This is a genomic window from Caballeronia sp. LZ033 (assembly GCF_031451265.1).
In the GTDB taxonomy this organism is placed as follows: domain Bacteria; phylum Pseudomonadota; class Gammaproteobacteria; order Burkholderiales; family Burkholderiaceae; genus Caballeronia.
On sequence record NZ_JARUXQ010000009.1, the window covers coordinates 1 to 48034 of the forward strand.

47 protein-coding genes and 1 pseudogene are annotated in these 48034 nt (G+C 61.4%); 25 read left to right on the forward strand and 23 right to left on the reverse strand.

Annotation, left to right across the window (positions count from 1 at the left end; genetic code table 11):
• The 10 genes from QCE62_RS34415 to QCE62_RS34460 form a co-directional block, all read right to left on the reverse strand.
• Positions 1–909, reverse strand: a 909-nt coding sequence (locus QCE62_RS34415; protein WP_309927821.1) for a filamentous hemagglutinin N-terminal domain-containing protein, incomplete at its 3' end; no start/stop codon positions are given.
• Positions 910–1756: 847 nt separating this feature from the next.
• Positions 1757–2749 carry a sugar-binding protein gene (locus QCE62_RS34420; protein ID WP_309927822.1) on the reverse strand — a complete coding sequence of 331 codons (993 nt, stop codon included), beginning with the start codon at positions 2747–2749 and terminating at the stop codon, positions 1757–1759.
• 21 nt (positions 2750–2770) lie between these two features.
• Positions 2771–3796 (reverse strand): ABC transporter permease, encoded by a 1026-nt coding sequence (locus QCE62_RS34425; RefSeq protein ID WP_309927825.1) that lies wholly within the window; start codon positions 3794–3796, stop codon positions 2771–2773.
• Positions 3797–3819: 23 nt separating this feature from the next.
• Positions 3820–4560, reverse strand: a complete 741-nt coding sequence (locus QCE62_RS34430) for an ATP-binding cassette domain-containing protein (protein ID WP_309927826.1) — start codon at positions 4558–4560, stop codon at positions 3820–3822.
• A gap of 209 nt (positions 4561–4769) precedes the next feature.
• Entirely contained in the window at positions 4770–5519 is a 750-nt protein-coding gene (locus QCE62_RS34435) for an IclR family transcriptional regulator (protein ID WP_309927828.1), read from the reverse strand.
• Positions 5520–5530: 11 nt separating this feature from the next.
• On the reverse strand, positions 5531–6283 hold the full coding sequence (locus QCE62_RS34440) for an amino acid ABC transporter ATP-binding protein (RefSeq protein ID WP_309927831.1): 753 nt from the start codon (positions 6281–6283) through the stop codon (positions 5531–5533).
• Complete coding sequence (locus QCE62_RS34445) at positions 6280–6924, reverse strand: amino acid ABC transporter permease (protein ID WP_309927834.1); 645 nt, start codon at positions 6922–6924, stop codon at positions 6280–6282. The genes QCE62_RS34440 and QCE62_RS34445 overlap by 4 nt, the downstream gene beginning before the upstream one ends.
• Before the next feature lie 11 nt (positions 6925–6935).
• Complete coding sequence (locus tag QCE62_RS34450) at positions 6936–7661, reverse strand: amino acid ABC transporter permease (RefSeq protein WP_309927835.1); 726 nt, start codon at positions 7659–7661, stop codon at positions 6936–6938.
• Between the two features lie 13 nt (positions 7662–7674).
• Positions 7675–8535, reverse strand: coding sequence for a transporter substrate-binding domain-containing protein (locus QCE62_RS34455; protein ID WP_309927836.1), 861 nt, complete (start codon positions 8533–8535; stop codon positions 7675–7677).
• Positions 8536–8774: 239 nt separating this feature from the next.
• Complete coding sequence (locus QCE62_RS34460) at positions 8775–9659, reverse strand: LysR family transcriptional regulator (RefSeq protein ID WP_309927838.1); 885 nt, start codon at positions 9657–9659, stop codon at positions 8775–8777.
• 105 nt (positions 9660–9764) lie between these two features.
• Between QCE62_RS34460 and QCE62_RS34465 the strand changes: the two genes are divergently transcribed.
• The 3 genes from QCE62_RS34465 (at position 9765) to QCE62_RS34475 (ending at position 11278) form a co-directional block, all read left to right on the forward strand.
• Complete coding sequence (locus tag QCE62_RS34465; RefSeq protein ID WP_309927901.1) at positions 9765–10163, forward strand: 4-oxalocrotonate tautomerase family protein; 399 nt, start codon at positions 9765–9767, stop codon at positions 10161–10163.
• 21 nt (positions 10164–10184) lie between these two features.
• A complete protein-coding gene (locus QCE62_RS34470; RefSeq protein WP_309927840.1) occupies positions 10185–10373 on the forward strand; it encodes a hypothetical protein in 189 nt (62 codons plus the stop codon).
• Between the two features lie 122 nt (positions 10374–10495).
• Complete coding sequence (locus QCE62_RS34475) at positions 10496–11278, forward strand: alpha/beta hydrolase (protein WP_309927842.1); 783 nt, start codon at positions 10496–10498, stop codon at positions 11276–11278.
• A gap of 19 nt (positions 11279–11297) precedes the next feature.
• Here the strand turns inward: QCE62_RS34475 and QCE62_RS34480 are convergent, their stop codons facing one another.
• Positions 11298–12185 (reverse strand): LysR family transcriptional regulator, encoded by an 888-nt coding sequence (locus QCE62_RS34480; protein ID WP_309927845.1) that lies wholly within the window; start codon positions 12183–12185, stop codon positions 11298–11300.
• Between QCE62_RS34480 and QCE62_RS34485 the strand changes: the two genes are divergently transcribed.
• From QCE62_RS34485 to QCE62_RS34495, 3 genes are all read left to right on the forward strand, one after another.
• Positions 12169–12837 carry a helix-turn-helix domain-containing protein gene (locus QCE62_RS34485; protein WP_309927847.1) on the forward strand — a complete coding sequence of 223 codons (669 nt, stop codon included), beginning with the start codon at positions 12169–12171 and terminating at the stop codon, positions 12835–12837. The two genes, QCE62_RS34480 and QCE62_RS34485, sit on opposite strands and share 17 nt — an antisense overlap.
• A 103-nt stretch (positions 12838–12940) precedes the next feature.
• On the forward strand, positions 12941–14314 hold the full coding sequence (locus QCE62_RS34490; RefSeq protein ID WP_309927849.1) for a DEAD/DEAH box helicase: 1374 nt from the start codon (positions 12941–12943) through the stop codon (positions 14312–14314).
• Between the two features lie 19 nt (positions 14315–14333).
• Positions 14334–14585 (forward strand): hypothetical protein, encoded by a 252-nt coding sequence (locus QCE62_RS34495; RefSeq protein WP_309927851.1) that lies wholly within the window; start codon positions 14334–14336, stop codon positions 14583–14585.
• Positions 14586–14668: 83 nt separating this feature from the next.
• On the opposite strand, the gene QCE62_RS34500 is transcribed toward QCE62_RS34495, so the two are convergent.
• Complete coding sequence (locus tag QCE62_RS34500; protein ID WP_309927852.1) at positions 14669–15694, reverse strand: AraC family transcriptional regulator; 1026 nt, start codon at positions 15692–15694, stop codon at positions 14669–14671.
• Positions 15695–15843: 149 nt separating this feature from the next.
• Here QCE62_RS34500 and QCE62_RS34505 point away from each other — a divergent pair, with 149 nt between their 5' ends.
• The 4 genes from QCE62_RS34505 to QCE62_RS34520 are packed head-to-tail and all read left to right on the forward strand — an operon-like array spanning position 15844 to position 19745.
• Positions 15844–16782 carry a 3-keto-5-aminohexanoate cleavage protein gene (locus QCE62_RS34505; protein ID WP_309927853.1) on the forward strand — a complete coding sequence of 313 codons (939 nt, stop codon included), beginning with the start codon at positions 15844–15846 and terminating at the stop codon, positions 16780–16782.
• A gap of 47 nt (positions 16783–16829) precedes the next feature.
• Complete coding sequence (locus QCE62_RS34510) at positions 16830–18173, forward strand: MFS transporter (RefSeq protein WP_309927854.1); 1344 nt, start codon at positions 16830–16832, stop codon at positions 18171–18173.
• 24 nt (positions 18174–18197) lie between these two features.
• A complete protein-coding gene (locus QCE62_RS34515) occupies positions 18198–18938 on the forward strand; it encodes a beta-ketoacyl-ACP reductase (protein ID WP_309927856.1) in 741 nt (246 codons plus the stop codon).
• A gap of 15 nt (positions 18939–18953) precedes the next feature.
• Positions 18954–19745, forward strand: a complete 792-nt coding sequence (locus QCE62_RS34520; RefSeq protein ID WP_309927858.1) for an SDR family oxidoreductase — start codon at positions 18954–18956, stop codon at positions 19743–19745.
• Positions 19746–19759: 14 nt separating this feature from the next.
• Here QCE62_RS34520 and QCE62_RS34525 read toward each other — a convergent pair whose 3' ends face one another.
• Positions 19760–21262 (reverse strand): CoA-acylating methylmalonate-semialdehyde dehydrogenase, encoded by a 1503-nt coding sequence (locus QCE62_RS34525; RefSeq protein ID WP_309927860.1) that lies wholly within the window; start codon positions 21260–21262, stop codon positions 19760–19762.
• Between the two features lie 28 nt (positions 21263–21290).
• The gene (locus tag QCE62_RS34530) at positions 21291–22436 is read right to left on the reverse strand and encodes a porin (RefSeq protein WP_309927862.1); all 1146 of its coding nucleotides are present in this window, start codon (positions 22434–22436) and stop codon (positions 21291–21293) included.
• A gap of 266 nt (positions 22437–22702) precedes the next feature.
• On the opposite strand from QCE62_RS34530, the gene QCE62_RS34535 reads away from it, so the two are divergent.
• Positions 22703–23629 (forward strand): LysR family transcriptional regulator, encoded by a 927-nt coding sequence (locus QCE62_RS34535; protein WP_309927864.1) that lies wholly within the window; start codon positions 22703–22705, stop codon positions 23627–23629.
• A gap of 81 nt (positions 23630–23710) precedes the next feature.
• Here QCE62_RS34535 and QCE62_RS34540 read toward each other — a convergent pair whose 3' ends face one another.
• The 3 genes from QCE62_RS34540 to QCE62_RS34550 all read right to left on the reverse strand — a co-directional run bounded on the left by QCE62_RS34540 (position 23711) and on the right by QCE62_RS34550 (position 26376).
• On the reverse strand, positions 23711–24046 hold the full coding sequence (locus QCE62_RS34540) for a hypothetical protein (RefSeq protein WP_309927866.1): 336 nt from the start codon (positions 24044–24046) through the stop codon (positions 23711–23713).
• 91 nt (positions 24047–24137) lie between these two features.
• The gene (locus tag QCE62_RS34545; protein WP_309927868.1) at positions 24138–24956 is read right to left on the reverse strand and encodes an amino acid ABC transporter permease; all 819 of its coding nucleotides are present in this window, start codon (positions 24954–24956) and stop codon (positions 24138–24140) included.
• A 358-nt stretch (positions 24957–25314) separates the two neighbouring features.
• On the reverse strand, positions 25315–26376 hold the full coding sequence (locus QCE62_RS34550) for a HoxN/HupN/NixA family nickel/cobalt transporter (RefSeq protein WP_309927902.1): 1062 nt from the start codon (positions 26374–26376) through the stop codon (positions 25315–25317).
• Positions 26377–26548: 172 nt separating this feature from the next.
• Here QCE62_RS34550 and nikR point away from each other — a divergent pair, with 172 nt between their 5' ends.
• From nikR to QCE62_RS34570, 4 genes are all read left to right on the forward strand, one after another.
• Positions 26549–27007, forward strand: coding sequence for a nickel-responsive transcriptional regulator NikR (nikR, locus tag QCE62_RS34555; RefSeq protein WP_309927869.1), 459 nt, complete (start codon positions 26549–26551; stop codon positions 27005–27007).
• Positions 27008–27128: 121 nt separating this feature from the next.
• Complete coding sequence (locus QCE62_RS34560) at positions 27129–27629, forward strand: hypothetical protein (protein ID WP_309927871.1); 501 nt, start codon at positions 27129–27131, stop codon at positions 27627–27629.
• Positions 27630–27693: 64 nt separating this feature from the next.
• Positions 27694–29913 carry a TonB-dependent receptor gene (locus QCE62_RS34565; RefSeq protein ID WP_309927873.1) on the forward strand — a complete coding sequence of 740 codons (2220 nt, stop codon included), beginning with the start codon at positions 27694–27696 and terminating at the stop codon, positions 29911–29913.
• 81 nt (positions 29914–29994) lie between these two features.
• The gene (locus tag QCE62_RS34570; RefSeq protein WP_309927875.1) at positions 29995–31458 is read left to right on the forward strand and encodes a PepSY domain-containing protein; all 1464 of its coding nucleotides are present in this window, start codon (positions 29995–29997) and stop codon (positions 31456–31458) included.
• Here the strand turns inward: QCE62_RS34570 and QCE62_RS34575 are convergent.
• The gene (locus tag QCE62_RS34575; RefSeq protein ID WP_309927876.1) at positions 31430–31696 is read right to left on the reverse strand and encodes a GNAT family N-acetyltransferase; all 267 of its coding nucleotides are present in this window, start codon (positions 31694–31696) and stop codon (positions 31430–31432) included. The two genes, QCE62_RS34570 and QCE62_RS34575, sit on opposite strands and share 29 nt — an antisense overlap.
• Before the next feature lie 3 nt (positions 31697–31699).
• On the opposite strand from QCE62_RS34575, the pseudogene QCE62_RS34580 reads away from it, so the two are divergent.
• A pseudogene (locus QCE62_RS34580) lies at positions 31700–32083 on the forward strand (succinylglutamate desuccinylase/aspartoacylase family protein); the annotation flags it as partial.
• Here the strand turns inward: QCE62_RS34580 and QCE62_RS34585 are convergent.
• Together QCE62_RS34585 and QCE62_RS34590 are read right to left on the reverse strand one after the other, a co-directional pair.
• Entirely contained in the window at positions 32071–33240 is a 1170-nt protein-coding gene (locus QCE62_RS34585) for a M20 aminoacylase family protein (RefSeq protein WP_309927879.1), read from the reverse strand. The pseudogene QCE62_RS34580 and the gene QCE62_RS34585 overlap by 13 nt on opposite strands.
• Before the next feature lie 10 nt (positions 33241–33250).
• Entirely contained in the window at positions 33251–34468 is a 1218-nt protein-coding gene (locus tag QCE62_RS34590) for a diaminopropionate ammonia-lyase (RefSeq protein WP_309927881.1), read from the reverse strand.
• 137 nt (positions 34469–34605) lie between these two features.
• On the opposite strand from QCE62_RS34590, the gene QCE62_RS34595 reads away from it, so the two are divergent.
• Entirely contained in the window at positions 34606–35082 is a 477-nt protein-coding gene (locus QCE62_RS34595; protein ID WP_309927884.1) for an Lrp/AsnC family transcriptional regulator, read from the forward strand.
• A gap of 4 nt (positions 35083–35086) precedes the next feature.
• On the opposite strand, the gene QCE62_RS34600 is transcribed toward QCE62_RS34595, so the two are convergent.
• The 3 genes from QCE62_RS34600 to QCE62_RS34610 form a co-directional block, all read right to left on the reverse strand.
• Positions 35087–36223 (reverse strand): branched-chain amino acid ABC transporter substrate-binding protein, encoded by a 1137-nt coding sequence (locus tag QCE62_RS34600; RefSeq protein ID WP_309927887.1) that lies wholly within the window; start codon positions 36221–36223, stop codon positions 35087–35089.
• A gap of 177 nt (positions 36224–36400) precedes the next feature.
• Positions 36401–38338, reverse strand: a complete 1938-nt coding sequence (locus QCE62_RS34605; RefSeq protein WP_309927888.1) for a TonB-dependent receptor — start codon at positions 38336–38338, stop codon at positions 36401–36403.
• A 347-nt stretch (positions 38339–38685) separates the two neighbouring features.
• Entirely contained in the window at positions 38686–39159 is a 474-nt protein-coding gene (locus QCE62_RS34610; protein WP_309927890.1) for a DUF2946 domain-containing protein, read from the reverse strand.
• A 155-nt stretch (positions 39160–39314) separates the two neighbouring features.
• Here QCE62_RS34610 and QCE62_RS34615 point away from each other — a divergent pair, with 155 nt between their 5' ends.
• The 8 genes from QCE62_RS34615 (at position 39315) to QCE62_RS34645 (ending at position 47891) form a co-directional block, all read left to right on the forward strand.
• Positions 39315–39674 (forward strand): DUF2946 domain-containing protein, encoded by a 360-nt coding sequence (locus QCE62_RS34615; RefSeq protein WP_309927892.1) that lies wholly within the window; start codon positions 39315–39317, stop codon positions 39672–39674.
• A gap of 413 nt (positions 39675–40087) precedes the next feature.
• The gene (locus QCE62_RS34620) at positions 40088–40543 is read left to right on the forward strand and encodes a copper uptake system-associated protein (RefSeq protein ID WP_309927893.1); all 456 of its coding nucleotides are present in this window, start codon (positions 40088–40090) and stop codon (positions 40541–40543) included.
• 155 nt (positions 40544–40698) lie between these two features.
• Entirely contained in the window at positions 40699–42834 is a 2136-nt protein-coding gene (locus QCE62_RS34625) for a TonB-dependent siderophore receptor (protein WP_309927895.1), read from the forward strand.
• Positions 42831–43691: a DJ-1/PfpI family protein gene (locus QCE62_RS34630; RefSeq protein WP_309927896.1), complete on the forward strand. Its 861-nt coding sequence runs from the start codon at positions 42831–42833 to the stop codon at positions 43689–43691. Before QCE62_RS34625 ends, QCE62_RS34630 begins: the two co-directional genes overlap by 4 nt.
• 426 nt (positions 43692–44117) lie before the next feature.
• Positions 44118–44564: a copper chaperone PCu(A)C gene (locus tag QCE62_RS34635; RefSeq protein ID WP_309927897.1), complete on the forward strand. Its 447-nt coding sequence runs from the start codon at positions 44118–44120 to the stop codon at positions 44562–44564.
• Between the two features lie 39 nt (positions 44565–44603).
• A complete protein-coding gene (locus QCE62_RS34640; protein WP_309927899.1) occupies positions 44604–45338 on the forward strand; it encodes a MotA/TolQ/ExbB proton channel family protein in 735 nt (244 codons plus the stop codon).
• A gap of 165 nt (positions 45339–45503) precedes the next feature.
• Positions 45504–45695, forward strand: coding sequence for a hypothetical protein (locus QCE62_RS35350; protein WP_409017963.1), 192 nt, complete (start codon positions 45504–45506; stop codon positions 45693–45695).
• Positions 45696–46424: 729 nt separating this feature from the next.
• Positions 46425–47891 carry an ISNCY family transposase gene (locus QCE62_RS34645; protein WP_409017962.1) on the forward strand — a complete coding sequence of 489 codons (1467 nt, stop codon included), beginning with the start codon at positions 46425–46427 and terminating at the stop codon, positions 47889–47891.
• Positions 47892–48034 lie beyond the last annotated feature (143 nt).

Here is a 48034-nt window from a genome sequence, read left to right on the forward strand (position 1 = left end):
GCCATACTCGTTCGACGCCAGAAAGATGCGATTCGCATACATGCCGCCGAGTGCGCTCACGTCGAGCGCGACGGCGGGTGCCGTGCCGTTGCCCGCGACCGGCGTCGCGGCGAGCGAATCGTGCTCGATGCCGTTTGCGCCCGTGACCGCGTTGAGCCGGTTCGCGTAAATGGCCGCATTTACCTGGATTGCGCGCGCGAGCAGGTCGACCTGATCGATGTTGGCGGCGTTCAAGCCCGCACCTTGCACAACGATGCTGCCGCCGTTGACGGTGAAACCCGTCAGCGACCCGTTCGGCCCAAAGTTCGGCGTGCCCGTGGTCAGAATGGCGCGGCTCGTGTTGATGAAGCCGCCCCCGTCGACTATCAATCCGTTTGGATTGGCAACAACGACCTCGGCGCGCGGCCCGGCGACTTCAACGTACCCTCGAATCGCGGAGGGTGAAGGGCTCATCACCTGATTAACGATCACACGCGCGGAGCCGCCCGGCGCGAGGTTGGCGTTGCCGTTGATCAGTCCGGCCTGCTGCGTCTGCGTGATGGCGGGCGAGTTATTGAGAATCGCGCCTTGTCGCTGAACGTCGAATTGGGAGTAATGATTGAGCGACACCCCCGCACCCGAAGGCTTCGCGATATTCACCTGTGCGACGCCATTCTGCGCCTGTAGAACCTGCGCACCAGAGCCCGGGACCGCGACGATCTGTGCACACGTGGGTGCAACTGAAGCAAGCGCTCCGAAGCACAGCAGGGTGGCGGCAACGAGCGGACGCAACAGGAGGTGCCGCGCCGCGTTGCGCGTGCCTGCGACCCGCATGTCCGGCCCGCTGCCGTGAGCGCATGCAAAATCGGCGACAGCGACGTGCATCTTCCGCAGACGGCTGTACACCAGCTTGAAAAGACCGTGATTCATGTTCTTGCAGGAAGGGAGTCGGCGGAACCGGCTCGCGAGGCATGGCAACGTAAGCAAGCAGCACGTGTATTGTCAGCGCTCCGAATTGCCCGGCGTAGGCCGATAAATCTGAAAAAAAAGCCTCGCACGAGGCGAGGCGCAAAAATCAGAGGCGTGCCTGTTGCCAGTCCGTGGCGCGACGGAACGATCACGCGGGACCTGGGATCGGTGCCTCTCAGGGAGGCGAGGACAGGTCAGCCAAGCGCGGCGACCTCGATTGCAATGAGCCCGCGCAGCTTGCTTGCGTGGTGAATCGTGATCGAGCACGTCGCCGGAAGCTGACTCAGGTACGCGCGGATAGCAGGGGGGCGGGTGGAATACGGGTATGGATTGCGGTGCCTCTGACGCTCACGGGTTCGCCCTTTTGTGGTGAGGGCCCGCGTCCCTCTCGAAGAGAGGCGACGGGCCAATAGCAGAGTTGAGCGTCTGGAGCGACGATGAACCCAAATCGCTCTGCACCCTCTACTACGGCCCGCCATTGAACGGTCGGACACGATGCACGTCCGTGCAAGGACGTGAGAGATCGGAAACCTGCGAATTCAACCGCCTCGCCCTTGACAGGCGAAGCAGGGTTCTTCTCATGTGCGGCTCACAGGTCGCTTAAAGCCTGCTTCCGCGATGCACTCGCCGAACCGCACAAACTACGCACAATCGCGCCTAATTGCACTGAGAAGATTCTGAGTCTTGCGATGCGTTGAATGTGCGTGATTCGCTGCCCGTTGTCCATACTTGTGACGCGATCGCGCAAGGGTTTGGCGCACGCGGTGAAACGATGATGAGCACGGTACGCCGCGCCGGGCTTCTCTGCTCAATGTTTGAGGCACGTATCAACATTCTTCCACGTACACGTGTCAAGCCCCGTATGCACGATCGGCTTCACCGTCTTGCCCTCCGCAAGATCACGCATCACCATCGCCGCCTGATAACCCATCTCCTCCGGACGCTGACCCACCAGCACATTCACCTTGTGATCCTTCAAGGCCTGCAGTTCCGGCGCGAGCGTATCAGCCGACACAATCACGAACTTGCCGCTCTGGATCTTGTCCATGATTGGCGCAACCACCTGCGAATAGGCCTGCGGCGCAAACAGCGGCCAGCCACCCTCCAGCACGAACGCATCCAGTCCGCTGGCGTTCGCCGTCAACGTGTCCTGCATCATCTGGTTCGCTTTCGCCGCATCATCATTCACGTAGAGCGGGCACGCGCTGATCTCGTTCCAGCCATTCTCGCCCGCCAGCTTCGAGACGCCTTTCTTGCCCGCCAACGCATCGCGCGTCCCCTGAGCCCTCTGATTGATGTTCTCAGCAGCCGGGTTGCCCATCACCAGACATATCTTTCCACCCTTCGGCATCAACGTCTTCAACTGCTCGCCAAGCTTCACACCCAGGTCGTAGTTGTCCGTGCCGACATAGCTCTTGCGCAACGACTGGTCCTTCGGCAACAAATCCGCATCCGCAGTGATGACCGGAATCTTGCTGCCACGCCGGCGAATCACTTCGGCAATCGCCGGCGCATTCGATGGCGAAATCGCAATCGCTGCCACGCCCTTCGTCAGCAAGTCGTCGATGATCTGCACTTCCGCGCTTTCGTCAGCCGCCGTCGCCGGCCCCGTGTAGTAGCACGTATAGCCTTGCTTGCTCAGCTCCTTGTTCGCCCGGTCGCAGCCCTGATGCATGAGATCGAAATAGGGGTTGTCGAGGCCCTTCACCACCAGGGCCAAGGTCTTGTCCGCCGCGTGGGCAGGTGAGGCCAGCATCGCCAGGCTTCCCAGCGCAGCAAGGTACACCAATGCTTTCTTCATTTTCGTCTCCAGTAAGACAGCTCAGTCCGTCTGCCGGTCGCCGCCGAGCCGGTTGAAAAGCACCGCGACGATGATGAAGAAGCCCACCACCGTGCCCTGCCAGAATGAATCAACGCCGAGCAGGATCAGGCTGTTGCGGATGACCTCGATCAGCGCCGCCCCGACGACCGTGCCAAACGCGCTGCCCATGCCGCCCATCAGATTCGTGCCGCCGATCACCGTAGCCGCAATCACGCGCAGTTCGTCGCCCGTGCCGAGACCCGTCGTCACCGCGCCGAGCCAGCCAACCTCGAGGATCGCGGCGACACCCGCCATCAAGCCAGCCAGCACGTACACCGAGCAGATCACACGGCGCACCGGCACGCCGGTCAGGTTCGCTGCATGACGATTGCCGCCGACCGCGAAGACATAGCGGCCCCAGCGCGTCCAGCCAAACGCAAACCAGAACAGCAGCGCGAGCACGACGAGAAACCACACCGGATTGGCGACGCCGAGCGTCGATCCGCCGCCAAGCGCGAGCAGCTTGCTGCCGTCGGGACCAAAGTCGAAGATGGTGCGGCTGCGGGATATGACGAGCGCGAGACTGCGGCCGACGCTCAGCATGCCAAGCGTCACGACGAAAGGCTGCATGTTGAGATAGGCGATCAGGAAGCCATTCACCAGGCCGACGAGACCCGCGGTCAGCAAGCCCATGCCGATGCCGGCCCACAACGGATAGCCGGCGTTCATGACCACCGACAGCACGACGCCGCTGAGGCCGATGGTCGATCCGACCGAAATGTCGATGCCGCCCGTGACGATCACCGCCATCATGCCGAGCGCGACGATGGCGACGAACGCGAAGTTGCGCGTGACGTTGAACAGGTTCTGCGACGTGGCGAATGTCGAGGTCGCCAGAGACAGCACGATGCAGGCAACGATCGTCGCGAGCACCACCCAGAACACCTGGCTTGCAAGCATGCCGGACCAGCGCGTATGCGTCCGCGCTGACTGCGGATCATCGAGCACGACCGGAATCGGGTTCGGCCTCTGTTGGGCATCCTTCAAGTGAGGTCTCCAGGCGGTGAAAGTCAGGCGACGGCGATGGCTCCGGTAATGAGACCGGTCACTTCTTCCGGCGATGTGTTGCCCGTCGGCTTGTCGGACACCTTGTGGCCCCGCCGCATGACGACCACGCGGTGCGCCACGGCAAACACGTCGGGCATGCGATGACTGATCAGAATGACCGCGATGCCATGTTCGGACAGCCGGCGAATCAGGTCGAGCACCTCGGCCACCTGACGCACGCTGATCGCGGCGGTCGGTTCGTCCATGATGACGAGCCGCGCTTCCGACAGACGCGTGCGCGCAATTGCCACGGCCTGCCGCTGACCACCCGACATCTGCCGCACGAGATCGCGGGGACGCGTTTCGGATTTCAATTCACGAAAGAGTTCGCCGGCCCGCTGATACATGGTGGCGTGATCGAGGACGCGGAAAGGCCAGACGCCGATGCGCGGTTCCCGGCCCAGAAAGACGTTGGCGGCGGCCGTCAGGTTGTCGCATAGCGCGAGGTCCTGATAGACGACCTCGATGCCCTGGGCGCGCGCATCGACAGGCTTGCTGAAGTGCACCGGCTGGCCGCTCATGCGGATCTCGCCCTGCGATGGCGGGAAATTCCCGGCGATGATCTTCACGAGCGTCGACTTGCCGGCGCCGTTGTCGCCCATCAGACCCACCACCTCGCCGGGCTCGAGGCTGAATGTCACGTCGGTCAAGGCCTGTATCGCGCCGAAGTGCTTCGAAACCTCCTTGAGTTCGAGAAGACTCATGGACGGGCGGGCTCGCGGTGGAGTCGTCCATGCTGCGGCGCGGGCGACGGTTGGATTCGCTGACTAGCTATTTTTTTAGAGCATGGCGCCCCTTTTAGCAAGGCACTTTCAATCAGCGCTTTCCCGAGGCCCGGCAGCGTCGCGAACGCCTTGTGTCCTGACTCGCACCTTACAGGCTTGCCGCAAGCAGTCGAAGCCTTACATTCCCCTCAGCGCTGCGACAGCGCCTGCGCCGATTGCAGCAGATCGTCCAGCATCGACTGACGGCGTTCAGGGTCCGTGTCGCGGCCCGTCATGAAGCACAGCGCGGCGATCGGAATGCCCATGCGGTCGCGCACGGGCGCGGCCATGCAGAGGCGGAACGCATTGGACAGACCTTCCGTGCAGCAATAGCCCAGTGCTTTCGCGTGCTGCACGTCGCGCATGAATTGGTCGAAATCGATGCGCACGCCGTTGTCGAGCACGAAGTCATCGGCGGGAATCAGCGCGCGGATGGCGTCCGCGTTCATGTGGCCGAGCAACAGGCGTCCGGTCGCGGTCCACGGAATGGGCACGCGCACGCCGATATCCGAGCTGATGTTGAAGGGACGCGCACTGTTCTCCGATAACACCACCGCGTACTTGTTTCCTTCGAGCATGCACAGCTGCGTGGTCTCGTCGTACTTGCGTACGAGCGCGAGAATGGACTGATGCGCGCGGCTGATGAGGTCGTTGTGCGCCGCGTAGTCCGAGCCGTAGTAATGCATCTCGCGTCCGAAGAACACACTGCCGTCCGCCGATGTTTCGAGCCAGCCCACGTCGGCGAGAATGGCAACGAGTTCATAGATGCTCGAACGCGGCGAGCCGGTCGCTTCGATCAGCTCGCGCATCGTCATGGGCCGCTGCGCATGATGCAGCTTCCTGAAGATATCGATGACACGGTCCACGCCTCGCGCGCGCGACGATTCCGTTGCTGCCATTCGCTCAGCCTTCAATGGTCGAGTACACGGCTGAGAAACTGCCGCGTGCGTTCGTTCGCCGGGTTGACGAAGATGTCGTCGGGGCCGCCTTGCTCCGCAATCACGCCCTTGTCCATGAACACGACGCGATCCGCCGTCTTGCGCGCAAAGCCCATCTCGTGGGTGACGACGACCATCGTCATGCCGTCGCGCGCCAGGCCGCGCATCACTTCCGTCACTTCGCCGACGAGTTCGGGATCGAGTGCGGACGTGGCTTCATCGAAGAACATGATGCCCGGTTCGACCGCCAGCGCGCGCGCAATCGCGACACGCTGCTGCTGTCCGCCCGACAACTGGATTGGATAGTGCGAGGCACGGTCCGCGAGACCCACGCGGTCGAGCGTCTCCATGGCGCGGGTACGGGCGTCGGCAGGCGACATGCCGCGCGCCTTGATCAAGGCAAGCGTGACATTGCCGAGCGCGGTCTTGTGCGGGAACAGATTGAACTGCTGGAACACCATGCCGACGTGGCCGCGAATTTCGCGCGCGCGCTTCGGATCGTGCATCGGCACGTCATTGACCCAGACCTGGCCGGAGTCCGTCGTCTCCAGTCCGGCCATGATGCGCAGCACCGTGCTCTTGCCCGAACCGGATGCGCCAATCAGCACGAGCACTTCGCCCGCGCGCACGTCGAGATTGATGTCGTTGAGCACGCGCGTCGCGCCGAATGCCTTGCTCACGCCCGTCAGTGAAATGACGGGCTTGTTCTGGAGGGAATCGCTCACGTCAGTCTCCGGCGGTCATGATGGCGCACCCATTGCGAAAGCGGGAAGCACACGATGAAATAGATCAGCGCGACGAGTCCGTAGATCTCCACCGGCTTGCCGATGCGATCCACGATCGCCTGGCCGCCGTGCATCAGTTCGGACATGCCGATCATGCTGACGATCGACGTATCCTTGATGAGCGACAGATACTGACCGACGAGCGGCGGCAGCACGATGCGTCCGGTCTGCGGCAGCACGACCGAGGTGAAGGCCTGCATGCGCGACAGACCAAGGATCTGCGAGACTTCCCACTGTCCCTTCGGCACCGACTCGATGCCCGAGCGGAAGACTTCCGCGATATACGCGCCCTGATACACGCTCAGGCCGATCACGCCCGCTGCAAAGACATCGATGGCGTAGCCGAAGTACGAGACGCCGAAGTAGATGAACATCAGCGTGATGAGCACGGGCGTGCCGCGAAACAACTCCGTATAGAGCTTTGCGATGCGGTCCGTTCCCCACGGCCCGAACGAACGCAGCACGGCGGCAAGCAGGCCGATGAGCGTGCTTCCGACGATCGCCGCAAGCGACAGCAGCAGCGTCGTCACGAGCCCTTGCAGCAGGATCGACAGACTGTTTTTCAGCAGCTCGAGTGACATGGCTCAATCCCTTATGCACTTTTCGCACGATTCGCACGACGCAGCGAGAATCCCGCCCCGCGCGCGCCCGGCCTCACGATGAGCGGCGGATGAAACATGCGCGCGCCGAGCTGACTGGCAATCCACGACAGCACATTGCTCAGCACCAGATACGCGACCAGCACGACCGCGAACGTCTGGACGTACAGGAGCGTGCGCGAATTGATGACGGTGGCGGTGCCGGTGAGTTCGGGCAACGCAATGGCCGACAGCAGCGACGTACCGAGCAGCAACTGGATCAGATAATTGACGATGGCCGGATACACCGCGCGCGCTGCCTGCGGCAGCACGATCTCCCTGAAGATCTGCCCGCGTTCCAGCCCGAGAATGCCGGCTGCCTCGATCTGTCCGCGCGGCACGGACTGCATGCCCGCGCGAAACACTTCCGACAGATACGCGCCCACGTTCACGCCCAGCGCGATGACACCGGCCCAATAGGCATCGAGCGCGATGCCCATCGACGGCAAGCCGAAGAACACGATGAAGATCTGCAGCAGCACCGGCGTATTGCGGATGGCTTCGACATAAGCCCGCGCGATGAACCGCACGATGGACGACGGCGACATGCTGGCGAGCGCCGCGATCAGCCCGAGCGCAAGCGCCAGCACGAACGACAGCAACGTGACCTGCAAGGTCAGCCAGCCGGCCTTGAGGAACTCGGGGACATAGCCCCATAGCGTCATCCATTGATAGCTCATGTGCGCCTCCGCGTCAGAACTGCGGATTGAGCGGATATTTCGGATCCACGCCGAACCACTTCTTGTACAACTGCGCATTCAGCTTCGATGCATTGATGTTGAACAGGAACAGGTTCAGGTAGTTGAGCCACGCCTGGTCGCCTGCCTTCACGCCGAACGCGTTGTATTCGAGCGGCACAAGTGCTTCGTTGGTCACGGCCAGTTCCGGATCGAGCTTTGCCTGATACGCGAGGAAGTTGTTGTCCTCGATCATGGCATCGGCCTGGCCTTGCTTGACGGCGAGAATGGCCGCCTGCGAACTGTCGTATTCCTGGATCTTGACGGGGATGCCCATCGAGCGGACTTCGTCGCCGTTGGTCGAGCCCTTGACCGTGGCGATGGTGCGCCCGCTCATGTCCTTCGCCGACTGGATGCCGCTGCGCTTCTTCACGAGCATCGCTTCGCTGGCCACCACGTAGGGCGAGGTGAATTCGACGACCTTCGCGCGTTCGAGGTTGCGCGTGAAGTTGCAGAACACGACATCGACCTTGGCGGTCTGCAGGTTCGGGATACGGTTCGCGCTGGTCGTGTTCACGACTTCGAGCTTCACGCCCATCTGCTTCGCGAGTTCCTTGGCGAGGTCGACGTCATAGCCATCCGGATTGCCGTCCTTGTCGTAGAAGCCGAACGGCGCGAACGTGAGGCAGTCGCCGACGCGCAGCGTGCCGCGCTGAAGCACGGCTTGTAGCGTCGATGCGGGGGCCGCCGCGGATGAACCCTGCTCGGGCGTCGCCACTTTCGTGCAGGCGGAGAGGGCGAGGAGTCCGCTCACAGCGGTTGCGGCAAGCAGCAAGACGGCCTTGGTGCCCTTGATGCCCTGGGTGGCGAGCTTCATGTTCAGATCCTGGTCGAAGGGGTGGTCTGAGAAACCGCTTCCGGCTCGGTCTTGCATTGGCGATGCTTCCATCAGAGCAATCGTTTGTCCGGTATATCGGACAGCTATCTGGCGAGCCGGATTGATGCCAGAGTGTTGGACGTAAAAAAGGACTGTGCAAGCGGCCAGAACCCTTATTGCGTTTTGGATTTTGTTGGGCTAACTGGCGATCGCGCTTTTATCCCGGCAACCGATTCGGCCTACGCGCGTTCCGTAAAGTGCTTGGTCACGACCGCTGCCAATTCCTGCAATTCCGACTTCTCATCGAAACGCTCCTCGCGCCGTGACCTGAGGAAGAAGCGGGCCTTCGGAAGGGACGGAAGAGCAGGTTTCGACAAGGTCCGAAGTCCGGGCCGCGCGGCCGCGGAGGCGTTGAGACAACCCACGCCGAGCCCGGCTTCCAGGGCGGCGGTGAGGCCCTCGACGCCGGACGCGATATGACTCACGTAGAAAGGAATGCCTTTTTTCTGCAGGCTGTCCACCGCCAACCGATGCAGGGAACAGAACTCGGGCAGAAGGACAAGCGGCACGGCACGCCCGCGAGGCAAGTCCGGACGATCGACGGCGGTCACCCATTGCAATGGCTCGACACCGAGCTCGGTGCTGTCGTTCGAGCGGCGGAACTTCGCGCCTGTCAGGCTCATCAGCAACGCAAGATCGATTTCGCCGCGCTCATACGCTGCCTGAATATCGGACGTCATGCCGACCAGGCTGCGCAGCCGGATCCGGGGACAGTCCGTCACGGCTCGCGCGAGCAGTTGTCCGAGATCCGCGCTGCGGAAGTACCCCGTGACCCCGATGCCCACCTCGATGTCCTCGGGAATCTCGTGCATGTCGCGCCACGCAGCCTCCGACAAGCCGACAATCCGCCTCGCATGGCGCAGCAGTTGAACGCCTGCGGCGGTAGGCGTGACGCCGCTCTTGGCGCGCAGCAGCAGCGTCTGGCCCGCGCGGGCCTCCAGTTTGGCCAGTTGCTCGCTCAAGGCGGATTGCGAAAGGCTGCGCGCGGGCGCGGCCGCCGTGATGCTCTTCGCGTCCACCGCGGCAATAAAAGACTTCAGCTGTTCGATGTCGAATGCGTGCATTTTTATCCCCCGGATTTACCGATGGATATTAGACCATCTTCCCGCTTTTCGGGAGCGTCGGAGACGGGCACCATGAACGCATCCAATCACACACAGGAGCGAATCATGCCTCACATCACTATTCAACTCTCGGGATCCCGCGACCGCGCGCTGGGCCGGCAAGCAGCGGAAGCGGTCAGCCAGTTGACCGCGGACATTCTCGGCAAGAAGCCTTCCGACATGGCCGTGACGCTTGACTACATCGCCGATGAGGATTGGCTGGTGGGTGGGAAGAGCCTGGCTGAACTGTCGGCGGCATCGTATTTCGTCGAGGTGAGCATCACCGACGAGACGAATACCAAGGCGGAAAAGGCGGAGTTCATCCGCCAGGTGCACGAAGCGATGCGCGGCTTGCGCGCGGCTGTCCATGAAGTCTCGTACGTTTATCTGATCGACGCTCGCGCTACTGCTTATGGGTTCGGCGGACGGACGCAAGAGTGGCGGCATCAGCAGGCAGGCGTCTAAGCGCACTTCAGGGAGAGAGCCATGCTCGGAGACATCCTGGAAACGATCGGCTCACTGGGCGTGTTGGCCAGTGCGATGGTCCACTACAGCATTGCCGTCAGCGGTCGTGGTCAGGCGCCGGCGGAAGATCCGGGCGGTTACCTGGATCGTCGACAAGGAGCGTGTATCGACGATTCAGGCGCGGCGCACGACCGCGCTTCCGACCACTGACCGGGTCGGTCATTTGACCGATACCCGGCGCAGGAGTCGGATGCGATCGTGCATGCATTCCAGGCAACGAATCGCAGCATGACGTCGCCCTGACTGTCAGTCTTATCAAGAGGAGCATCCCTATGAAGTTGAAAGCATGTGCGGTCGCCGCCATGACGTGTATCGCGCTGTTCACTGCGAGTCCTGCTTTCGCGCAAACCGGCCAGGCTTCAGCGTGTGCTTCGGTCAGGAACGTGGTGTTGGTGCACGGGCTTTTCGCAGACGGTTCGAGCTGGATGAAGGTCATTCCGCTCTTGCAAGCCAAAGGACTGCACGTCACTGCCGTACAAAACCCGACCACTTCGCTGGATGCGGACGTTGCCGCCGTCAAGCGCGTCCTGGCCCAGCAGGACGGTCCGACGCTGCTGGTCGCTCATTCGTACGGCGGCATGGTGATCAGCCAGGCGGGCGACGATCCCAAGGTATGCGGGCTCGTCTACGTCGCCGCGCGCGCACCCGATGCCGGCGAGGACTACACGGCTCTCACGAAGACATTCCCGGCCGCGCCTGCGTCGGCAGGATTGCAGTGGTCGGTTGACGGCTATGGCAGTTTGTCAGAGCAGGCGTTCATCGACGACTTCGCGGGAGATCTCCCCAAGCCGGAAGCGAAGGCCTACTTTGCCGTTCAGCAGCCCATGGGGCGGGCAATCACATCGGCGAGAACGACCGTCGCCGCATGGCGCGACAAGCCGACATGGTACGTGGTGTCCACCGAAGACCGCACCATCAATTCCGATCTCGAGCGCTTCATGGCCAGGCGCATGCACGCTCACTCCGTCGAGATCAAGGCGAGCCACATCGTGCTGATATCGCATCCGAAGGAAGTCGCAGATCTGATTCTCGATGCCGTGGGTGAGAAAAACTGAGGCGACGAGCGTACTTGATTCACCTTCCTGCCGCGACCCGAGCCACGCCTCGAGGCCCGCAAAGCGTCTCCACGAGATCGACGAGGTGCCTGTTCCCGACGAGTGCGCCTTTGCGAAAGCAGACCCGATGATGACGGGCCGCCCAGGGCTCCTTCAGTTCCACCACGGTGACGTTCCCCGGTTTCCGTTTGCCGATCGCGGATCCCGGAACGATGCTGATGCCGGCGCCCGACGCAACCAGTCGCAGCACCGCATCGAAACTTGCGACTTGCACCCGTACGTCGAGGCCGCCGCCCAGCGCAGCGGCCTGACTCATGAGATAGGTGTGAAGCGCCGAGCCATTTTGCTGGCATATCCACGGCTCGCGGAAGCACTCGGTGAAGCGCGCCGCGCCACGCCGCGCCAGCCGGCTTTCTGACGGCGCCACCACGACGAAGCGGTCTTCGCGATAGGGCGGGAACTCGAGATCGGGATGGTCCGAGTCGACCGCCACCACACCCAGGTCAGCGCGACCCTGCAGGACCGCCACGATGATGTCGGTGCCGAGCCGCTCTTCCAGGGTGATGCGCACGGACGGACGTGCAGCGAAGAAGCGGGCGAGGTCGTCCGGCAGATGGAAATTGACGACGTTGTTGGCGAAGAAGGTCAGGTGCGTCGTCAATCCGAGCGCGTAGGGCGAGAGATCCGCATGCATCTGCTCGTGCCGCGCCACACAGTGCCGCACGGGTTCGAGCATCACATTGCCGGCCGCGGTCAAGGACACGCCCCGTGCCTGACACACGAAAAGGGCGACGCCCAGTGCCTCTTCCAGTCTCTTCAGCCGAAGGAACAAGCCGAAGGAAGCGAAGTGGCTTTCGCCGGAAGAGAACCAGCATCGGCAGTGCCGTCGCGTGTCCGCGATCTGCAACGGCCTGTTTGCGCTGGGATCGGCGGGATTGCTCGACAACAAGCTGGTGACGACGCACTGGATGGACGTGCCTCGTCTGGCCAGCATGTTTCCGAAGGCCCGCATCGAGCCAGATCATATCTTCGTCCGCGATGGCAGCATCTATACGACGGCGGGCGTGACGGCGGGCATCGACCTGTCGCTCGCGATGATCGAGGACGACTTCGTGCGGCAGCTGGCGCTCGATGTCGCCAAGTGCCTGATCGTCTATCTCCGGCGCGCGGGCGGCCAGTCGCAATTCAGTCCGCTGCTGGAAACGCAGGCGTCGCCGGGATCGCAAACGGTCGCGGTGCAGCAATACATGCTCGATAACCTGCATGTCGGTCATTCGGTGACCTCGCTCGCCGAGCGCGTGCATATGAGTGCCCGCAACCTGTCGCGGATCTTTTCGAAGGACTGCGGCATCACGCCCATGACCTTCCTCGCCAATGCGCGAATCGACGCCGCGCGGCGCTATCTCGAGGCGACCGAACTACCGCCGCGTGAGATTGCCCGCCGCTGCGGCTTTGACGATACCGACGGATTTCGCCGCACGTTCCTGCGCCGCTTGCAAATCAATCCCGCGGAGTATCGTGACCGGTTCAGATCCAGGGCCGCGGGCGAGAAGGCTTGACGGGCTCCGGGCGCATGCCCACATCGCGCACGGTCGCCCGGACGGCGGTTCAATCCTGGCGGGTGCAGCCGTTAAAATGGCGGCTTTCGCCCGGATTCCGTTCATGTCGTTCGCCTCGCTTGGTCTGATCGACCCGCTGCTGAAAAACGCGCAGCGTCTCAACTACCAGACACCCACGCCAATCCAGCTCAAGGCGATTCCGGCCGTGCTCGATGGCCGTGACGTCATGGCTTCGGCCCAGACCGGGACAGGCAAGACGGCGGGATTTGCTCTGCCGCTGCTGCAACGGCTGGTGCAACAAGGCCCAAGGGTGTCGAGCAACCGTGCGCGCGTGCTGGTGCTGGTGCCCACGCGTGAGCTGGCTGAGCAAGTGCTGCAAAGCTTCACTGATTACGGCGCAGGGCTCGATCTACGCTTCCTCGCGGCTTACGGCGGTGTCAGCATCAACCCGCAGATGATGAAGTTGCGCAAGGGCGTGGATGTGCTCGTCGCCACGCCCGGCCGTCTGCTGGATCTCCATCGTCAGAACGCGGTGCAGTTCGATCAGGTGGAAACGCTCGTGCTCGACGAAGCCGATCGCATGCTCGACCTGGGTTTCGCGCGCGAACTCGACGCGGTCTGCGCCGCCTTGCCTGCCGCGCGGCAGACCCTCTTGTTCTCCGCCACCTTCACCGACGAGATCCGCGCCATGGCGGCGAGTCTTCTGCGCAGCCCGGTCGATATCAGCGTCAGCCCGCCCAATGTCACTGCAAGCAAGATCAGGCAATGGGTGGTGCCGGTCGATAAGCGGAACAAGCCCGATCTCTTCATGCACCTCGTAGCCGAGAAGAAGTGGACGCACGCGCTGGTGTTCGTCAAGACCCGCAACGGCGCGGACTATCTGTCGGTCATGCTGGACGAAGCCGGTTACGCGGTGGACACCATCCACGGCGACAAGCCGCAGCCCGCGCGTTTGCGTGCGCTGGAGCGGTTCAAGACGGGCGAGGTACAGATGCTGGTTGCCACCGACGTCGCCGCGCGCGGGCTGGACATCGATGCATTGCCGCTTGTGATCAACGTCGATCTGCCGATCAAGCCGCAAGACTATGTTCATCGTATTGGCCGTACCGGGCGGGCGGGATCGAGCGGCGTGGCCGTGTCCCTCGTCTGTGCCGATGAAGCGCCGCAGCTGGCCGCGATCGAAGCATTGATCGGGCAAACGTTGCGTCGCGAAGAGGTGCCGGGTTTCGAAGCCGATCACCGCGTACCGGAAACCAGTGCGACGGGCCAGATCATCAAGAAACCGAAGAAGCCGAAAAAGCCCAAGGTGTGGCAAGCAGCGGCTGGGGGTGAAGACACCAGCCTGTCCGGCCCGAACCCGTTCAACGTAGCAAAGCCGCGGAGCAAACCGGCCGGCAAACCAACCGGCAAACCGTCTGCGGCGTCCCGCAAGCCAGCGGACAAACCCGTGGGCGGCCGCGGCAAACGCCCACGTTGAACCAGTTCGAACGAGAAGCTTGCTGCAATCAACGGTCGCGTCGCAACTTACGATGCGCATGCGCGGCCATTACATTCCCGCCATCGCAGCGGCGATTCTTGGTCGCGACGGCGTCTGTCCATCGAGCTGGCCGGGCGACCGCTTCGATCTGGTGTGGGTCCTCGACCGAACCAACGGCACGGGACCGTGGAGCTTTTCGCAGGTTCCGCAGTTGCTGCTCGCGGGGGATCAGGCGAGCGTCATTTCGGTCAGCGCCGCCGCGCAGGAGTAATGGCTTCGATCTCGCCGGAAGCACTCCGTCATCGTTGTCAAGGGACATGGCTACTCTACTGCGACAGCAAAAACCATCGTGAATCAATCACGCAAATCCTCAACTCCCTTGCCAGTCCACCGCTTCAGCGCCCGGCGAAAATTCGCCGCGTCGCTGAAGCCGAGCAGCATCGCGATATCTTCCGTACTCATCTTGGTCGTCCTGAGATACTCCAGCGCAAGCGAGCGTTTGACATCATCGACGATAGCCTGAAACGTCGTGCCTTCGTCATTCAGCCGCCGCCTGAGCGTGCGTGAAGTCAGATGCATCGACTTCGCGACGGCTTCCATGTCCGGAAAGCTTCCGGGCGTGGACATCAGGCTCTGATACACCTCGCCCGAGATGCCGCTCGATGTCTTCGCCTGTCCTATCAAGCGGTCGCAGGTCTCCTGGAGCATGGCCGTCGTCAGCGGATGAGCCAGTTGCGGCTTGCGGCCGAGGATAGCGCTGTCGTAGATCAGCTCGCACTGGTCCTGTCCAAAGAGACATTCGCATCCGAGATACTCGGGGTAGATGTCCGCGTGCAAGGGCGCGGCGTACGAGAAACATGCTCTCACCGGCGGGCAGAGTCCGCCCGCCACGTCCTGAAGATGCGTCACGTGCTGGGTGTATTGCTGCTCGATGATGAATTCGCGCAACTCGCGCGACGGACTCGAAACGAACGCGTCGGGAAACGTCCACACCATGCGATCCGGATACTCGGTCCATTCGATCGCAACCGTGGGCGTGGCCAGGCTGTGGTACTTCACGCCCAGCTTGAAATAGTCCCGCAACGACAGACACGACATCAGCGCATAGCCGTACATGCCGTATGCCGACAAATGCAGCTTGCGGCCCACCTTGAACGGCGTCGCCGGTTCGCAGCCGAGCAGGACCGCATTGCGGCAGACGGTGGCGTACTGGCCGACCGAAGTCAGCACCGATGCGTCCTGGAGTTCACCCACGGTGACGCCCGAGCCGTTCAGGCTGTCTTCGGGCGCAATCCCTTGCTCCTCGAGCACCTCGACCAGTGCGGCGATCTTGTAAGGCGCGAACATGCGTTCGTTCAACGGCGGTCGGATGGTAGCCATGCTTGCCTGGTGTTTTCCAATGTCCTCTGATGACGTCCGAGTGTCCGAAAAAGACCTTTCCCCGGGCATGCTATCTCAATAACATTCCGGTCACAAGGCGCCACTCCGTGCGAGCGGCCGACCCAAAAAACGGAGACAAGGACACACCGATGAGCGATTCCGCCCGCAAGGTCATTATTTCTTGCGCTGTGACCGGCGCGACGCATGTGCCGACTATGTCGGAGCATCTGCCGATCACCCCCGCCCAGATCCGCGATCAGGCGATCGAGGCCGCTGCGGCAGGCGCCGCGATCATCCATCTTCATGCACGCGATCCGCACGATGGCCGCCCGACGCCCAGTCCTGACATCTTCCGCCAGTTCGTGCCCGCGATTGCGGAAGCGACGGACGCGGTCATCAACATCACGACCGGCGGCAGCACCCGCATGACGCTCGAGGAACGGCTCGCTTATCCCTTGCTCGCCGCGCCGGAGATGTGTTCGCTCAATATGGGATCGATGAACTTCTCGATCCATCCGCTCGCAGCGAAGGTGTCGTCATGGCGCTACGACTGGGAGAAGGCTTATGTCGAAGGCATGGAGGACGGGATCTTCCGCAACACCTTCAAGGACATCCGCCACATCCTGCTCGAACTGGGCGGGCGAGGGACGCGCTTCGAGTTCGAGTGCTACGACCTCGGCCACCTCTACAATCTCGCGCATTTCGTCGATCAGGGCTTGATCAAGCCGCCGTTCTTCATTCAGTCGGTGTTCGGCATTCTGGGCGGCATGGGTGCGGACCCCGAGAACATGACCGTGATGCGCACCACGGCCGACCGGCTGTTCGGACGCGAGAACTATCACTTCTCGGTGCTCGGCGCGGGCCGTCATCAGATGCCGCTCGTCACGATGAGCGCCATTCTCGGCGGCAATGTCCGCGTCGGGCTGGAGGATAGCGTCTACATCGCGAAAGGCGTCAAGGCCGAATCGAATGCGCAGCAAGTGCGCAAGATCCGCCGCATCCTCGAAGAGCTGTCGTTCGAGATCGCCACACCGGACGATGCGCGCGCCATGCTCGGCCTGAAAGGACGCGACACGGTTGCACCGTAAGACTTTCGATATTCAAAGACAGGGCGCAGACCCATCCTGGAGACACCATGAACCTCATCGACGATCTCGACAAGCTGCATCGCGTCGCCACGCACAAGGCGATGCAGCGGCTGATTCCCCTCATGTGTGCGATCTACTTCATGTCGTTCCTGGATCGCACGAACGTGGCGCTCGCGAAGGCGCAACTTGCCATCGATGTCGGCATCAGCGCGGCCGCATACGGACTGGGCTCGGGCATCTTCTTCATCGGCTATGCGCTGCTGGAAGTGCCGAGCAATCTCGCGGCGCACCGGGTCGGGCCGCGTCGATGGATTGCGCGCATCGCGGTGACATGGGGCATTCTCTCCACCGCGATGATGTTCGTGCAGGGCGAGTGGTCGTTCTACGTGCTGCGCGTGTTGCTGGGCATCGCCGAAGCCGGACTGTTCCCGGCGCTGATGTACATGGTCACGTTGTGGTTCGCGCCGAACGACAAGCCCGTCGTAGTAGGCTGGATCTATATCGCGCCGGCGCTTGCGCTGATGCTCGGCAGCCCGCTCGGCGGCGCGCTCATGCAGATGAACGGCCTGGGCGGCCTGCATGGCTGGCAATGGATGTTCATGATCGAAGGCATTCCGAGCGTGCTCGTGGGTATCCTGCTGTTCTTCAAGATGCCGGAACGTCCGCGCGATGCGCGCTGGCTGTCCGTCGATGAAGCCCGCGTGCTTGAAGCGCGCGCCGCCGCCGATGCGCACGCTCATCCCGAACTGACCTCATCCGACTGGATGGCCGCATTGAAGCGTCCCACGACGGTGCTGATGGGACTGATCTACTTCCTCAATCAGGTCGCGTTCGTCGGTCTGTATTTCTTCGCGCCCTCGATGATCCAGCAGATGCATGTGAAGACGCCATTGCTCGTCGGCGTGCTGTCCGCGAGTGTGGGTCTCGGCTTCCTGCTGGGCGTGCTCGTGCTGCCGCGGATTCATCGGCGCTACGGCAATGACTGCGCGTTTCTGGGCATGCTCACGGTCGGACTCATCGCCGGTGCGTGCGCGTTCATCGCTACATCGAGCCCCGCGGCGCGCATGGTGCTGCTTGCGGTCACCGCGTTCTTTGCCGGCGGCGTGCTGCCCTCGTACTGGTCGATTGCGATGAAGCGGTTGCACGGCATTCAGGCGGCGGCTGGGCTCGCATTCATCAATACGATCGGGCTGATCGGCGGCTTTGTCGGACCTTACCTGTTCGGGCTGACTGAAACGGTTACCGGACGCAGCGACTCCGGCTTTTACATCATCCTGGTGGCATCCTTGCTCGGCCTGCTGCTGGTGCCCGTGTTCGCCCGGGCCATTCGCCGCGAAGCCGAAGCGTCGCCGCCGCCTGGCAATGCCAGCGCTGCCGGCGTGCATTCCTGAACCACTGACGCCAGAGAAAAAAACATGAGACTACAAGACAAGGTTGCGTTGATCACGGGCGCGGGGCAGGGCATCGGCGCCGCCACAGCGCTCAAGTTCGCGCGCGAAGGCGCGGTGGTCGTCGCGTGCGATATCAACCCATCCTCGCTCAACGCGATCACCGAAGCATGTACGAACGCAGGCGCGCAGACGGCGGCGTACTGCCTCGATACGACCGACCGGCACGGCGTGGACGAAGTGATCGCGAGCGTGCTCGATCGCTTCGGCCGGATCGACGTGCTGGTGAACAACGCAGGCATCACGCGCGATGCACGTCTCCAGAAGATGACGCTCGACCAGTTCGACGCTGTCATCGACGTCAATCTGCGCGGAGTCTTCCACCTGAGTCAGGCGGTTTCACACGGGATGGTCGCGCGCGGTTCGGGCGTAATCCTGAACGCGAGTTCGGTCGTGGGCATCCATGGCAACTTCGGGCAGACCAACTACGCCGCATCGAAATTCGGCGTGATCGGATTCACGAAGACATGGAGCCGTGAACTGGGTCCGAAGGGCATTCGTGTGAACGCGGTCGCGCCCGGCTTTATCGACACGGCCATCCTGTCGACGATTCCCGAAGACGTGCTGCACAAGATGCGCGAGCAGGTTCCCCTGGCCCGGCTCGGGACAGCTGACGAGGTCGCGAACGTCTACGCCTTCCTGGCGAGCGACGAGGCCAGCTACATCAATGGCGCCGTCATCGAAGTGTCCGGCGGCATGACGCTCTAGAACTTTCTCCTTGCCATGAAACCTTTCGAACTGTTGAAGCCGCAGCCGGGTCTGCGGGTGTTGATCACCGGCGCGGCCTCGGGCATCGGCGCGGCGATGGCCCGCGCCTTTGTTGACGTGGACGCGCAAGTCGTGATCTGCGATGTCGATGCGGCCGCCGTCGAGCGCTTCACCTCGGCGAGCGCTTCGTTGTACGGCTGCGTTGCGGATGTCAGCGATGCGGCTCAGGTCGGGCAGGTCACGGCCCTGGCCGAACGCGCGCTGGGCGGACTGGATCTGCTGATCAACAACGCCGGCATTGCAGGGCCGACCGGAGCCATCGAAGAAATCGACGCGCAGCAATGGGAGCAAACCGTCACGACGAACCTGAACGGGCAGTTCAACTTCCTGCGCAAGGCCGTGCCGCTGATGAAAGCGACTTCGCAGCGTGCGGGCATCATTACGATGTCGTCCGTTGCAGGAAGGCTCGGCTACGCATTTCGCACGCCGTATGCCGCCACGAAGTGGGCGCTGGTTGGACTTACGCGATCCCTGGCCGTCGAACTGGGGCCCAGCGACATCCGGGTCAACGCCATTCTGCCGGGCGTGGTGGAGGGCGAGCGGATGGATCGCGTGATCGCGGCACGCGCCGAATCGCTCGGTGTGAGCGAGACGGCGATGCGTGACGAGTATCTGAAGAAGATCTCGCTGCGGCGCATGGTCACGGTCGACGATGTCTCCGCGATGGCGCTTTTTCTTGCATCGCCGGCGGCCCGCAATATCACGGGACAGGCAATCAGCGTCGATGGGAATGTCGAGTATCTGTGAGCGCGCGGCGCAGCTCAACGGTCTCTGCCGGCGTTATCCGGCCAGCGCTGGATGACGCTCTTGTAGTTCGTGTAGAAGCGCACGGCTTCTTCTCCGTGGGTGTGATGATCGCCAAACAGCGAGCGCTTCCAGCCGCCGAACGAATGCCACGCCGACGGCACCGGGCTGGGAACATTGATGCCCACCATGCCCACCTGGATCTGGCGAGAGAAGGCGCGCGCAGCGGCGCCGTCCGAGGTGTAGAGGGATACGCAATTGCCCAGTTCGTGCGCGTTGACGAGCGCGATGGCGCTGGCGAGATCGGGTACGCGCACGACCGACAGCACCGGCCCGAAAATCTCTTCGCGATAGATGCTCATGTCGGGCGTCACGTCATCGAAGAGCGAACCGCCGAGAAAGAATCCTTCCTCGTGGCCGCGCACGGTGTGTCCACGGCCATCGACCAGCAGCCTGGCGCCCGCCGCGACGCCGGCTTCGATATAACGTGTGACCTTGCTGCGATGAGCGGCGCTGATGAGCGGACCCATGTCCAGATCGGGCTCCATGCCGCCGCCGATCCTGAGCGAGCGCACGCGCGGAATGAGGCGCTCGACCAGTTCATCGCCGATAGCGCCGACCGCCACGGCCACCGATGTCGCCATGCAGCGTTCGCCTGCCGAGCCATACGACGAGTTGATCAAGGCATCGATCGTCTGGTCGAGATTGGCATCGGGCATCACGACCAGGTGATTCTTTGCGCTGCCAAGCGCCTGCACGCGCTTGGCGTGCCTTGCGCTTTCCGTATAGATGTACTCGGCCACGGGCGTCGAGGCGACAGCCGACACTGCCTTCACGTCGGGGTGGGCCATCAGCGCGTCGACGACCTCCCTGCTTCCATGCACGACGTTGAAGACGCCTTTCGGGAAGCCCGCCTCGAAGAACAGTTCGGCGAGCCGTATGGACGCCGATGGCGTGCGCTCGGAGGGCTTGAGGATGAAGGTATTGCCCGTGGCCGTTGCCATGACGAACATCCAGCACGGCACGACCACCGGAAAATTGAACGGCGTGACGCCCACCGCAACGCCGAGCGGCTGACGCAGATTCCATGCGTCGATGCCCACGCTGGTCTGATCGGTGAAGTCGGTCTTGAGCAGGTCAGGAATGCCGCAGGCGAATTCCACGATCTCCAGACCTCGCGACACTTCACCCCTGGCATCGTCGAACAGCTTGCCGTGATCGCGGGTAATGAGCTCCGCGACTTCGTCGGCGTGCGTCTCGAGCAGCGCCTTGAACTTGAACATCAGGCGCGCGCGAAGCAGCGGTGGCGTTTCGCTCCAGGCCGGGAATGCGGCTTGTGCCGCGCTCACGGCGGCGGCAACTTCGTCCGGCGTCGCGACCGGCACGCGCGCGGATACGCGCCCTTGCGCGGGATCGAATACGTCGGAAAACGACCCGCTGGTGCCGGCGACCCGTCGACCGTCGATGAAATGGCCCAGCTCCCGCACCGTGGATGACTTCGAATCGCTCGCTTCGCTCATTGCTTCCTCCTGTCTGTCCTGCGTGCGCCTAGAACCGCGCGCGCATGCCGATGGCCACGACCACCTGATTCGATGTCGAGGACGCGCCGCCGGAGTTATTGACGAACGCGACATAGCCGTGTCCGATTGCGTGCTGGAACATGCTTTCCATGTAGACATCGGTACGCTTCGACAAGGAATACACTGCCTGCAGGTTGACCTGATTCCATTTCGGATCCGCGCCATAGCTGGTGCTCTGCGTCACATGTCCGTCCGTGTAGGTGTAGGACAGGCCGAAGACCAGCACATGCGTGAACGCATACTTCGCGTTGAGTTCGTAGTTGTCGAATCTGAGCGTGCCGTTGTTCGAGCCGAATGACCGCGTACCCTGAAATTGACTGTGCGAGTAAGCAAATCCCACTGTCGCGCTGCCGAAGGCGTAATTGAGTGCGGCCGCGACGGTGCGCTGAACATCGGCTCCAAGCTGGAATCCGGCGGTGCCATTGGACTGGGTCTCAATTGAATCGATTGCACCCGAGGCGTTCGTCGTCGAGTTCGAGCCGTTTTCCTGCAGATACGCGGCGGCGGCATTGAACGAGCCGTGCGTATAAGTCCCGCCGACGCTGTAGGCACGATTGTTCGCGAAGGACGGACTGTTCGAGAACGCATAGAGTCCGCCGAGTTTCAAGCCGAAGTAATCATCGCTCGTGTACTTGATGGCATTGTTCATGCGGATCGAGTGGTCGAGATTGTCGTTGTCGAACGGGTGAGCGAAGCTTGCGTCACCGAACGTCGTAGCAACACCTGTCAACGGCTCGACGAAGTCAGTCAGAAAGTCATATTGCCGGCCCACGGTCACGGTGCCGAGGCGCTTCGCATCGAGGCCCACGAAGGCTTGCCGGCCGAAGAAACGGTTGTCTTGTCCGAGCTTGCCATTCTGAAGATTGAAGCCGTTCTCCAGGACGAAGATGACGTGCAGTCCTCCACCCAGGTCTTCCGTGCCGCGCACGCCGAAACGGCTGCCGTTGATCTGGCCGCTGGTCGTCTGAAACAGCCCGCCTTGCGAGCCGCCCTTGGCGACGTTGTTCGCATAGGAAAGCCCTGCATCGATCAATCCATACAACACGACAGAAGACTGCGCCTGGGCCGACGCCGCTACGATGCCGGATATCACGACTAGAGCGAGTCTCTTCATGTCACACCCCGGAGCGGACAGGACAAGTGGGTGTCTAAAGAGTATCGGCCGATGCGCTGCTGTTCAAACGCGCGGCGGTAAAAACAGCTTTCCCGCCGTGGCGAATATGCGTGTCATCCGGAATGCGCAAGCAGAACTATCCGCTGGTATGGCGCGGATATACGCAAGCATGTGCCCGGCACCTCAACGGACGCTGGAGCCGCCGGCGCTTTGCACCTAGTCTTCTTTCAGAGTGAATCGTGAGGTGCGAGATGGATCAGCTTTACATGTTGAGGGCATTCGTGGCGGCCGCGCGGTTCCAGAGTTTCAGCAAGGCCGCCGAATCGTTGAATGTCAGCACGGGCTCGATATCGAAGGCGATTGCGAAGCTCGAAACGTGCATGCAGACGAGAGTCTTGCTGAGAACGACGCGCTCCGTCTTCCTGACCGACGCCGCACGGCCGTACTTCGTCACGTGCAGCCGTCTGCTCGAAGAGCTCGATGAGGCCAACCGGCGCATCTCGCAAGAGCGGGAGTTCGATGGCGGCAGCCTTCGACTGGTGATTCATCCGACGCTGATGAGCGGCGAATTCGCGCGGCTGTTGCGTCATTATCGGCGCATCGCACCGCACATCAGGCTCGCGATTGCCGTGGAGGAGGGGCCGGTCAATCTCTACGGCGGCCGCTTCGATCTCGCGATGCTGCCGTCGCATCTGGTCGAGCAATCGACGGTGATCCGACGCACGTTATTGAGGTCGATGTCGATCCTGGTCGCGTCACCGGCCTATATTGCCGAGTATGGCTTGCCCCAGTGTGCGGCGGATCTCGCCGGACATTTCCTGCTGGTTCAACACGGCGCAAGAGGAAAACGGCCCGGTGTGGTTGAACTGGACGAGGAGGGAAGCAAGGTGGCGATAGCCCCGATATCCTCGATGGAAGGCGACGAGGTGCTGCTACGCGCGGCAGCAATGTCCGGAATCGGCATTGCCCTTCTTCCCGATACGATGGTCCGTGAAGACATCCTTGCGAGGCATCTCGTGCAGCTGCTGCCGGGAAGCACGGGTTCGAGCGGCAGCGTCGAAGTATGTCTGTTCTATCCGCATCGCGAACTGTTGCCTGCACGGCTGAGAAACTTTGTCGACTGTTGCATCGACTTCTTCAGAACCGCAACCGATAGCCCGGACGAGACGCAATGTCTCGAACAGGTGAGGTAACGGCGCTTTCCTCAGAACGCCCTGTTTTGAAAGCGTGCTTCGCTTTCAGGGCAAGTTCGATCCGTTAAAAGTGTGACACGCTCAAATCGAAAGAACCACGGCAGCGGTCCCTTCGACTTGCGTAAAGGTCCGAACAAAGCGATAAAGCTGATCGCCGATCTGAACGCGATTCGGCCCGGATGATGTCAGCTTCAGCATTTCATCCGCGATCTCGCGGGACACTTTCCCCACTCGGCGAAGCTGTTCTCGCGGCCCGGACGGGTCACCGAGATAGACAGTGCACACCTCCGGCACATGCCGAATCAGCACCACGCTCGTCGCCTCGTCGAGCGCACGTTCCAGTACCCCAGCAAGTGCTTGAAGGGCCTGAATACTCTGGCTGTCGCCAATATCGGTCGTCTCGTTACCTGCTGCCATGTTAAGCCCCTGGAATAACAGACATCGGCGATGTCCAGCCAGCTTGTTCGCCAGGAACCAAACATACCACGGGGCGCTGGGGCGCATCTCCTCACGCCTTGCTGGAGTCCGCAGCGGTGACCACATCGCCGCCTTCGAGAACCGGTTCCCGCAAGGCGGTGGATGTCCCCTTGCGTACGGCTCCGTGGATCTGGCGGCGCACGACCCATCGCTTCAGGAACAGGAGCGCGGCGCTGACGCATCCATACATCACGGTCACGATGAACGCCGCCTGCAGCAGCGACTCGGGCGCATAGCTCGATATGTCCTGTGACCGGTGCAGCAGTTCGTCGTAAGGGATCACATAACCGAGCGACGTGTCCTGCACGACGGCAAGCAACGAGCTGATCAGCGCCGGCAGCATGTTGCGCTGCGCCTGCGGCAGCACGACGTGCAGCATCGCCTGCCACGGACGCATGCCCAGCGCCAGCGCCGCTTCGCGTTGTCCGCGCGGCAGCGAGAGAATGCCTGCGCGCACCACTTCCGCGGTGAGCGCCGCGTGATGCAGCGCCATGGCCACGACGAAAAAGCCGAGGGCAGGCCAGTCGAAACCCGGCGCGGGCAGTTCGATCACCATGAACAGGATCAGCAACAACAACGGCACCGCGCGGAACAATTCGACATACGTGCCCGACAGCGCGCACACCCATCCGCGCGAGGACAACCTGCCGGGCGCGAGCGGTATGACCAGTACGAATGCAGCGAGCGCCGAGCACAGCGCCGCCTGGAGGGTCGAGACGAGTCCGTCGAAGAGGAATTTCGCGGTGCCCCAATGCCAGAAAATGGCCCACTTCGGCGCCTCGAACTGTCCGCTCGATTCGAGCCGCATGCCGGTCGCCACGATCAGACCGAGCACGGCAACGGCGCTCACGATCAACTTTTCTTGTTGTAGCGGCTATATCCTAATGTCCTGTTCTGGCTATTTACAGATGTCGGGTTCAAACAAGTGGCAAGCTGGCGGCGGGGTCGTCCAGCGGGAGCTAAGGGTGTTCTTGATTTCGATGCAATTTCCAGGTCGGGACGCTCTAGCCCTGATAGTGCTGCGTCTTCCGCCCCTATGTTGATAGGGTTGCAAATCAAAAGATTGCTGTCTTCCCGGCGAGGTTGAACACGGCTAGACGTCGATCTACGGTCAAGGCAGGCACCATGAGGTCCTCGCGGGCCTGAAAGAGTAAGACGGTTTAAAGCGGACGGCGAGGGATACACGCCGGCTAGACCGCCGGCTGGGCTTAAGCAGGATCGGATCGAACATCGAGTTCGTCGTAATCCTTGATATGGTAAATGACCGCGGACACGATCCAGCTCACCACGAATATGCCAATGACCGCATAACCGAGCAAGCCGAAATTCTCATTGAGTTCGCCGACCCAATTCCAGAAGGCACCACTCAGATGCAGCTTGTCTGCGATTAGGCCGAGGCCCTCGATACTCCCGACGGCAAGCGCTACGACGACGGAAATGAGCGTGATCGTGATGTTGTAGTAGAGCTTGCGCACCGGTCTGACAAACGCCCAACCGTAAGCGCCAAGCATGAGAATGCTGTCGGTCGTATCGATCAGCGTCATGCCTGCAGTGAACAGGGCAGGGAAGACCAGAATCGACCAAATCGGCAAACCTTGTGATGCGCCAGCCGCTGAGATGCCAAGCAAGCCGATCTCAGTTGCAGTATCGAATCCCAAGCCGAACAGAAATCCGAGCGGATACATGTGCCAACTCTTCGTGACGAGCCGAAACACGGGACGAAAAATTCGCGCGAGCAATCCGCGATTAGCAAGGAGCAAATCCAGGTTCTCGTCCGAATACGGTTCGCCACGGCGCACACGTCGAAAGGCGTCGATCACGGAACGCAGAATGATGAGGTTCATCAGCGCGATGGCAAACAGGAAAAACGTCGATACCAGCGTGCCGATCAGTCCGCCAATCTCCTTGAATCCATCCATCCGACTTTGCAGCGCAAGTGCGGTCGCCGCAATACCGACTGAGGCGAGTACGACGATGGTCGAATGTCCAAGCGAAAAGAACAGGCCGACGGTGACGGGACGCCTGCCCGCCTGCATCAACTTGCGTGTGACGTTGTCGATTGCAGCGATGTGGTCGGCGTCAACCGCGTGGCGAAGGCCCAGCGTATAGGCGAGCAGACTGGTGCCCATGAGAAGCGGATAACCGCGGAAAGCGACGTACGCCCAGATCCACGCGCCGATGTTGAAGACCGCGAGAAGCGCATATAGCCCGATCACTCTGCCCCGAACGTTCGAGTTCTCCTGACTGACGAGTGTTTGGTCCACATGCATATCCGCTACCCCGATGATGGTTGCTATCCACGCAGTGCCGTGCGCGCGATCAGAGCGAATATTACCTTTATCAAAAAAGATCATACGTGTTTTGTCAAGTTACGATGGGTAGCGTGACGGCCGGACTATGCTCCGTTCGTAGTCGGTCCATACCCATTGTCGTGAGGCAAGCATGCAACGCATTTCGATCACCATTGACGACGACCTGCTCGACGTTGTCGACGCCCTGATGGAGGCACGCGGCTATACGAGTCGCTCGGAGGCTTTCCGCGATATCGTCCGTGAGAGTGCTTCACGTGAGAGGGAGCAAGCGCCGGAGCAACCGTGCGTTGCGACGCTCACCTATGTCTACGATCACGCGACCCGGGATCTCGCCCGGCGCGTGACCCAGGCTCACCACGATCGTCACGACCTTGCGGTGGCGAGCCTGCGCGTTCATCTTGACCACGAGAGCGTGCTGGAATCCTCGGTGCTGCGCGGGCGGGCAACCGACCTGCGGGCGTTTGCCGATAGCTTGTCCAGCCAGCGTGGCGTGCGGTACGCCAACTTGCACACCATTCCTGTGATTGTCGAACGGACCGAGCACAGTCATGGCGCGTCAACAGGTCATCACGACCATCTGCATGTTTGACCGTTTGCAGGCTGTTCGTAAGGAATGCCTTGGCGCGCCTTCTCGCTGATTTGATGACGCAATCGCTGTAGAATGCCGCGCTATGACTGCCCTTCGCCACCTCATCCGGCGAGGCGGCGCAATGCGGCACGCTTTGCTGGCAATGGTATTTGGCGTGCTTCTCGCGCGGGCCTTGCTTTCCAGCGCCGTCATGATCGATCCGGATCATGACGCGATGGGTGGTTTCTTGATGCTGTGCTCGGGTCATGGCGTGATGGTCGTCAAGGAGATGACTCACGACGACACGATGCAGATGTCCGCCTCAGATTCAATGGATGGGTCCATGCAGGCGATGCCCGGCATGGATATGTCAGGCATGTCAAATATGGCGATGCCAGTGGATCACGTAGACGTGACGGTGCATCACGCCGAGCATGACCAAGCGGGCGCCATGAGTCATTCCAGCGATCTGTGCGCCTTTAGCGCGGCACTTGCCACCGCGCTCGCCAGCATCGTCGTCTTTTTCTTCCTGTTCGCGCCACTACAGCTGCGTGAATCGTGGCGTCGGCCGCGTGCCACCGCAGTGCGTGCGCTCCTTCTTCATATCAGGCCGCCCACGCGCGCGCCTCCTGTGTTCGCCTGATAAGCCCTGATCGGCGTCCGCACGCGAGTCCGGACGCGCTTATCCATCTACGAACGAAACAGTCATGAAACTCAGACCACGCCCGCATGGTGCGGGTGGCGTCGGCATGCGCGCACGCGAGTTACGACGCCGCGTGCCGTATTCGAACGCGCGCGCCGCATTGATCGCGATGTCCACATCGATTGCCGCCATGCATACAGCCTATGCCGCAGATGAACCCGCGTCTGGCAGCAGAACGAATGCGACGTCCACATTGCCGAGTGTGACCGTCTCAGCCAGCAAGGGCACGAGCCTTGACGACATGGATCTCAGCACGACCGCGTTGTCGCGCAAGCAGGTTCAGCAGGCGCCGCAGACCACGGTCGATCAGATCGTCAACAAGATTCCGGGCGTCTACACGCCACAGGTGTCGACCTTCGCGTTGCATCCGACTTCGTCGATCGTCGGCATTCGCGGTTTCGGCAATGCGTTCGGCACCAAAACGCTCGTGCTTGTCGACGGCGTGCCGATCAACGACGGCTATTTCCGCACAGTGGATTGGTCGATCGTGCCAAAGGGCCGTGTCGACCAGATCGAGGTGATTCGCGGCGGTGGCGCGACGAGCCTGTGGGGCAACCTGGCGATGGGCGGGGTCATCGACATCATCACCAAGGAGCCGCAACCGGGCGAGAAAACGCTCGACGTGTCCTACGGCAGCTACAACACGCGCACGGCGGATGCCGCCATTACGCTGCTGTCCACGCCGGTGCTGACCGTCGGGTTGACCGCGAACACGTATCACACGGACGGCTATAACCTCACGCCGGAGCAATATCGCAATGCGTCGAACGTCGCGACGTCGGGCTTTGCGAACAATGTCGCGCTGTCGTTCTATCTGACGCCGGATGCGGCATCGAAGTACTACCTGCAGGTCTACGAGCACGACAAGCACGAAGACGGCCTGGTCTACGCCAACGCAAAGAACACGTGGGAGCGCTACGGACTGCGCGCAGGCGCCACCCGCAAGCTCGACGACGGCAGCAGCCTGAACGCCGACGCGTGGGTGGATCGCACGAATTATTTCACCCGGAACGCCAGCCAGACTGGCGGCTACTCGCTTTCGACGCCGACGCTCGGTTACTCGTACGTGTCGCAGATCGAAAGCGCGCCGTACAAGACCGCGGGCGGCTCCGTGTACTGGCAGAAGGACATTGGCCCGATCCACGATCTGAAGGTCGGTGTGGACTATCGCTATCTCGGTGTCGACGACCAGAACAATCTGTACAACGTGGCCGGCACCAACACGTCCACCTTCACGGTGCACGGGCAGCATCAGTTCTTCGGTGTGTTCTCTCAGGGCACGTACCGGCCGCAGTCGATTCCGCTGGACATCACGCTCGGGCTGCGGGGCGATTACTGGCGGGCGAACAACGCGTCGATCGCCGGGCAGTCGCTGGCCGGCAGTCTGAATCAGCAGCTCAACGATGCAAGCAAATTCACCTTCAATCCGCGGCTGGGCGCGAAGTATTACTTCGACAACGGGCTGGACGTGCGCGCGGCGGTCTATCGCAATTTCTCCGCGCCGGGAATGAATCAGATGTACCGCGCGTATGTATCGGGAGGGACGTATAACTCGACCAATCCGAATCTGGTGCCGGAGACGAATGTGGGCGAGGAGATCGGTTTCGATCTGAAGAAGAGCCTCTACAACGTGTCGTTCACCGCATTCCACAACCGCGTGAGCAACTACATCGACTACCCGACGCTGTGTTCGACAGCGGCGAGTTGCGCGGGCATTCTCGCGGGGACAGGACTCTCCAGCATCACGTCGGTGCGGCAGTATCAGAACGTCGGCAAGGCGACCATCATGGGGGCGGAGTTGTTCGGCGATGTGAAGGTCACGCCGACGCTCACGCTCAACAGCGGGCTGACCTACACCGAGGCGTATTTGACCGAATCCAATACGCCATTGACGTCGCCCACACATAACCAGCTCGGGCAGGTGCCGCACTGGGTATGGACGGGCGGAGCGAGCTGGGAAGCGATCCCCGCGCTCACGCTGACCGCGCAAGTCAAGGCGTGGACGGGCTATTGGTACAACACGGCGCATACGGTCAGAAACGGCGGAGCGGCCATCATCGATCTGGGCGCGTCGTACCAGATCAACAAGACGGTTCAAGTCTATGGGCTGATTCAGAACCTGGGCGGTCATTTGTACTACGACACCGGCGCGCAAGGCACGACCACGCCTCCGCAGTACGGCCAGCCATTCAGCGTCTATGGCGGCCTGAGGATCACGCTCTGACCGAACGCATTTTCAAATGACGCACCGGCCTGTCCTATACGACGGGCCGGCATGCAGTAGCAACACGTAATCGGAGGATGCATGTCCACTACCTTCAAGGACAACACCGCGGCCGCACCGCGAACCGGCAATGGCTACCGCACGCTTTGGCGGTGGCACTTCTACGCGGGTCTTTTCGTGATGCCGTTCCTTGTCGTGCTCGCGATCACGGGCACCTTGTATTGCTTTCAGCCGCAGATCGAGCCGCTGCTGTATCCGCATCGCATGGTCGTGCAACCGGAGGCGACGTCGAAGTTGAGTCAGGAGGCGCTCCTTGCACGCGCGCAAGCCGCGTTGCCGGCCGGATCGAAACCGTCTGGCGTGCGCCTGCCCGACGAGCCGAATCGCAGTGCGGAGTTCGTATTCCGAGTGCCCAAAGAAGGCAGCCAGAGCGTGTTCGTCAATCCGTACAGCGGCGTAGTGCTCGGCACGCTAAGCGTCGACGATCGCTTCATGCAGGTCACGCGCATGCTGCATCGCAAGCTCCTGCTCGGCAAGTTCGGCGAATTGCTGATGGAGCTGGTCGCATGTTGGACGCTGGTGATGATCGGCACGGGTATCGCGCTGTGGTGGCCGCAAGGCGCGGCGCGCATGAGCCGCGCGTTCGTGCCGGATTTCGCGCTGAAGGGGCGGCCGTTCTGGAAGAGCCTGCATGCGTCGATCGGGATATGGCTGGCCATTGGCGCAGTGGCGTTTGTGCTCACGGGGTTGCCGTGGACCGGATCGTGGGGACAGGGCTTCAAGTCGCTTGCGACCAGCGCGAATATGGGCGCGCCTGAGGGATCGTGGGGTGGGCTGCCGTTGCGTTCGAACGTGCCGGGGCAGCAAGCACCGGCCGCACAGGAGCCGACTCAGACGGCGGGCCATCATCACATGAGCGACATGGAGTCGATGCCCGGCATGACGATGGACGAAATGCCGCTTGCCAACGTTCCCTGGGCGGTGGGTGCCGTAAAAGTGCCGAGCGCGCCGGCGGGCGAGAGCGGGGCGCGCATCACCGTCGACCGGGTCGTCGACATGATGCGTCACGAAGGAATCGACGGGGGTTACGAGATCGCGTTGCCTGCATCGACTGACGGCGTCTATACGGTGTCGTATTTTCCGGCGGACCCTGAAGCGGAGCGAACCATCTACATCGACCAGTACAGCGGTGCGGTGATGAAGGACATCCGCTATACAGACTATGGCGCTGTGTCGAAAGCCGTGTCCTACGGCACGGCGCTGCACATGGGCCGCTATTTCGGGCTCGCCAATCAGATCATCTGCGCGGCGATCTCGCTCGGGCTCGCAACGCTTGCCGTGACCGGTTTCGTGATGTGGTGGAAACGTCGACCCGCGAAATCGGTCGGCGCACCGTCGCGAGAACGTGTGGCGCCGCCGATGCGTGGCTGGAAGGTCGGCATGGTGCTACTCGCCGTGATCTTCCCGTTGATGGGAGCGACGATGATCGCGGTGTGGCTGGCAGATCGTGCCGTGTTCAGACCTTATGCGCGGCAGGCAAGCTGATTGCCGAGATGGTGTAGAGAACGCTCGGCGCTGCGTCAGGGACGTCGTCGAGTGTGCCGCATACCTTCATGCCCGCCTTCTCCAGTACCTTGCGTGACGCGGTGTGTGCTGGCCGGACGAAGGCCAGCACTTCATCCAGCGACAAATCGCGGAGACCGAACTCGATCGCATACCTGGCGAGTTCGGTTGCATAGCCCTGGCCCCACGCCTCCACCGCAAAGCGATACCCGACATGCACGCGGGCGGAGCGGGGATGTCAAGCAAGAGGCTCATCGATCAGGGGCGGCAGGGCTTGCTCAACTTTCTGGCGCATGTCGGTGCATTGCGCGGTGAACTGGTGCCGGAAGGACCGCCCGCCGAGACGCGCTTTCTCCGCGTCGAGGGATCACATCACTATGTCTACGCGCACGACGATGGTCTTTATGAGCCGCTTGCGGAATTCGGCGAGCGGGTGACGAAGGGGCAGGCGGCTGCACGCATTCATTTCCCCGACACGCCGCTTCGTGAGCCGGTGACGGTGTATTTCGGCGGTCAGGGAGAGATTGCATGCAGGCGGGTGCAGGCGCAGGTGCGTCGCGGTGACTGCCTGTTTCAACTCGCCGACGACGATCGTCAATATGCCTGAGCGTTCGGGTTGCGCGCCAGAGCCAGGCGTGCGACGGCCGCGAAATAGCGCGCGCCGGTTTCGAGTATCTCGTCGTTGAAGTCGTAACCTGGGTTGTGCAGCGGCTCGCCCGTTTCGCCATTGCCGATAAAGATGAAGTTGCCCGGCACCACTTGCAGAAACGCGCCGAAGTCTTCGGAGATCATCATCGGCGTGACGTTGGTGTCGACGGAATCGATGCCCGCCACGTTGGCCGCCGCGCGTGCCGCCGTCTCGACCCACTCGATTGAATTGACCGTCGGCGCGAACTCGTGCGTGTACTCGAAGTTGCATTGCGCGCCGTGCGTGCGGCAGATGCCTTCGCTTACTTCGCGCATGCGCGTTTCGAGCATTGCCTGCACGTCGCGCGAGTAGCTGCGCGTGTCGCCCTTGATGGTGACCGCCGACGGGATCACGTTGCGCAGTCCGTCGGTGAGAAACTCGGTGCACGAGATGACCGCCGATTGCGACGGATCGAGATTGCGCGACACGATGGTCTGCAATCCCAGCACGATCTGTGCGCCAATCACGATCGGATCGATACCCATATGCGGCCGCGCCGCATGCGTCCCGCGCGCCTCGATTCCGATGACGAAATTATCCTCGCTCGCCATGATGCCACCGCCGCGCGTCGCGAACGTGCCGGCCTTCATGCCGGGCATGTTGTGCGCGCCAAAAATGGCATCGACGGGAAAGCGCTCGAACAGGCCGTCGGCCATCATCGCTTTTGCGCCGCGGCCGTGTTCTTCGGCAGGCTGGAAGATGAAGCGCACGGTGCCGTCGAAATCGCGTTGTTCGGCCAGTTGACGCGCCGCGCCGAGCAGCATCGCCATGTGACCGTCGTGGCCGCAGGCGTGCATCTTGCCCGGCGTGAGCGAGATATGCGCGCGGGCGGGCGCGTGCTCGCTGATGGCAAGCGCATCCATATCGGCGCGCAGGCCCACGGCACGCATGCCGTTACCCGCGCGAAGACTGGCCACCAGCCCCGTTCCGCCGATACCGCGCGCCACTTCGTAACCAAGCGCGCCGAGAATGGACGCAGCGAAGTCCGACGTGCGGTGCTCCTCGAATCCCGTCTCCGGATAGCGGTGCAACTGTCTGCGCCAGTCCTGCAAGCGCGCCTGAAGTGTGGTTTCCATGTGATTCTCCTCAGGCAAGATGGCTGATCGTGCGCTGACGCGCGAGCACGTCTTCGGGGTGCTGGCCGGTGAGCTCTTCGTACAACGCGGGTGCGGTCGCGCCTTCGGTGTTGATGACCAGCACGCGCGATTGCGAATTGAGTCCGGCGAGTGCGGCCAGCGAGCGCTCGCGCATCAGTGCCGCCAGTCCCGCGAAACCCGCCGCGCCCGATTCGCCCGCGACGATCGGGACATCGTTCGTGCTGGGATCGGAGAGCACGCGCATGGCAGCGATGGCTTCGTCGTCGCTGATGGTCATGAAGGTATCGATGCACGGCTCCAGCACGCGCCACGCCAGCGGCGATGCTGCGCCGCATGCGAGACCGGCCATGATCGAATCGACCGAACCGGTTGCGTGTGCGGCGTGCCCTGCCAGCGCGCTTTGATAGAGACAGTCCGCCTGATGCGGCTCGACCACGATGAAATGCGGCCGCCGCGCGCCGTGCCATTCGCAGAAGTAACTCGCCACACCGGCAGCGAGCCCGCCGACGCCGCCTTGCAGCAGCACATGCGTGAATGCGGGTGTATCGCGCGCACTGGCGGTCTGTTCGATGATCTCGGCGGGAATGGTGGCGTAGCCCTGCATCACATCGCGCGGAATCTCGGTATAGCCATCGTATGACGTATCCGACACCACATGCCAGCCGTTGACATGCGCGAGACGCGCGGCCTCGGCGACCGAGGCATCGTAATTCCCGTCGATACGCATGATGCGCGCGCCTTCACTGGCGATAGCCCATTCGCGCTCGGCGCTCACCTGGGCATGCAGCACGATCACGCATTGGCAGCCTAGCGAACGCGCGGCCGCAGCGAGCGCCTTGCCGTGATTGCCATCGGTCGCGCTGATGACGGTGAGATGCGCGAGCAGCGACGCATGTTGTCCTTCGAACAACGCGCGCGGATCGAGACGGTGCGTGTGCCACAGACGCGTGACAAGCCGCAGCAGCGCGACCGGCGCACCGAGCGCCTTGAAGCTGCCAAGCGCGGAGCGCTGCGATTCGTCCTTCACATGCAGCGAAGCGATACCGAAATGCGCCGCTGCATGCGCAAGGCTGTAAAGCGGCGTCGGCGCGGGATTGAGACGCGGCCATGTCGAGAGCCATGCGCGGCTTTCATCGGCCTGCGCGATGCTCAGAATGTCGCGCAATGCGTATTCGCTTCGTTGGGCGCGAGGGTTGGTAATCGACATCTGCGGGGTGCTCCGGGAAATTGACGAGTTGACGCTCGAAGCGGCATTGCCAAATAATATTCATGCGGACCATCAAGCCGGTTCGAAAATTACTGCTATCCGCGCAAAAAAATTTCGTTCGCAAGGGGAGTGCTGTCATGTCCGTGTCGCTCGACATTTTCGATCGCAAGCTGCTCATGGAGGTCCAGCAGGACGCGCACACTCCGCAAAACGAACTGGGCGCGCGCGTCAATCTCTCCACCGCCGCCGTCAACCGCCGTCTGCGGCGCTTGTCCGACGAAGGCGTGATCGAACATTACGCGGCCATCGTCGCACCGGAGAAAGTGGGCTGTGCGCTGACCATCGTGACCATGGTCGAAGTCGAAAGCGAACAGATTGATCTGCTCGATGCAATGAAGCGCACCTTCGCGCAATGTCCGCATATCCAGCAGTGTTATTACGTGGCGGGCGAGTGGGACTTCGTGCTGGTGCTGACCATGCAGAATATGGATCAATACACGGAACTCACGCGGCAGCTCTTCTTTTCCAACAACAACGTCAAGCGCTTCAAGACGCTGGTGAGCATGAGCCGCGTGAAGGTCGGACTGGGCGTGCCGGTGCTGATCGACGAATAGAAGCTCAGCGCACCACGGTCAGATCGTTCCACGCGCCGTTGCCGTATTGGCGCACGGTGATGGCGCCGTTGCGCATGTCTCCTTTGTCGTCGAAGCGGATTACGCCGGTGACGCCGTTCATCGAGAGTTCGCGCAGCTTCGGCAGATAGACGTGCGGATCGGTCGATCCGGCGGCCTGCATCGCGGTGGCCATGGCCATCACGGCATCGTACGCGTAGGGCGCATAGAGTTGCACGGGCGCGCCGAATCGCTCTTGATAACGCTTGAAAAAAGTCTCGCCGCCGGGCATCTGCGAGCGCGGCACGCCGGCGAGCGTGCAGTATTTTTCGGTGTTCATCGCCGCGCCCGCGAGCGTGATGAACTGTGGCGTGCAGGCTTCGTCGCCCGCGATCAGCCTGGCTTTGATGCCGAGCTTCTGCGCCTGTTGCGCGAACGCCGCCGCCTGCGTATCGCCACCCGTGAACACGATACCGCCCGGCACCGCGCTCTTGATGGTGGTCAGCACGCTCATCCAGTTGGTGGTCTTATCGGTGCCGTATTCGCGCGCCACCACCGTGCCGCCCGCGGCCTTGACTGCCTTCTCGACCTCATCCGCGAGACCTTGTCCGTAGGCGGTGCGATCATCGACGATCGCGACCTTGCTTACGTGCAGATCGCGGACCAGATACGTGCCGATCACCGTGCCTTGCCGCACGTCGTTCGCGACCATGCGAAATACCGACTGGAAGCCTTGCGCCGTCAGTTTGGGATTGGTGGCGGATTCGGTGATCATCGGAATGCCGGCGTCGGCGTAGATGCGCGAGGCCGGAATTGACGTGCCAGAGTTGGCGTGACCGACCACGCCGGACACGCGATCGTCGACGAGCTTCTGCGCGACGGTCACAGCGGTTTTCGGATCGGCGGCGTCGTCTTGTGAATCGAGCACGAAGGTGACGGGCTGACCGCCGATCTGAATCTTCTTCGCGTTCAGATCTTCGATAGCGAGGCGCACGCCGTTTTCGTCGTCCTTGCCGATGTGCGCCAGTTCGCCTGTGAGCGGCGAAACCTGACCAATTTTGACGGCGACATCGGCATGCGCGGACGCGGTGGCGGTGAGAAGTGCGGCGCTCAGGAGCGCGGATACGGGCAGTCGATGGCGCATGGCGAGTCTCGTGTGATAAGTGACAAGACTCAATCGTAGAGAGCGGACGCGAGCGCCAAAATTGAAGGAAGGGGCCCGCGCGAGAATATCGTGCGCTGAACTCAGGCGAGACGCAATTTTTTACCGGTGAAACGGGTGGCGTCCGGTGACGCGCCCTCGAAGCCCCTGAAAAAAGCACTAGAAGCGGTAATTCACCAGCAACTCCAGCCGCCGATCGTTGCCGAGCAAAAACTGCGTTTCATCGTAATAAGCGCTCTGCACGTAATGGCGATTGAACACGTTATAGGCGCGCGCCGTGACCGTCGTGTTTTTGCGTGGCTTCCATGCGAGCGCCAGATCGACGGTCGTGTACGACGGCATCTCGATCTGGTTGGCCGTATCCGCATAACGCTTGCCGACGTACTTCAATCCGGCAATGCCGGTCCACTCTTGAAGAAAGCGCCAGCTTACCCAGAGATTGGCGAGTCGCTGCGGCGCGGACACCGGCACATTGCCCGCACGCGAGACGACACCGCTGCCGGTGCTTTCATCGAAATCGTCGTACTTGGCTCGCAGGATCGACACATTCGCGTCGATGCGCCAGTCGCGCGCGACCTCGGCACCGAGCGTGGCCTCGATGCCGCGCGAAGACTGCTGGCCGACCTGGATCGAATTGTTCGGATTCAAAGGATCTGCCGTCACCAGATTGTTTTTGACGATGCGGTACGCCGCCAGCGTCCAGTCGGCCTTGCCATTCAGGAACGACTGCTTGATGCCAACTTCGATCTGCCTGCCCGTCGCCAGAGTGAAATTCGCTTTGGACGCATTAAGCATCAGCAACGAACTGAGCGGGTCGGCGGCGACTGAATATTGGCCGTACACCGCAAGCGTCGGTGTGATGTCATACACGCTGCCGATGCGCCAGCTGGTGTTCGGAAATACCTTGGTGAAAGCGCCGCCGTTGATCAGATCGTCGCGATTCACACTCGCATGGTCGTAGCGCAGACCGCCGACGATCGACCAGCGCGGGGTGATGGCCAGTCGGTCCTCGGCAAAGAACGCGTACTGATTCGCCTGCGTGCGGTACTTCGGCAGCGTACCGGCCTGGTTGATGAACAGGCCCGGATCGAAGTTGTACGGATCGACGAAAGACTCGCCACCATAGGGCGAGTTGTTGTCGTGCTGGAACGTCGTGTGGTTGAATTCGACGCCCGCAGATGCGGTATTGCGCATGCCGGAAACACCGCTTTCGAGCGTGGCATAGGTGACATTGCCGATCTGCTCCTGATCATGAAAGATCTCCGTGTAACTGCTGCGCTCGATCAAACCCGACGACGGAATATAGCTGTAATACTCGGCATCCTTCCAATGCCGATTGCTTTTCATGCGATACAGCGTGCTCGTCACGCTCAGGTTGTCGCTTGGCTGCCATGTCGCGGCGAGCGTGGCCCAGCTATCGCGATAGGAAATCAGGCTGTCGCTCACGTTGTAGTTCTTCTTCACCAGCGAGCGGTCGAAGGCGCCATTGACCAGCGGAATGCCGAAATATTCCATCGGATGCTGATAACCCTGCGCATACGAGGCCGTGACGTTCAGCTCGGGCGTGATGTCGTAACGCAGCGCGCCAGACACGGATAGATCGCGCGAGTTGCCGGAATCGACCCAGTTCGCGGAGCGGTTGCCACTGACATCGAATCGATACGACAATTTGTCATTGATGGCGCCGCCGCTGCCGAAGGCGAGCCGCGCCGTGCGTTCGGTGCCAATGCCGAGCCGGATTTCGCGCTCGATCGGCGTGCGGGTCGGTTTCTTCGGCACCACGTTGACGATACCTCCGATCGCGCCTTCGCCATAGATCACTGAAGCAGGACCGCGCAGCACGTCGATGTGATCGATGGCCCAGGTATCGAACGGATAGGTCACGCCGATTGCGCCGTAAGGTCGCACCCCATCGTAGAGCTGCGTCACCGAGGACGTGCCGACAAATCCTCGCGCCGACAACTCCGCGCCACCGTTGCCCGGATGCGGCGATTCGCTGATGCCGGTTGCGCGGCTCACGGCATCGAGAATGGTTTCATCGCCGCGTTCGTCGAGCTGCCGGCGATCGATCTGCTCGACGCTGGCCGGTGTTTCCATCGAAGTGAGACCGAGGCGCGTGCCGGTGTTCAGAGGCCGTTCGAGCTCGTTCTGTCTGGGTGCGCTGACGGATATCGCGGGCAGGCTCGTGCTGGATGGATCGTCGTTTGTCTGGGCGTGAACGAGAGAAGGACCTACCGCGACGGATACCGTCGAAACAAAAGTGATGGTTCGGATCATAAGTGATTGGCAGCACGACGCCCACCGGTCCTGTCAATGAACGGCAAGGGCGGTCTTGGATGCGAGAGCGCAGGGCGAAGCTCACCATCGCTCAATTCAACGCATGGTGTTCGCGCAGACAAAGCGGTGCCACGCTTCATGAGCGGGCAGCGACTCAGGAAAGGAAATCAGATTGAAGCGGGTGGCGCGCGTGGCTGGGCCTGACTGAACCGCGCAACGCTCGTGTCTGCACGCGCGGCGACAACGACGTACGTGCCATAAGACGTGCGCTGCGGCGACGCAGCGGACAGTGCATTCGCTATGCCGGGTGCGTGAGTGAAGAATTGGCAATAGCCGCAAGCCTGGCCATCGAAATGACTGTCGGCCGAGGAAGTCGAGTGCTGATGGGTCGAGGCTTGAGATACATGCACCGAGCACAACTCGGCGGTGAGCTCGACCGGATGCGCGCGTGCTGCGATGAGTTGCGAGACTGCCGGGGCGAACGTGATCAGCAGCATGGCGAACCATGCCAACAACCATCCCGTTCGCTGATAGAGGCGGCGACGCAACACGTTCACATTCCAAGAAGATAAGATGCCCGAATTATGCCTTTCTTTACTTTCCTTTACAAAAAGAAATAGGGCGGTGTGCGTCCAGTCCAACCATTGCATTCGAGCGATGGCGTACTGTCTGGTTCATTTTGAAACGACGTGACTCAAGCGTTCGGAACGTGGCAGAGAGGGTGCGAAAACTCGGTATTTGAGTCGTCTGAAAAGGCGAACGAATGTTACACTGCACGCGCTAAACGGGCATCCACATGACTATTCATGCACATCGAAGACTAAGCGCTTGGCTTGGCATCATTGCGATGTGCCTGATCACGCTCGTGCCGCTCGTCAGTCAAATGGTTCAAGCACATCAGGCGCAACAACCTGCCGCTGTGCTGTGTTCGTCGGATCATCAATCACATCAGGCGCGCCAGTCGGAAGACATGTTAAGCGCATGTGCCTACTGTGACTTGCTGACTACGCATGCGGCCATGCCCTCAGTTCCGCCGCGCGTGGATATGCCGGTCATCCTCGCGATTGCCAGTGCGGTCCTAATCCTGTCAGTACGCTTCATTCCCTCCGGCGCGTTCCCTTCGGGACGCCCTCGCGGTCCTCCCGTTTTTTCCTGACCGATTTCGGCGTCCGTTTCGTCCGGCGCACGCTTTCGTGCCACCGTTCACCATAGTCGAGAGACATTCCGAGCGTCGCATCGCTGGATAAGTCCTGCGCGTAGTGCCCGCGCATGGTTTCTCGACTTGCGAACGCGAAGCAAGTGAAAAACATTAGAACGTTCTGCGTTTGCCCGACCGGGCAGGCGTTTGGTCGTTCGTCTCCGGGAGATATCCATGCGGGTCATGGAGCAAATGATGCGTTTAACGACGCATCTGAATATCGGTGCCTTGATTGCAGTCGTGTTGTGGGTCATCTGGATAGCCGCGATCACCGCGTCTCCGGGTTGGGCCGATCCTGCACCGTCCGTCACGATTCTCAAGCCATGCGCGTGTTCGCATCACGGAAACACGACAGTCGTTGCGAGGCGCACATGATGCGCCACACGATCAACCCTGTTCCGCGCCGGAACTCGGCCCGTCAAACGATGCTCGCCGCAGTGTTGGTGCAAGCAATGTTTTGCACGCATATCGCGCAGGCGTCGGAGGATGACGTGCAACAGATTCGCGCTTTGCTTTCCCGCAACTACGATCGACCACAGCAAAAGCTCGAGGTTGCGCCCGTCGCAGTCGAGCAGCACGTAGCAATCGCCGACTGGATTCAGGGCGAGATGGGCGGACGTGCCTTGCTCAGGAAGAAAGATGGCGCGTGGACGATCGCCGCTTGCGGCGGAGACTCCATGAAGGACATGCAGCAACTGCGTGACGCCGGCATTCCGGCTTCGACGGCGCGTGCGCTGATCGAAAAACTGGAGCAGTCGGAGCGCGCGCTCGATCCCAAACGCGTTCGGAAATTTGATCTGTTCGGTGCGCGGAGCGGCCGAATATAGACGAACCGCCATGCCTGATCGCGGGGGGAGGCCATTCAAACGATAGATAAGAATGACCGAGTTTCCATCGACACGCGATTTTCTTTGACCAGAAAGAAAGGGCGACGCAGGCCATTTCGTCACTCGAGTAAGCACGTTCAACCGATATCACAATCATGAACAGATTGACCTTGGTGGCTGCCGCCTCGATCGCGGCGTTCGCTGCGCCGCTGCATGCGCAGCAAGCAGATGCCAACGCAAACAAAGCGCAGGAAAGCGACGTTGCCGACATATCGACTTTGCCTTCTGTGGTCGTCAAGGCGAAGCGATATCCATTCACCACGCCCTATACGGCGACGGACACGACGGCTGCAACGCGCACCGCTACGCCTCTGATCGAAGTGCCTCAATCGGTCCAGGTGCTCACGCATACGCTGCTTGAAGAGCAGGACGCCCGCACGCTCGCCGATGCGCTGGTGAATGTCTCTGGCGTTATACCCAGCCAGCCGGAAGAAAACCTCTTCGTGGCGCCGATCGTGCGAGGCTTTCCTGCGGAGATCTATCGGGATGGTCTGCCGATGTATGGCATGAATGCGGCCAACAGCCCGACGAGTCTGGTTGGCATCGAGCAGATCGACGTGCTCAAGGGACCGAGTTCGACACTCTACGGTGGCGGCCTGGGTTCGCCGCTGGGCGGTCTGATCAACCTCCAGTCAGAGTTGCCGGACAGCAAGGCGGGCGGCTACGTGGCGATGCGCACCGGCAGCTATGGAACGGTCAACCCGTACTTCGACCTGACCGGGCCGCTGACGTCCTCGATCAACGGTCGAATCGCGGCGGAGTATCAGAGCAACGGCAGCTGGATCGATCAGGTGAAAGGCGAGCGGTGGTCGGTGAAACCCAGCGTGTCGTTCAAGCTCGATCCGAACACCGTTCTGCTGCTGCAGGCGGAAGTCAATCACAGCAGCCAAGTTGAATATTCGGGATTGCCGGCTGCGCAGGCGCTGGCGGGCGATCTCGACCGCCACGCGTTTCCGGGGACGACCATCGGGCAGCCTCGCACCACGATCGACAATCAGCTGGCAACCGTCCAGCTACAGCACGATTTCAACGACAGCATGCGGCTGACCGTCAGTGGCCGCTACTTCAACAGCAGGATCCCCGAGTACGGCAGCTTCGTGTATCCGGGCATGTATCCGCCCGATCCCGCGACGCCCACTACCTATCCGATCCTGCCGCTCAACATGCTGACCACCACCAGGGAGGCAACGTTCGATGCGAACGTGTCGGCAAAGGTCAATGCGTTGGGTGGACGCCATGAACTGATGGCGGGCGTCGACTACGACCACACCAGTTTTTCCTCCGACATGGGCTTCGAGGGCGTCCCTGTCGGCTCGCTCGATCTGGCGCAGCCGAATTACAACCTCGGATATGGTTCACTAGCGCCGCTTAGCCTCACTCAGAATGATCAGTATCAGACGATAGCGGCTTACGTGCAGGATCAGGCGACCTACGGCCGCTTCCATCTGACCGGTTCGCTGCGCTACACGCGGCTCGTGTTCAAAGAAACCGAGCAAAGCACCAACGACACTTACCACCGCGTGTCGCCCAGAGTCGGCGCCACGTTCGATCTTGCGCCCGGTGTTGCCGCTTATGCCGCGTATGCCACGGCGTTTCGCGCGGCGTTCGGGTTCATCGGTGCGCAGGCTCCAAAGCCCGAGACGTCGCGCAATATCGAGGCGGGTATCAAGCTCGCGCTGAAGGACATCGGCTTGTCCGGCACGATCGCGCTGTTCGAGCAGACGCGCAATAACGTCGCCACGCCCGATCCCAATAATCCGCTCTTTTCGATTCAGGCCGGCCAGCAACGTGCGCGTGGTATCGAAACGGATCTGGTCTGGGAACCTGCGCCGGCCTTATCGCTTCTGGCTAACTACGCGTACACCCGCGCGAAGGTCACAGAAGACAACGCCATTTCGGTCGGCGACACGCTGGCGCGCGTACCCAAAAACAGCGGCCGCTTTGCCTTCCGCTACCGACTGTTGAATGGGCCGGCCGCGGGGCTGTCGTTCGGCGCGGGCATCACAGCCTTAGGCTCGCGCGAGGTCACCTTACCCAACACCATTTCGGTGCCGGGATACGCGGTCGTCGATGCGCAGGTCGCGTACATGTTCGACCGTTACACGATCGGGCTGTCCGGCGTGAACCTGACCAATCGCCGAGCCTACGCGCCCTATGAATACCTTTCCTTTCCGGTTGTGATGCCGATCCAGCCGCGCTCCGTCTATCTCACACTGAAAGCACAAATATGATCGATACCGACCGCCGAAATCTCCTGCTCGCTGCGCTCCTTGCTCCTTTGACCGTCGGTGCCGCCAACGCGAGCGCGCATGACATGGATCATGCGGGTCATGCGGGTCACGCGGATCACCCGGATGCTCACATGTACATGCCCGATAGCACGGTGCATTGGGAAGGCGACGAGGAGATTGCCATGCTGATGTACCCAGGCATGACCGTGATGGATCTGATCGGGCCGCAGTCCATGTTCGGTTCGCTGATGGGCGCGAAGATTCATCTGGTTGCGAAGACCATGGAGCCAGTCACAAGCGATGCAGGCGTCATTATCGTGCCTACGGCGACGTTCGACACATGTCCTCGCGACCTCACCGTGATCTTTACGCCGGGCGGCACCGATGGCACGCTGGCTGCGGCCAAGGACCACGACACGCTCGCGTTCATGTCCGACCGCGGTAGCCGCGCGAAATACGTCACCAGCGTCTGCTCAGGATCGCTGATTCTGGGCGCTGCCGGATTGCTGAAGGGCTACAAGGCGACTTCGCACTGGTCATGTCGGGATGCACTCACTGGATTCGGCGCGATCCCATCGAGTGCGCGCGTGGTGCGCGACCGTAACCGGATCACAGGCGCGGGTGTAACCGCCGGGCTCGACTTTGGTCTGACGATGGTGGCCGAGCTCCGCAGTCGTTTTTACGCCGAATGTACCCAGCTCGTGAGCGAATACGACCCTCATCCGCCGTTTAACGCAGGCTCGATGAAGACGGCGCCCGCGAAAGTCAAAGCCGACATGATCCAGTTGCTTTCAGGATTCAGGAAGAAGGCTGAGCAGTTGGCGTCTGACAGCGCAATGAGCAATCGCAAAGCGTGACGCGACCGGCGATCAGCAAGCCGTGGGCGAGCGTGCATACCGACGCGGCCAGTTTCGGCGCGTTTTGGTCAATTCGGCGTGCAATTGCCGTCAGTGGGTGTGGTGATGATGGACGTATGGTGCGGGCGAGCAATACGCGTTCGCCAGTGCCGCTTCCACCGGATCGGGCGCGTCAAGCAGACACCAGCCAATCTCGGCAATGGCGAGCAGGAGGGTGAACAGAACGCAGGTTCGTAATTCCATACAACGAGCGTAGTGGGTGAATCGATGAAAGCCGCACATTGAAAAAGGCGTCCCTCTCCGGCCAGATTCTACGGTAAAGCGCTGACAGCGCCGCTGCGAGGCGTAAAAGTCGAGTGCTACACTGCGCGAATTGTCCGATCCAACTTCTCGATTCGGTGCCCAACAATCAATAAAGGAGGCGCGATGAAAGCATCCATCAAATGGTCCCTGGCCGCGTTGCTCGGTACATGCGCAATGCATGCGGGGGCCGCATCTTCGTCGATGATGGTGTCCGATTGCTGGATCCGGCCGTTGCCGGGCAACGTTCCATCCGGTGGTTACTTCAAGGCGATGAATATGAGCGCGAAGCCCATCGACCTGACTGGCGTCGAAACCGACGCGTTCGGCATGGCGATGCTGCATCGGACGGAGAAAAGCGGCGATACGTCAAAAATGGTGATGGTCGATCAGGTGTCGGTGCCGGCGGGTGGCACGCTCGCGTTTGCGCCCGGAAGCTATCACCTGATGTTGGAGCAGCCCAAACACGCCCTCAAACCGGGTTCGAGCCTCCCATTCACCTTCGTGTTCAGCGACGGCGAAAAGGTCAAAGCGAACTGTGCGGTGAAGACTCCTGGCGCCATGGCCGAGTAACACCTGCGCAGGGCATCGTTTCGTCAATCCTGACGCGCTATGCAAACTTACGGCATGGCCCATGTATGGGCGCAGGGCGACTTCATTACACGCGGAATTCTCGTGGTGTTGTTGCTAATGTCCGTCACCTCCTGGACGGTGATCGTGGTCAAGTACATGAATGTGCTGCGGTTGAAGCGCCTGATGTGCCACGCCGAGCGCACATTCTGGGACGCCAACGACTTCAGTGAGGGTGTGGCGAGGCTTGCGACGGCGACTCCGTCCGTGGGTGCCAATCCGTTTCTGGCACTGGCCCTGTCAGGACTGGATGCGGCCGATCACCACCAGCTTACACAAACGCATCTTCACGACCGGCTTGATGTATCCGACTGGATCACTCGAAATCTGCGCGCCACCATGGACGATTGCGTCGCGCACCTGCAAAGCGGGCTTGCCGTGCTTGCGTCGATCGGAAGCACCTCTCCTTTCGTAGGGTTGTTCGGGACGGTATGGGGGATATACCATGCGATGCTGACGATCGGCGCAAGCGGGCAGGCGTCGATTGATCAAGTAGCGGGTCCGGTGGGTGAGGCGTTGATCATGACCGCATTCGGACTGTGCGTGGCCATCCCCGCGGTCCTTGGTTATAACGCGTTGAACAGTGCAAACAAGTCGACCGTGCGCAAGCTCAATCGGTTCGCCCACAGTCTCCATGCGTTTTTTGTGACGGGTGCGAGCCTCGTGCCGTCGGGGCACGCCGCGCGTCAATCGGACGGCCTTTCGACCGATCTATGAGTCGCACTTGCAGGACCAAGTGCGTTGTGTTGGTTGAGCGAATATCCGGGGTGACAGACAATGCGCGTCTGGTTCCGATTCGACAGGATCTTTTTCGCTTTCGCTTTCGCTTTCGCTTGCGTGGAGACGCCTTGCCTGTCCGCGGAAATTCTGCGAACGGACGGTATGCGCTACATCGGACAGGTCGTCGACGGCAAGGCTGAAGGGCAGGGAACAGAAACCAGGCCCGATGGGACAATTTTCAAAGGTCGTTTTTCGAAAGACGCATTTGTCGAAGGCACGATGCGACAGGGCGGCTGGGTCGTGCCCTTCTCGAACTGTCATTCGCCCGATAGAACAACCAGGGCGACGGATTGAGGCGGCGTTGCCATCACTGCGGCATCCATTGAAGAATCCACGCGAATTGAAGTCAACTATATAGTCCGGTCTCGCGTCCAGCCGAATGGCACGCGCGCTTATGCTGCTGCGTTGCAGACGGTACCCCATGTCCATCCACTTTCTCTATATACGGCTTCGGTCGTACAGGCTGCCACGACGCGGGCTCGCGACAGCCTTAGTTGCCGCCGTGGCAGTCGCAGTCCTTTGTGACCAACTTGGCGTCTATACAGTTCAGCCTCTCGGCGCGGTTCCGGAAGGGGCGACCTATGTTGTCAGGCGGAATTCGGGAGAGCCTTTCTTTAACTCGATCGACGGCACATGTGATCGCTGGGGGGAGGACGTGACGGTCTCCTGTGCTGGTCGGGCCATCCGTCAAGCTCCACTGCACCGCATCTTGATCGAACTTCCATATCAGCGAACTGCCTACCGCCTTTCGGTTCAGGCGCACACGTATGCGCGTAGGTCAGTACCGCCTGATAGCGGCCAATGCGCCGACCAAAACGCCATCTTGCAGCAGTCGCTAGCGTGCCATTGGTGGGCAGCGTCATCTTCTCCGACGAGACTCCCCGAAATCAAATATTTGACATAACCTAACTTATCGCATTTGAATTTGTAGGTCCCAAGTTCAAATGTCGTGTTTCTGCCAAATAGAGATGTCGCATTTTGACGTAGCTTCGTTGCCAGACAAGCGTTTAAGGAGCGCTGGCGATGAACACGACCGGGACCATCACCATGTCGATGCGCGAACTGGACCGACTCAGAGTGATTCAGGCAGTCGCCGAACGCCAGCTCAAGCCAGGCCGTGCCGCCGATCGGCTGCGCATGAGCGTGCGGCAAATCGAGAGGCTCGTCTTGCGTTATCGTGCAGACGGTGCACGTGCTCTGGTGTCCGGCAAGCGCGGACGCGCGAGTAACCACCGTCTGCCGGACGGCGTGGCGCAACGCGCGCTCGCGTTGATCCGCGAGCGTTACGCTGATTTTGGTCCGACACTGGCGTGCGAGAAGTTACGGGAATGCCACAACATTGAACTGGCCGTCGAGACGATTCGTTCCCTGATGACGGCTGCGGGCCTTTGGGTGCCTCGCAAACAGCGCCCGCCGCGGATTCACCAGCCCCGCAACCGCCGCTCGTGTCTGGGCGAGCTAATCCAGATCGATGGCAGCGATCACCGCTGGTTCGAGGAGCGCGCGCCGGCCTGCACGCTGCTGGTATTTATCGACGATGCGACGGGCCGGCTGATGACGCTGCACTTCACCGCGACCGAGTCGACCTTTAGTTACTTTGAAGCGCTGTCGAAGTATCTGCACGCGCACGGTAAGCCCATCGCGTTCTATAGCGACAAGGCCAGCGTCTTTTACGTCAAGAACCGCTCGCAGACCGCTGGCAAAGGCGTGACGCAGTTCGGGCGAGCCTTGTACGAACTGAACATCGATGCGTTCTGCGCGAATACGAGTCAGGCCAAGGGGCGTGTCGAGCGCGCCAACCTGACCCTGCAGGACCGGCTGGTCAAAGAGTTGCGCTTGCGCAGCATTAGCACATGGGAAGCAGCCAATGCCTATGCGCCCTCCTTCATCGCTGACTTCAATCAACGTTTCGGCAAGCCGCCACGTAGCGACCACGATGCTCATCGGCCCTTGCGTGCTGACGACGATTTGACGCAACTACTGGCACATCGCGTGTGGCGCAAGGTCACGCACGCGCTGACGGTGCAATACGATCGGGTGATGTATCTGCTGGAAGACACGCCTGCCAATCGCCTATTGATTCACCAGCAGGTCGAGGTGGTCGAATACCCGAGCGGCTGCGTCGAGGTGCAGGCAGGCGGCGAGGTGCTTTCCTGCGGCGCTTACGACCGTATTGCGCGGATTAATCAGGGCGCGGAAGTCGAGAACAAGCGTTTGGCGCATGCACTCGAGGCCGCACGGCTGCTGCAAGCCAAACGAGACGATCGTCGTGCATGTGATGCACCTTCACGCACGCATCGCGGTGAACAGGTTCGGGCCAAAAAGGCGCTTGAAGGACTGAAGAAGCAACGCGCACTAAGCATCGCCGACATGAACGAAGCGATTCTCGAAGTCAGCGCAAAAGCAATGAGGGAACGGGGGGCGGCTGCGCCGCCCCAACCCCACAACCCGAACAGAAACATCGCTTCGAAACCCGACATTTCTACTTAGCGGAGACCCCGACATTTGAACTTAGCGGCAACAGAATTTGTCACGCTTTTTAGATGGAATGGTCGCCTCCCGCCATCACGGTCATCCGTCGCCGCAGCTCCGTTGACCGGGGCGTGCGACATTGCTGGTTCGGCATGTCCGCC

Excerpts from the sequence above, each read along its gene's own strand:
- QCE62_RS34420 (WP_309927822.1), bottom strand. The coding sequence starts at position 2,749 with ATGAAGAAAGCATTGGTGTACCTTGCTGCGCTGGGAAGCCTGGCGATG.
- QCE62_RS34430 (WP_309927826.1), bottom strand. The coding sequence starts at position 4,560 with ATGAGTCTTCTCGAACTCAAGGAGGTTTCGAAGCACTTCGGCGCGATA.
- QCE62_RS34435 (WP_309927828.1), bottom strand. The coding sequence starts at position 5,519 with ATGGCAGCAACGGAATCGTCGCGCGCGCGAGGCGTGGACCGTGTCATC.
- QCE62_RS34445 (WP_309927834.1), bottom strand. The coding sequence starts at position 6,924 with ATGTCACTCGAGCTGCTGAAAAACAGTCTGTCGATCCTGCTGCAAGGG.
- QCE62_RS34450 (WP_309927835.1), bottom strand. The coding sequence starts at position 7,661 with ATGAGCTATCAATGGATGACGCTATGGGGCTATGTCCCCGAGTTCCTC.
- QCE62_RS34455 (WP_309927836.1), bottom strand. The coding sequence starts at position 8,535 with ATGAAGCTCGCCACCCAGGGCATCAAGGGCACCAAGGCCGTCTTGCTG.
- QCE62_RS34460 (WP_309927838.1), bottom strand. The coding sequence starts at position 9,659 with ATGCACGCATTCGACATCGAACAGCTGAAGTCTTTTATTGCCGCGGTG.
- QCE62_RS34465 (WP_309927901.1), top strand. The coding sequence starts at position 9,765 with ATGCCTCACATCACTATTCAACTCTCGGGATCCCGCGACCGCGCGCTG.
- QCE62_RS34470 (WP_309927840.1), top strand. The coding sequence starts at position 10,185 with ATGCTCGGAGACATCCTGGAAACGATCGGCTCACTGGGCGTGTTGGCC.
- QCE62_RS34475 (WP_309927842.1), top strand. The coding sequence starts at position 10,496 with ATGAAGTTGAAAGCATGTGCGGTCGCCGCCATGACGTGTATCGCGCTG.
- QCE62_RS34490 (WP_309927849.1), top strand. The coding sequence starts at position 12,941 with ATGTCGTTCGCCTCGCTTGGTCTGATCGACCCGCTGCTGAAAAACGCG.
- QCE62_RS34500 (WP_309927852.1), bottom strand. The coding sequence starts at position 15,694 with ATGGCTACCATCCGACCGCCGTTGAACGAACGCATGTTCGCGCCTTAC.
- QCE62_RS34505 (WP_309927853.1), top strand. The coding sequence starts at position 15,844 with ATGAGCGATTCCGCCCGCAAGGTCATTATTTCTTGCGCTGTGACCGGC.
- QCE62_RS34510 (WP_309927854.1), top strand. The coding sequence starts at position 16,830 with ATGAACCTCATCGACGATCTCGACAAGCTGCATCGCGTCGCCACGCAC.
- QCE62_RS34515 (WP_309927856.1), top strand. The coding sequence starts at position 18,198 with ATGAGACTACAAGACAAGGTTGCGTTGATCACGGGCGCGGGGCAGGGC.
- QCE62_RS34520 (WP_309927858.1), top strand. The coding sequence starts at position 18,954 with ATGAAACCTTTCGAACTGTTGAAGCCGCAGCCGGGTCTGCGGGTGTTG.
- QCE62_RS34525 (WP_309927860.1), bottom strand. The coding sequence starts at position 21,262 with ATGAGCGAAGCGAGCGATTCGAAGTCATCCACGGTGCGGGAGCTGGGC.
- QCE62_RS34530 (WP_309927862.1), bottom strand. The coding sequence starts at position 22,436 with ATGAAGAGACTCGCTCTAGTCGTGATATCCGGCATCGTAGCGGCGTCG.
- QCE62_RS34535 (WP_309927864.1), top strand. The coding sequence starts at position 22,703 with ATGTTGAGGGCATTCGTGGCGGCCGCGCGGTTCCAGAGTTTCAGCAAG.
- QCE62_RS34540 (WP_309927866.1), bottom strand. The coding sequence starts at position 24,046 with ATGGCAGCAGGTAACGAGACGACCGATATTGGCGACAGCCAGAGTATT.
- QCE62_RS34550 (WP_309927902.1), bottom strand. The coding sequence starts at position 26,376 with ATGCATGTGGACCAAACACTCGTCAGTCAGGAGAACTCGAACGTTCGG.
- nikR (WP_309927869.1), top strand. The coding sequence starts at position 26,549 with ATGCAACGCATTTCGATCACCATTGACGACGACCTGCTCGACGTTGTC.
- QCE62_RS34560 (WP_309927871.1), top strand. The coding sequence starts at position 27,129 with ATGCGGCACGCTTTGCTGGCAATGGTATTTGGCGTGCTTCTCGCGCGG.
- QCE62_RS34565 (WP_309927873.1), top strand. The coding sequence starts at position 27,694 with ATGAAACTCAGACCACGCCCGCATGGTGCGGGTGGCGTCGGCATGCGC.
- QCE62_RS34570 (WP_309927875.1), top strand. The coding sequence starts at position 29,995 with ATGTCCACTACCTTCAAGGACAACACCGCGGCCGCACCGCGAACCGGC.
- QCE62_RS34585 (WP_309927879.1), bottom strand. The coding sequence starts at position 33,240 with ATGGAAACCACACTTCAGGCGCGCTTGCAGGACTGGCGCAGACAGTTG.
- QCE62_RS34590 (WP_309927881.1), bottom strand. The coding sequence starts at position 34,468 with ATGTCGATTACCAACCCTCGCGCCCAACGAAGCGAATACGCATTGCGC.
- QCE62_RS34595 (WP_309927884.1), top strand. The coding sequence starts at position 34,606 with ATGTCCGTGTCGCTCGACATTTTCGATCGCAAGCTGCTCATGGAGGTC.
- QCE62_RS34600 (WP_309927887.1), bottom strand. The coding sequence starts at position 36,223 with ATGCGCCATCGACTGCCCGTATCCGCGCTCCTGAGCGCCGCACTTCTC.
- QCE62_RS34605 (WP_309927888.1), bottom strand. The coding sequence starts at position 38,338 with ATGGAAACACCGGCCAGCGTCGAGCAGATCGATCGCCGGCAGCTCGAC.
- QCE62_RS34615 (WP_309927892.1), top strand. The coding sequence starts at position 39,315 with ATGACTATTCATGCACATCGAAGACTAAGCGCTTGGCTTGGCATCATT.
- QCE62_RS34620 (WP_309927893.1), top strand. The coding sequence starts at position 40,088 with ATGATGCGCCACACGATCAACCCTGTTCCGCGCCGGAACTCGGCCCGT.
- QCE62_RS34625 (WP_309927895.1), top strand. The coding sequence starts at position 40,699 with ATGAACAGATTGACCTTGGTGGCTGCCGCCTCGATCGCGGCGTTCGCT.
- QCE62_RS34630 (WP_309927896.1), top strand. The coding sequence starts at position 42,831 with ATGATCGATACCGACCGCCGAAATCTCCTGCTCGCTGCGCTCCTTGCT.
- QCE62_RS34635 (WP_309927897.1), top strand. The coding sequence starts at position 44,118 with ATGAAAGCATCCATCAAATGGTCCCTGGCCGCGTTGCTCGGTACATGC.
- QCE62_RS34640 (WP_309927899.1), top strand. The coding sequence starts at position 44,604 with ATGCAAACTTACGGCATGGCCCATGTATGGGCGCAGGGCGACTTCATT.
- QCE62_RS35350 (WP_409017963.1), top strand. The coding sequence starts at position 45,504 with ATGCGCTACATCGGACAGGTCGTCGACGGCAAGGCTGAAGGGCAGGGA.
- QCE62_RS34645 (WP_409017962.1), top strand. The coding sequence starts at position 46,425 with ATGAACACGACCGGGACCATCACCATGTCGATGCGCGAACTGGACCGA.